This window comes from Telluria sp. LT2P80 (assembly GCF_059685955.1).
This window is the reverse complement of the sequence record NZ_JCASIO010000007.1, coordinates 284,026-330,063: the sequence shown is the minus strand read 5'-3', so window position 1 is coordinate 330,063 and position 46,038 is coordinate 284,026. Positions and strand designations below refer to the sequence as shown.

The following is a 46,038-nucleotide window of genomic DNA, read 5'->3' as shown; positions in this document are numbered from 1 at the left end:
AGGGTCGTTCGAGACCAGGACGTTGATAGGCTGGGTGTGGAAGTGCAGTAATGCATTAAGCTAACCAGTACTAATTGCCCGTACGGCTTGTCCCTATAACCTTGGTAGTCCAGGGTTGCAAGAGTTCAGCTGTTGTTGATACAAATACGACCCCAAATAAAACTACTTCTTCCAGATTCAGAGCAGCGTTGCATTGCAACGAGGCTCGTACAAGTTATGCCTGATGACCATAGCAAGTCGGTCCCACCCCTTCCCATCCCGAACAGGACCGTGAAACGACTTTGCGCCGATGATAGTGCTGCAACCAGTGTGAAAGTAGGTTATCGTCAGGCTAGTTATATAGAAAAGCCCCACTCAGTGATCTGAGTGGGGCTTTTCGCTTTGGACGGTCGACAGGTCGCTGCCCTTCAGACAAGCCGGGACTTGATGATTCTGTTGCCCAACATCAGCATCGACTAGACGGCTCTACGCCAACATTCTCCATCGACTACCACTGGAGAATCACCATGTCAGATCCCATCGACCAGGCCGCGCTGAATGCCGGACTCATGACGCCCATTGCCGCCATTGTAGACAAGCAACGCTCCACGCTTGCGCCAATGCTGCACGGCAGAACGGGTCAGGCGGCGCGAGCTGCTCTGCGCGATGATGAATGCGTGCGCAGGATCGCCACGTTCTGCTATCCATTGCTGCCGGGTCTGGTACGTCTGGCCGTCAAAGAGCCGACCTTCGTGAGTTTCATCTTGAACAACCGCGAAAAGGTCCTCGCGCCACTCACGGGGCCGGCGTAACTACTGCCCCGTCACCGTTACCGGTTCGACCGTCTTGGCCACGCCGCGGCTCTGGCTGATGCTGTCGCCATCATCGCGGCGCAGGCGCCAGAACACCAGGGAAGAGAACAGCGTCAGTATCGCCAGCGCCATGAACCCGTGGTGTATTGCTTGCGTCACCTGACCCCCATTGGTCTGGGACACGTCACCAAGGAACCAGGCAGTGACGATCGATCCTGCCGCCAGGCCAAAGCTCATCGACAGTTGCTGCAGCGAACTCGAGATCGTGCTCGCCATGCTTGAGTCCGCCGGTTCGATGTCGGCGTAGGCCAGCGTGTTCATGCTCGAAAACTGCAGTGAGTTGAAGAACCCCAGCATCAGGCTGATGCACACGATCATGATCAATGGCGAGCCGGCATCGACCAGCGTGAACATGGCGATCGTTACGCCAATCATGATCGTGTTGGCCAGCAGCACTTGGCGATAACCGAAGCGCGCCAGCAGGCGCGGCGCGAACAGCTTCATTCCCATTGCCGCCAGCGCCGATGGCATCATCATGAGCCCCGACTGCCACGCCGGCATCCCCAGGCCCAGCTGGTACAGTAGCGGCAGCAGAAACGGCAGACCGCCGACGCCAAGACGGGTTACGAAGCCGCCCAGCACGGCAATGCGGAAGGTACGCACCTTGAGCAGCGTCAGGCGCAGCAGTGGAAACTTCGTGCGGCATGCATGCCAGGCGTAGGCGCCGAGCAAACCCAGTGCCAGCAAAAACAGCAGACCGGCCGTGATGCCGTCGAGCGTGTGCTCGCCAAACACTTCCAGCACCCACGACAACAAGGCCGTGCCGCTACTGAACAGCAACAGACCGGCCACGTCGAGCGGGCGCCGCTGCTCCGAACGGTAATCCGGCATATGCCGCCACACAAAGTACAGCGCGATCAGGCCCACCGGAATATTGACGAAGAAGATCACGCGCCATGACGTCCAGTGCACGATTAGCCCGCCGATCGTTGGGCCCAGCAACGGCCCGATCAGCGCCGGAATGATCACGAAGTTCATCGCACCCAGCAACTCATTCTTGGGGAACGTGCGCACGATTGCCAGGCGCCCGATCGGAATCATCATCGCGCCACCCAAGCCCTGCAGCAGGCGCGCGCCCGTCATCATCCGCGCATCGACCGACAAGCCGCACAACACGGATGCAAAGGTGAAGATCGCGATCGCCGTAAAAAATACGCGCCGCGTACCGAAGCGATCGGCCATCCAGCCACTGAGTGGAATACCGACAGCCAGGCCCAGGATATAGCTGGTGACAACGGATTTGAGACTGAGCGGCGTGACGCCAAGACTGGCGGCGATGCTGGGAATGGCAGTGTTGACGATGGTCGCGTCCAGCTGTTCCATGAACAGCGCGATGGCGACGAGCCAGGGGAGGTAGCGTTTGAGGGTGGGCGAAGGAGTCAATCGGGCCTCGACAACAGCGCGCGGACTGCGCCGTGAAAGGCCCGATTGTGTCATGAAATGCTATTTACCCGCGCCGTGTACCCGCAGCCGAAGCGGGTGTCACGTGGGTAACAAAACCCATCAGAAGCGGTAGGCTGCCTTGGCGACGAGCCAGTTGGCGCCGGCGTTCGGGCTCTTGATGCTGCCGTTCGAGTAGTGCTGGTATTTCAGGCCGAAGTCCCACTTGGCGGTGGTGTAGCCCACGCCGATATGGTCGCCGAACTGGAACGCGGTCGACAGTTCCTTGTCTTCATTCTTGTACAGCGTCGACAGCAGGTTCAGGCCGATGCCGATTTCGCCATACAGGCCCAGCTTGTTGTCGTTCTGGTAGCGGAACACCGGGGTGAAGCCCAGCACGCCGATGTTCTTGTTGCGACCGCGGACGTTCTCGTACGAGTTCAGGCGCCACAGGGCCAGGTTCGTTTCAAAGTAACCTGACAGATGACGGCCATTGCCTGCGAACCATTGCTTGTCCCAGTCCGACTGGATCGCGACACGGCCCATGCGCTGCTGCGGATTGGTGCCGTATTCGAACGATACGGAATCGATGTAGCCGTTGCCCACGGTGGACTGGGCGAACGCGGCAGGCGCGCACAGCGCGGCGCTGGCCAGCGCCAGCATGCTGATTTTTTTGAGAGTGAACATGGTCTACCTGGAAAGGGTGGGGGATGACATTTTGGAATAATGCGGTATTGTACTAGCGAGAACAATAGCGTGCTGGCAGCCACGCAAGCGCGCGGCGCAGGTATCATAGGCGCCCGCCGCAACAATATCGATCAATCACCATGGCCGAACCAACCATCACCCCGCTGTATCCGTTGACCGCGCCGATGCAGCGCCAACCCGAATCCGTCGTGCTGCCGCATGACCCGGTCGGCGAGCACATTGCCGCGCACCTGGGCGCCCCCGCGATGTTCTTCCACGAGACCGATGGCGGCGCCGTCCAGGTTGACATCCACGTGATCGGACCAACCGCCGACTTCCCCTACGTGCGCCTGGTGACCTCGGGAATGAGCAAGCGTCCGATGACAACGCCAGAAGGCGCGCCGCCGTTCGCTGAACTCATGATGACCTTGCCGGCAAACTGGCAGCTCGATGAAGCGTCGATCAAGGAAGAACGCTGGTACTGGCCGGTGGCCCTGATGCGCCACCTGGCGCACTATCCGCACCACCAGGGCACCTGGATCGGCCTGGGCCATGCGCTGCCAAACGGCGCCCCGCCCAAGCCCTACGTCGATGGCGTGGGCTTCTGCGGCGCCATTCTGCTGCCGCCGGTATCGGCGCCGGAACCATTTCATTCGGTGACGGTCGAAGGCAAGGACATTTACTTCCACTGTGTCGTGCCGCTGTTCAAGGAAGAACTGGACCTGGCGCGGCACCAGGGGTTTGCCGCCCTGATCGACAAGTTCAACGACAAGGACGTGACCGATGTCGTCGACCCGGCGCGCAAGAACACGGTCAAGAAAAAATTCCTCGGCCTGTTCTAGGCGCCCTCAAGCAGGACCGGGCACGGTGCCCGGCCCGCTAGCTTGTCAGGCAACTGAAAGACTCATCTCCGCCAGGCGTACCCAATAACTCGCGCCAATCGGCAGCAGATTGTCGTTGAAATCGTAACTGGCATTGTGCAACTGGCATGGTCCAAGACCGTGGCCACCAGCGCGATGGTCGCCGTCGCCATTGCCCAGGAAGACATAGCACCCTGGTTTGGCCTGCAGCATGAAGGCGAAATCCTCGGCGCCCATGGTCGGCTCGACATTTGCGTTGACCGCGTCCGGGCCCACCACCGCGCGCATTGCCTCGATCGCAAACGCGGTCTGCTCGGTGTGGTTTACCAGCGGCGGATACTTGCGCTTGAAGCCAAAGTCGACCGTCGCGCCAAAGCCCGCAGCAATCCCGTCGGCCATTTCCTGCATGCGGCGCTCGATCAGGTCGAGCACGTCGGTCGTGAACGTGCGCACCGTGCCCACCAGCTGCGCTTCATCCGGAATGATGTTGGTGGCACTGCCTGCGTGGATCTGGGTGATCGACAACACCGCCGTGAGCAGCGGATTCTTTTCACGTGAGATGATCGTTTGCCACGCCTGCGCGATCTGCACCGCCACCATGATCGGATCGATGCCGCGGTGCGGCTGCGCCGCGTGGGCGCCCTTGCCGCGCACGGTCACGCGAAACTCGTTACTCGACGCCATCATCGGCCCGTCGACCACGGCAAACGTGCCTTCGGCAATGCCTGGCCAGTTGTGCATGCCGTACACGGCGTCCATCGGGAAGCGTTCGAACAGACCATCTTCGATCATGCGCTGCCCACCGCCGCCGCCTTCTTCGGCCGGCTGGAAAATCAGATACACGGTGCCATCGAAATTGCGGTGCTGCGCCAGATAGTGCGCGGCGCCGAGCAGCATCGCCGTGTGGCCGTCGTGGCCACAGGCGTGCATCTTGCCCGCATTGGTCGACGCGTGGGCGAAGCCATTGATTTCCTGCATGGGCAGCGCGTCCATGTCGGCGCGCAGGCCGATAGCGCGGTCGGACGTGCCGTTCTTGATGATGCCGACGACGCCCGTCACGCCAAGGCCGCGCACGACGGGAATGCCCCACGCTTCGAGCCGGTCGGCCACGATCTGCGCGGTACGGTGTTCTTCGTAGCCCAATTCGGGATGCGCGTGCAGGTCGCGCCGGATTGCCTGGATTTCGGCGAGTGACGCCAGGATAGGTTCAACCAGTTTCATGATGTTCTCCGCGATGGGGACCTCGGTGGCGCTGCCGCGCGCTGCAGCGCGTCAGGCGCTGCACGTAGGGGTTTGCTGGAGGCCCCTCGGTTGTCTTGCCACCCTTGCATGGCATGGTTTTAACTATTGTAGCGTGCCTTAAACAGACTTGTCAGGGGAGGTCACGGACCCCGTCCGAATCGTATAAAGTATTGGTTTAGCGCAGTTTTTTCAGTGCAGCCTGCATTCAACGCCCAAATAACAATATGACCACCACCACCGTCCGTGCGACCTGTCCCCATGATTGCCCCGATACCTGCGCGCTGCTGATCAAAGTCGAGAACGGCGTCGCCACGGAGGTCAAGGGCGACCCGGACCATCCCACCACGGCCGGCGTGCTGTGCACCAAAGTCGCGCGCTACGTCGAGCGCACCTATCACCCGGATCGCGTGCTGTACCCGATGCGGCGCGTCGGCCGCAAGGGCGAAGGCAAGTTCGAGCGCATCACGTGGGACGCCGCCCTGGACGAGATCGCCACGCGCCTGACCGGCATTGCCGCGCGCGATCCCGAAGCGATCCTGCCGTACAGCTATTGCGGCACGATGGGCCTGGTGCAGGGCGAATCGATGTCGCTGCGCTTTTTCAATCAACTGGGCGCGTCGCTGCTCGATCGCACCATCTGCGCCACGGCCGGCGCAACAGGCTACCGGTATTCCATCGGTAGTTCGATCGGCACCGACCTCGAACAGTTCCAGAACGCCAAATTGATCCTGATCTGGGGCGGTAATCCGATCGCGTCGAACCTGCATTTCTGGATGCGTGCGCAAGAAGCCAAGCGCAATGGCGCTACCTTGATTGCCATCGATCCGTATCGCTCGCTCACTGCCGAAAAATGCCATCAACACATTGCGCTGCTGCCCGGAACGGATGCCGCGCTGGCACTGGGCATGATGCATGTGCTGATCAAGGAAGACCTGCTCGATCACGCCTACATCGACAAGCACACACTGGGTTTCGAGCCGCTCAAGGCGCGCGCGCTCGAATGGCCGCCGGAACGCACGGCCGAGATCTGCGGCATCACTGTCGATGAAGTGGTCAACCTGGCGCGCCTGTATGGCCAGACCGCAAAGAACGGCGAGGCGGCTGCGATCCGCGTCAACTACGGCATCCAGCGCGTGCGTGGCGGCGGCATGGCCGTGCGCAATATCGCCTGCCTGCCGGCCCTGGTGGGCGCGTGGCGCCTGCCCGCAGGCGGCATCCAGTTGTCGAGCTCAGCATCGTTCCCGACCAACCGTCCGGCGCTGCAGCGCCCGGATCTGCTAGCGGGCCGCACCCCGCGCACAATCAACATGACCACGATCGGCGACGACCTGCTGCGCGAGAGCGCTTCCGATTTCGGCCCGAAGATCGAGGCCGTCATTGTCTACAACGCCAACCCGCTGGCGATCGCGCCCGACTCGCGCAAGGTGCAGCAGGGCTTCGAGCGCGAAGACCTGTTTACCGTGGTGCTCGAGCACTTCCATACCGACAGCGCCGACTACGCCGACATCCTGCTGCCGGCCACCACCCAGCTCGAACACGTCGATGCGCACCTGGCCTACGGCCACCTGTACATGATGGCCAATAACGCCGCCGTCGAGCCGGTGGGCGAATCCAAGCCGAATACCGAATTCTTCCGCCTGCTTGCCGCGCGCATGGGCTTTACCGATCCCTGCTTCCGCGAGAGCGATGACGCCATCGCAGCGCAAGCCTTCAACAGCGAGGATACGCGCGCGGTGCACTTCGACTGGGAGTCGCTCAAGCGCACCGGCTGGAGCAAGCTCAATATGCCGGACGCGCCGTTTGCCGACGGCGGCTTCACGACGCCATCGGGCAAGTGCGAGTTCTTTTCCGAGAGCATGCTGGCCGACGGCCTCGATCCGGTGCCGACGTACATCCCGCCGTACGAGTCGGTCGCCTCGAACCCGGAGCTGGCAAAAACCTATCCGCTGGCCATGATTTCTCCGCCGGCACGGAACTTCCTCAACTCGACGTTTGTCAATGTACAGAGCCTGCGCGCAACTGAGGGCGAACCGCACCTCGACATCCACCCGCGCGATGCCGCCGCACGCGGCATCGCGCACGGTGACATGGCGCGCATTTATAACGACCGCGGTTCGTTCCTCGCCCGTGCACGCGTGACCGACAAGGCGCGCGCCGGACTGGTGGTGGGCTTGTCGATCTGGTGGAAAAAACTGGCCACCGACGGCAAGAACGCCAACGAAGTCACCAGCCAGCGTTTGACCGACATGGGCCGGGCGCCCACTTTCTACGACACCCTGGTGCAGGTTGAAAAAGCTGCGCCCCCGACACGAGATGACGCCCTCTAGATTCTCACAGGCCTTCCGGCCGCTCATGGCCGCGGCAGCTGCGGCCCTGATGTTGACAAGCTGCTCATCGCTCTCGTACTACACCCAGGCCGCGCAAGGCCAGCTGCAACTGCTGTCCGATGCGCGCCCGATCGACGACTGGATCGCCGACACCAGCACCAGCGCCAAATTGCGGCACCGGCTCGAGGCAGCGCGCCAGATCCGCCGCTTCGCCATCCAGGAAATGCAGCTGCCCGATAACGGCAGCTACACCAATTACGCCAGTCTCAAACGTCCCTACGTGCTGTGGAACGTGGTGGCCACACCCGAACTGTCCCTCAAACCGATCCAGTGGTGCTTTCCGGTGGCCGGCTGCGTGAACTACCGCGGCTACTACAGCAAGACCGACGCCCAGGCCTATGCCCGGCAACTGCGCGCAGAAGGCCATGACGTGGAAGTGGGCGGCGTGAGCGCCTATTCGACGCTCGGCTGGTTCAGGGACCCGCTGGTGTCGACCTTCATCAACTACCCCGACGCCGAACTGGCGCGCCTGATCTTCCATGAGCTGGCGCACCAGGTCGTCTACGTCGCGGGCGACTCGCAATTCAATGAATCGTTTGCCAGCGCCGTGGAGCAGGCCGGCGTGGAAGCCTGGCTCGAACGCTTCGGCAACCCGGCCATGAGCGCGGCCTACGACCGCTATAAAGCCCGCAAGCGCGACTTCCTGGCGCTGCTGCTGCGCTATCGCGGTGAGCTCGAGCGCACCTACAAGAGCATCGAACCGGACGCCACCAAGCGTGCCACCAAGGGCCGCCTGTTCATCGCGCTGCAGAACGACTACCAGGTGCTCAAGGCAAACTGGGGCGGTTACGCCGGCTATGACCGCTTCTTTGCCGAGCCGCTGTCCAATGCCCATCTTGCTTCGGTGGCGACCTACAATGATCTGGTGCCAGCGTTTCGCGCCCTGCTACGCCGCGAGAAAACCTGGACGGGTTTCTACAAGGCCGTCAACCGCCTCGCCGCCCTCGACAAGAAAGAGCGCACCCGTGTGTTGACGGGGTTGGCGGCGACGGGTTCAACGGGCCTGCAGGTGGTGCAGCGCACCATGAGTGCTCTGCCGTAGAGGACCGGTTCCAATCGGCGTAAAAGCGCTTGCGCACAAGGGCGCTGCCCGATAGCATCACAACCAGCGATAGCAAAGGCATAAGCTTCGTGCGCACGCGAGCCGGCAACATAGCACGGCCGTCGACAAGAACGATCATGATCTTGAAAAAGATCCCGAGACAGAGGCAACCCATGGACAAGATTTGGCTGCAGTCGTATCCACCAGGCATGCCGGCAGAGATCAATCCGGACCAGTACTCTTCGCTGGTGCAATTGCTGGAAGAATCGTTCAGCAAATTCGCAGACCGCAACGCCTTTGTCTGCATGGACAAGTTCCTCACCTACCGCGAACTTGACGCCTGTTCGCAAAAGCTCGCCGCCTGGCTGCAAAGCCGCGGCCTGACGCCGGGCGCGCGCGTGGCCATCATGATGCCCAATGTGCTGCAGTACCCGATCGCGCTGGCCGCCGTGCTGCGCGCCGGCTACGTCGTCGTCAACGTCAATCCCCTCTACACCGCGCGCGAACTCGAACACCAGATCACTGACTCGGGCGCCGAAGCCATCATCGTGCTGGAAAACTTTGCCCACACCGTGCAGAAGGTGATGGGCAAGACGCCGCTGCGCCACGTGGTGGTGGCGAACATGGGCGAGCTGCTTGGCGGCGTCAAGGGCATGGTGGTCAACCTCGTGGTCCGTCACGTCAAGAAGATGGTGCCCGAGTTCTCGCTGCCGAACATGGTGACCTTCAAGGACGCGCTGGCGCAGGGCGCCCGCATGACCTTCAAGCCGGCCACGCTCAAGGCCGGCGACGTCGCCTTTCTGCAGTACACGGGTGGTACCACCGGGCCCTCAAAAGGCGCCACGCTCACGCACCGCAACGTGATCGCCAACGTGCTGCAAAGCGAAGCGTGGTCGGCGCCGGCGCTGGGCGAGGCGGGCGGCGAGCCTTTGACAATCGTGTGCGCGCTGCCGCTGTATCACATCTTTGCGCTGACCGCGTGCGCCATGTGGGGCATGCGCATGGGCGCCCTGAACGTGCTGATCGTGAACCCGCGCGACATCCCCGGCTTCGTCAAAGAACTGGCCAAGTACCGCTTCAACATGCTGCCGGCCGTGAACACGCTGTACAACGCGCTGGTGAACAACCCCGATTTCGCCCACCTCGATTTCTCCGGTCTGCGCATCTGCAATGGCGGCGGCATGGCGGTGCAAAAGGCCGTGGCCGACAAATGGCGCGATATCACCGGCGTGGCCATCATCGAAGGCTACGGCTTGTCCGAGACGTCGCCGGTGGCCACCTGCAACCGCGCCGACGTGCTGGACTTCACCGGCACCATCGGCTTGCCGGTGCCATCGACCGACATCGCCATCATCGACGATGCCGGCAATCCGGTGGCGCTGGGCGAGAGCGGCGAGATCGCGATCCGCGGTCCGCAAGTCATGCAGGGATACTGGAAACAGCCGGCCGAAACCGCCAAGGTCATGACGGCCGACGGCTTCTTCCGCTCGGGCGACATCGGCATCATGGACGCCAACGGCTACGTCAGGATCGTTGATCGCAAGAAGGACATGATCCTGGTCTCGGGTTTCAACGTCTACCCGAACGAGCTCGAAGGCGTGATCGCCGGCCATCCAGGGGTGCTCGAGTGCGCCGTGGTCGGTGTGCCGGACGCCCATTCGGGCGAGGCGGTCAAGGTATTCGTGGTAAAAAAAGACCCGGGCCTCACGACGGACGACTTGCTGGCCTACTGCAAGCAGGAATTCACCGGCTACAAGCGCCCCAAGTACATCGAGTTCCGCGATGAGCTTCCCAAGACCAACGTCGGCAAGATTCTCCGCCGCGCGCTGCGGGACGAAAAGCAGGCGGACACGGTGGCGTAAGTCACGGCGGACGATGGGCAACCAGCCGAAGCCGCCTGCGAGGCGGCTTCGGCGTTTTATTGGAACCAACAAGGAAGGCAGTGGAATACATGGACAAATTCTGGCTCACGTCGTACGAAACCGGTGTACCGGCAGAGATCGATGCGACGCAATATCGCTCGCTGGCGCATTTGCTCGAGGAGGCGTTTCGCAAGTACGCCGACCGCAAGGCCTATGCCTGCATGGGCAAGTCCATCACGTTTTCCGAACTCGATACGATGTCGCAGCGCATGGCCGCCTGGCTGCAGGCGAAGGGCCTGAAACCCGGCGCGCGCGTGGCGCTGATGATGCCCAACGTGCTGCAGTATCCGGTGGCGCTGGCTGCCGTGCTGCGCGCCGGCTATGTCGTCGTCAACGTCAACCCGCTCTACACCCCGCGCGAGCTGCAGCACCAGCTGACCGACTCGGGCGCCGAGGCGATCGTGGTGCTGGAAAACTTCGCCCACACGCTGGAACAGGTGCTCGGCCAGACACAGGTCAAACACGTCATCCTGGCCACGATGGGCGACCTGCTGGGCGGCCTGAAAGGCACGCTGGTCAACCTGGTGGTGCGCAAGGTCAAGAAGATGGTGCCGGCCTATTCGCTGCCAGGTGCGGTCGCCTTCAACAAGGTGCTGGCCGACGGCGCGCGCGAAACGCTGGGGCAGATTGCGATCGGCCATGACGACATCGCCTTCCTGCAGTACACGGGCGGCACCACGGGCGTGTCGAAAGGCGCGGTGCTGCTGCACCGCCATGTGATCGCCAATGTGCTGCAGAACGAGGCCTGGTTCGCGCCGACCCTGGGGCGCCAGCTGGCGGGCCAGCAGGCGCAGTTTGCCTGCGCGCTGCCGCTGTACCATATCTATGCGCTGACGGTCTGCGCGCTGCTCGGCCTGCGCGTGGGCGGCATGAACCTGTTGATCCCGAACCCGCGCGACATCAAGGGCTTCATCAAGGAGCTGGGTGGCTACCGCATCAACATCTTCCCGGCCGTGAACACGTTGTACAACGGCCTGCTGAACAACGACGATTTCGCCAAGCTCGATTTTTCGGGCCTGATGGTGTGCCCGGGCGGCGGCATGGCCGTGCAAAAAGCGGTGGCCGACAAGTGGCTCAAGACGACGGGCATCCCGATCGTCGAAGGCTACGGCTTGTCCGAGACGTCGCCCGTGGTCACCGCCAACCGCTGCGATATCAGCGAGTTCACCGGCACCATCGGCCTGCCGCTGCCATCGACCGAACTGCGCATCCTGGACGATGCCGGCAACGCCGTCCCGTTCGGCACCCCCGGCGAAATCGCCGTGCGCGGGCCGCAGGTCATGGCCGGCTACTGGCAGCGCGATGACGAAACGGCCAAGGTTATGACGCCCGACGGCTTCTTCAAGACCGGTGACATCGGCATCATGGACGACAAGGGCTACACGCGCATCGTCGATCGCAAGAAGGACATGATCCTGGTTTCGGGCTTCAATGTGTACCCGAACGAGGTCGAAGGCGTGGTCGCGTCGATGCCGGGCGTGCTCGAAGTGGCGTGCGTGGGCGTGCCTGACCAGCATTCGGGCGAGGCGGTCAAGCTGTACGTGGTCAAGAAGGATGCCAGCCTCACCGTCGACCAGGTCACCGCGTTCTGCAAGGAGCAGCTGACCGGTTACAAGCGGCCGAAGTTCGTCGAGTTCCGCGAGACGCTGCCGAAGACGAACGTCGGCAAGATCCTGCGGCGCGAACTGCGCGACGAAAAAAAGCCGGGCTGATGCCGGCGTGACGTTCTGAAGGCCGCCATGATGGCGGCCTTTTTCACGACCGGATCACCGGTTTGCGATCAGCGATTCGAGCGGCGGCAACTGGCGCGGCTTGCGATCCGGGCCGGTGGCCACGTAGGTCAGCGTCGCCTCGGTCACCTTGACCACCTCGGCCGCCAGCCGGTTGCGCTCGGCGTACACCTCGACGAACACCGTGATCGACGTGTTGCCCACCTTGGTGATATCGGCATAGAACGACAGCAGGTCGCCGACGAACACCGGATTCTTGAACAAAAACGAGTTTACGGCGATGGTCGCCACGCGGCCATTGGCGCGGCGCGTGGCCGGCAGCGAACCGGCCAGGTCGACCTGGGCCATGATCCAGCCGCCGAATACATCGCCATACACATTGGCGTCGGACGGTGCGGGCATGACCCGCAGTTCGGGCATCTTGCCGGCGGGGAGGCGAATGGTACTGGGCGTGGTAACGGTATTTTCGGGCGTGGTCATCGTGAATTCTCGGTAAAAGCTACAATCGACCCGAATTGAACCACAAAAGTCTCCCCATGCGCCGCAATACCTCACTTCCGCCGGACCCTACCGGCATTCCCCGCAACGACTGGGCAACGCTCAAGACCTTGTTCCCGTACCTGTGGGTCTACAAGTGGCGCGTGCTGGCCGCCATGGGCGCACTGGTCGCGGCCAAGATGGCCAACGTCGGCGTGCCGCTGGTGCTCAAGCGGCTGATCGACGGCCTGGCCATCGATCCCGCGCATCCGCACGCACTGATGGTGCTGCCCGTTGGCGTGCTGATCGCCTACGGTTTGCTGCGGCTGTCGATGACTGTCTTCACCGAGCTGCGTGAATTTCTGTTCGCGCGCGTGACGCAGCGCGCCGTGCGCACGATCGCGCTGCGCGTGTTCCGTCACCTGCATGCGCTGTCGCTGCGCTTTCACCTGAACCGGCAGACGGGCGGCATGACGCGCGACATCGAGCGCGGCACGCGCGGCGTGAACTCGCTGATCTCGTACTCGCTCTTCAACATCCTGCCGACGCTGGTCGAGATCACGCTGGTACTGGGTTACCTGATACTGAACTACGACATCTGGTTCAGCATCATCACCGCCGTGGCGCTGGCCTCGTACATCACCTTTACCGTGGTGGTCACCGAATGGCGCACGCACTTCCGGCGCACGATGAACGATCTCGAATCGAAAGCCAGTACCAAGGCGATTGACTCGCTGCTCAATTACGAAACGGTGAAATACTTCGGCAACGAAGACTACGAAGCCAAACGCTATGACGAGGGCCTGAAGAACTACGAGAACGCCGGCGTGCGCTCGCAGACGTCGCTGTCGGTCCTGAACACGGGCCAGTCGCTGATCATCGCGACTGCCGTCACGCTGATCCTGTGGCGCGCCACGCAGGGCGTCATCAACGGCACCATGAGCCTGGGCGACCTGGTGCTGGTCAATACCTTCATGATCCAGCTGTACATGCCGCTGAACTTCCTGGGCGTGATCTACCGCGAGATCAAGCAAAGCCTGGCCGACATGGAGCGCCTGTTTGGCCTGCTCGACCAGAACCGCGAAGTGGCCGACGGCCCCAAGGCGCTGCCGCTGGATATCAAGGGCGCGCAGGTCGAGTTCTCGCACGTGGAATTCAGCTACGAGACCAAGCGCCAGATCCTGTTCGATGTCGACTTCACCATCGCCGCCGGCACCACGACGGCGGTGGTGGGCCACAGCGGCTCGGGCAAGTCCACGCTGTCACGCCTGCTGTTTCGCTTCTATGACGTGAACGGCGGTGCAATCAGGATCGATGGCCAGGACCTGCGCGACATCACCCAGTCGTCGCTGCGCGCGGCAATCGGCATCGTCCCGCAAGATACAGTGCTGTTCAACGACACGATCGAATACAACATCGCGTATGGCCGGCCCGGCGCCAGCCGCGACGACATCGTGGCGGCTGCGCGCGCGGCGTCGATCCACGACTTCATCGAAAGCCTGCCGGATGGCTATCAAAGCATGGTGGGTGAGCGGGGCCTGAAACTGTCCGGTGGCGAGAAGCAGCGCGTGGCGATCGCGCGCACGCTGCTGAAAGACCCGGCGCTGCTGATCTTCGATGAAGCAACGTCGGCGCTCGACTCACGCGCCGAGCAGGCAATCCAGGCGCAGTTGAAAGAGATCGCGAAGAACCGCACGACGCTGGTGATTGCGCACCGCCTCTCGACGATCGCCGATGCGCAGCAGATCATCGTGCTCGATCACGGCAAGATCGTCGAGCGCGGCACACATGGTTCGCTGCTGGCGGCGCGCGGCCTGTATGCGCAGATGTGGGACCGGCAGCTGGCGCGGCCTGACGAGGATGTGGCCTCGCCGCCGCTGGTGCCGGAAGCGTTTGAACGCGTGGACGGCGCAACCGTCCACCCTACGGTATCCGGCGCGTAATCAATACGTGTAGAACATCCGCTGGATTTCGCTGGTGCTGGTCGTTCTGGTCAGCGCCAGCATCAGCAGGATACGTGCCTTCTGGGGACTGAGCGTATCGGCCACCACGAAGTCCAGCTGATCATCATTGGCTTCGCCATTGCGCGCCACGATGCCCTGTCCCACGCGGCTCGCGCGCACCACGATGACGCCCTTGGCACGTGCAGCCACCAGCGCCGGTTTGGTTTTGGCAGGCAGGCTGCCGTTGCCGACACCCGCATGCACCAGCCCCTTGGCGCCGGCTGCCACCAGCGCATTGACCGCCACATCGCCCACGTTCGCATACGCGTACGCCACGTCCACCTGCGGCAGCGCATCGAGTTTGGCTAGATCGAACTCGGTATCGACCGTGTGCTTGCGCGTCACGTCGCGATAAAAGAACGGCTTGCCGCCCTGGATGTAGCCGACCATGCCCAGCTCGGTCGTGCGGAAGGTGTCCGCCGTCGTCGTATTGGCCTTGGTGACGTCACGCGCCGCATGGATCTGGTCATTCATCGCCACCAGCACGCCGCGCCCCGTCGCGTCAGGCGTGCCCGCCAGGCGCACCGCGTTGTACAGGTTGATCGGGCCGTCGGCCGACAGCGCCGTTGACGGCCGCATCGAGCCGACCACCACCACCGGCTTCCTGCTCTTGACGACCAGGTTCAAAAAGTATGCCGTCTCTTCCAGCGTGTCGGTGCCGTGCGTGATGACGATGCCATCGACGCTGCTTTGCGCCAGCAGCACGTTGACGCGCTTGGCCAGTTGCAGCCACTGCGCATCGCTGATGTTTTCACTGGCGATCTGGAATACCTGTTCGCCGGTGACGTTGGCCACCTTCGCGATCTCGGGCACGGCTGCGATCAGCGATTGCACGCCGACGGTGGCAGCGGTATAGCCGACCGTGGTCGTGCTGCTGGCGCCCGTCCCGGCGATGGTGCCGCCGGTGGCGAGGATCGTCACGTTCGGCAGCTTGGCGGTCTGGGCCTGGACGGCGGCCGCAAACAGAAAAAGAACGCCGCACAGGGCGGCGTGGGCAGAGCGCGGGAACAGCATGAAGGTCTCCGGGTTTTATAAACCCGGCAGCTTACAGCTTTTTAAAGACGACGCCATCCTTCATCACGAACTTGACCTGCTCGAGTAGTTTGACGTCCTTGAGCGGGTCGCCCTCAACTGCGATGATGTCGGCCGCGAACCCCGGCGCGATCGCGCCCAGGCGCTTGGGTTGATCCAGCAGCACGGCCGCATTGACGGTCGCGGCGCGGATTGCGTCGATCGGTGTCATGCCGGCTTCGACCATGTAGCCGAATTCCTTCGCATTCTCGCCATGCGGGAACACGCCGGCATCGGTGCCGAACGCGATCTTTACGCCGGCCTTGTGGGCGCGGGCGAACGTGGCCTGCAGCTGCGGCCCGATCGCCGCCGCCTTGGGCTGCACCAGCGCCGAGTAGTAATTCGGCACCTTGGCCTTGTCCGCCACGTAGCGGCCGGCCGAGATGGTCGGCACGTACCAGCCGCCGGTCTTCTTGAAGAGCGTGATGACTTCGTCGTCCATCAGCGTGCCATGTTCGATCGAGTCGACGCCGGCGCGCAGCGCGCGCTTCATGCCTTCCGCGCCGTGGGCGTGGGCCGCCACGCGAAAACCGTAATCCTTCGCGGTCGTGACCACGGCGCGCAGTTCGTCCTCGGTGTACTGCGAGTTCTGGCCGCTGGCGGCTTGGCTCAGCACACCGCCGGTGGCCGTCACCTTGATCAGGTCCGCACCATCCTTGTAGCGCTGGCGCACGGCCTGGCGCGCCTCCTCAGGGCTGTTGAGCACACCCTCGACCGGGCCGGGCGTGCCGATCTTCTCGTTCAAAAAGTGCGACAGATTGTTGGTCGGATCGGCATGGCCGCCCGTGGTGGCCAGCGATTTACCGGCCGTGAACATGCGCGGGCCCGGTACGTCGCCGGCGGCGATCGCGCGCTTGAGCGCGATGTTCAGGTCATCGGCTGCGCCCAGGTCGCGCACCGTCGTGAAGCCTGCCATCAGCGTGCGCTCGGCAAACTTGATCGAACGGTAGGCCATGTCGGCCGGGTTGGCGGTGAGGCGGTCGCGGTAGGCGTCGACCGCCGGCTGGGTTTCGCTGGTCAGGTGCACGTGCATGTCGATCAGGCCGGGCAGGCAGGCGTGGCGTGACAGGTCGATGTTGCCGGCGGCGCCGGTCATGGGGCCGACCGAGACAATGCTGCCATTCTCGATGACGATGCTGACGCGTTCGCGCCAGGTGCCTTGCTGCACGTCCAGCAAGCGGCCGCAATCGACTGTCTGGGTGGCGGCGTACGCGCTGTTCAAGGCCAGCAGCATGCCGGCGGCCAGTATGGTTTTCATCGTTCGTCCCTCGTTATTTTCATGAAAAAAAGGCCCTCCATCGCTGGAAGGCCTTCCGGTGTCAGGCAATGCCCGCCGCGCCTAGCGCAGTGGTGAAATGGCGGGTTCGGCGTTCGGTTCCCCGAGCTCGCCCTCCCACTTGGCCACGACGGCGGTGGCGATGCCGTTGCCGATGACGTTGGTGGCCGAGCGGGCCATGTCCAGGAAGTGGTCGATCGCCAGCAGCAGCAGCAGGCCGGCTTCCGGGATGTCGAACTGGTTCAGCGTGGCGGCGATCACGACCAGCGACGCGCGCGGCACGCCGGCCATGCCCTTGGAGGTCAGCATCAGCACCAGCATCATCGTGATCTGGGTGCTCATCGACAGCTCGATGCCGTAGGCCTGGGCGATGAAGACGGCGGCGAAAGTGCAGTACATCATCGAGCCATCGAGGTTGAACGAGTAACCGATTGGCAGCACGAACGAGGCCAGGCGGTTCTTGACGCCGAAACGCTCCAGGCCTTCCAGGGTCTTCGGGAACGCCGCTTCGGACGATGCGGTCGAGAAGGCCAGCAGGGTCGGGCCGCGCAGTTCGGCGATCAGGCGCAGGATACGCGGGCCGACGAAGATCATCCCAATGCCGATCAACACCACCCACAGCAGCGCAATGCCGAAGTAGAACTGGGCCATGAAGACGCCGTACGTCGACAGCACGCCCAGGCCGCTCTTGGCGATGATGCCCGAGACGGCGGCCAGCACCGCGATCGGTGCGAAGTTCATCACGTAGCCGGTCAGCTTGAGCATGACGTGGGCGACGCCGTCAATGGCGTCGATCATCGGCGTGGCGCGCGCGCCGACGGCAGCGGCAGCGGTGCCGAAGAACACCGAGAACACGACGATCTGCAGGATCTCGTTGCGGGCCATGCCGTCGACAATCGAGGTTGGCACCAGGTGGGTGATGAAGTCCTTCATCGTCAGGCCGGTGGTGGTAATGCCCGCATCCGTGCCCACTGGCGGCATCATGCCGGCAGCGAACAGCGCGTCACCGGGACGGAACAGGTTCACCAGGATCAGGCCCAGCGACAGCGAGATGAGCGAGGCGATGAAGAACCAGCCCAGCGCCTTGACGCCGATGCGGCCGACTTCCTTGGCATCGCCCATCTTGGCAATGCCGACCACCAGGGTGGCAAACACCAGCGGCGCGATGATCATCTTGATCAGGCGAAGGAACAGCGTCGTGATCAACGACATCGTGTCGGCGAAGCTTTGCGCGCCAGCCGTGTCCGTGTTGGTGTTGACCAGATAGCCGACCAGAATACCGATCACCAGCGCGATCAGAATAAAAGTGGTCAGGCGGTTTCGATTGTTCATAAAGCTTCCTGTCTTTGGGACCTGTGCGACACCCGCGGCAACGGCGCTGTCGCTGGTGAATTGTTCGGGCAGTGGCTGGCTGTCGAGGACCGAAAGACCAGTTGATTCTGAAGATTATGGCAAGTTCCGCAGTATCCTAGCCGCTGTTGGTGCTGTCAAGCATGCCGTCGCGTGCGTCATTGCCCGCGTTGCGCGGTGATCCACGGCGCCCCGGCACAGGTAAAATACGCCATCCGTTTTCCGAGAGCCGCCATGTCCACCATCGAAATCCCCGACACCATCACCATCACCCGTCCAGACGACTGGCACCTGCACCTGCGCGACGGCGCGGCCATGGCCAGCGTGCTGCCGCACAGCGCGCGCCAGTTCGCGCGTGCGATCGTGATGCCGAACCTGCGCCCGCCCGTCACCACGACCGCGATGGCGCTGGACTACCGCGCCCGGATCCTGGCTGCGCTGCCCGAGGGCGTGCAGTTCGAGCCCCTGATGACGCTGTACCTGACCGACAACACCAACCCGGACGAGATCCGCCGCGCGCAGGACACGGGCTTCATCCACGCCGTCAAGCTGTACCCGGCCGGCGCCACGACCAATTCCGATGCCGGCGTGACCGACCTGACCAAGTGCTACAAGACGCTCGAAGTGATGCAGGAAATCGGCATGCCGCTGCTGGTACACGGCGAAGTCACCAATAGCGACATCGACCTGTTCGACCGCGAAGCCGTGTTCATCGAGCGCGTCATGCGCCCGCTGCGCCGCGACATGCCGGCCCTGCCGGTCGTATTCGAGCACATCACCACCAAGGATGCGGCCCAGTACGTGGCCGAAGCCGAAGGCCCGATCGCCGCCACCATCACCGCGCACCACCTGCTGTACAACCGCAATGAGCTGTTCAAGGGTGGCATCCGCCCGGACTTCTACTGCCTGCCGGTGCTCAAGCGCGAAGAACACCGCCTGGCGCTGGTCACCGCCGCCACCAGCGGCGACGAGCGCTTTTTCCTGGGTACCGACTCGGCCCCGCACGCGGTGCACACCAAGTACGCCGCCTGCGGCTGCGCGGGCTGCTACACGGCGCTGCACGCGATGGAGATGTATACCGAAGCCTTCGCCCAGGCCGGCGCGCTCGACCAGCTGGAGGCGTTCGCCAGCTTCAACGGCCCGGCGTTCTACAACCTGCCGCGCAACGAGGGCACGATCACGCTCAAGCGCGAAGCCTGGGTCCTGCCCGACTCGGTGCCGATGGCCGAGCACCAGCTGGTACCGCTCAATGCGGGCGAGACCATCAACTGGAAGATGCTGTAACACCGATGCTGCCGCCGATCGACTGGGCGCAGCCGTGGTACGACACGGTGCGTCCGGCCTTCGAGCGCGCCGCGCCGCCGCCCGATGGCTTCATCGACGCCTTCAATGTCGCGGCGCGCGCGCTGGACCTGCGCAACGGCGCCGGCCAGCCGCTGTGCTTCGTGCCGCAAGCGAGCCTGCCCGACGGCATGGCGTACGAGGCATTCATTGGCGCGACGGGGCAGGTGCCCACGCGCGACAATCTGCACGACTTTTTCAATGCGCTGGTGTGGCAGACGTTCCCGGGTATCAAACGCGCCCTGAACACGCTGCAGGCGGCGCAGATCGCGCAGGCCGGCGTGGGCAAGTCGCGTGGACCGGCGCGCGACGCCGCCACGATCTTCGACGAGAACGCGGCGCTGTTGGTGGTGCGCGACGATGCCGCTGGGCGTGCATTGGTCGACGACCTGCGCGCGCACCGCTGGCTTCAAGCGCTGTACGACGGGCGCGCCCTGTTCGGCCGCGACGCCGAGGTCTGGCTGTTCGGCCACGCGCTGATGGAAAAGCTGGTCACGCCGCGCAAGGCGATCACGGCGCACACGCGCGTCGTGTTCGTGGACGACGCTTACTTTCTACTCGCGCCGGCTGCGCGCCGCGCCTGGATCGACCGCGAGGTGGCCGCGGCACTGGCGGGCGAAGGCCTGGCGAGCAATGGCGCCGCAGCGGGCTTCACACCGCTGCAGGTGCTGGGCGTGCCGGGCTGGTGGCCGGGGCAGGACGCCGATTTTTATCGTGATACCACCGTGTTCCGTCCACGCCGGACGGACTAACCAAGGAGAATGTGCATGGCTGAAGCGGTACGTTGGGGAATCCTCGGCACGGGCAAGATTGCCCATGCTTTTGCCACTGCACTCAAGGATGTGCCGGGCGCGGTGCTGGCCGGCGTGGCGTCACGCAGCCAGGAAACGGCCGACAAGTTCGGCCGTGAATTCGGCGCGCTGGCCAGCTACGGCTCGTACGAGGCCCTGACTGCGAACCCGGACATCGACCTGGTCTACATCGGCACGCCGCACCCGCAGCACGTCGAGAATGCGTTGATGGCCCTGCGCGCCGGCAAGGGCGTCCTGTGCGAAAAGCCGTTTACGATGAACCTGCGCGAAGCCGAGCAGGTTGTCACGCTGGCACGCACGAAGCGCCTGTTCCTGATGGAGGCGATGTGGACGCGCTACCTGCCGGCCTACCAGGAAGTCCAGCGCATCCTGGCGTCCGGCGAAATCGGCACGCCGCGCCAGGTAGTGGCCGACTTCGGGTTCGCCGCCACGTTCGGCCCCGAGCACCGCGTCTTCAATCCCGAGCTGGGCGGCGGCGCGCTGCTCGACCTGGGCATTTATCCGCTGTCGATCGCTGCGGGCCTGCTTGGCCCGGTGACGGAAATCCGCGCCCAGGCCGAGATGGGCCCGACCGGCGTCGACGTGCAGACGGGCTTCACGCTCAAGCACGAAGGCGGCGGCATGTCGGTCTGCAGCTGCTCGCTGCTGGCGCGCACGCCGGCCGAACTGACGGTGGCGGGCGAGCGTGGCCATGTGCGGATGAACACGCGCTTTCACTGCGCGACCTCGGTCACGGTCATGCTCGACGACGGCACCTCGCGCACGATCGACACGCCGTATCTCGGCAACGGCTACGTGCACGAAGCGATCGAGGCGCAGCGCTGCTGGCAAGCCGGTTTGCTGGAAAGCCCGGTGATGACGCAGCGCGAAACGCTGGCGCTGATGGGCGTGATGGACGAGATCCGCCGGCAGATCGGCTTGCGTTACGAGGCAGACCGCGTACGCCCGCCAGCATGATGCTTGGCGCCGTCACGCCGATCCTGCGTATCTTCGATGAAGCCAAGGCCAGGCAGTTCTATGTCGACTACCTCGGCTTCAAGGTCGACTGGGAGCATCGCTTCGCGCCCGACCTGCCGCTGTACCTGCAGGTTGCGCGTGACGGGTGCGTGCTGCACCTGAGCGAACATCATGGCGATTGCTGTCCTGGTGCGGCGCTGCGGATCGCCGTTGACGATATCGATGCGCTGCATGCCGGGCTGACGGCCAGACAATATGGCTACGCAAGGCCGGAGATCGAGGATACGCCATGGGGCTCACGTGAATTGAGCATCAAGGATCCGTTCGGGAACCGGCTCACGTTCGCATGCTGACGACACGATCGAACCGCCACCGGCGGTTCGGATAACACCGAGAACAACAAGGACACCATGAAACGCGATGCCCGCTCGACCGCCCGTGTACGGCGCCTCAATCAACGTCAACGCAAGAAGCTGCGCCTTGGCGAATTTACGGAGTATGTCTTCGATGTCGAGCTGACGTTCAGTGAGCCGATCGATGTCGAGTCCTACTACGGCTTTACCGATGGCCTGTTCGGATTTCTCGAGGGACGTGGTTTGCTCGGTGGCGGTTTCGGCGGACGCTTCCCTCTGACCGCAACATCTGGCGTCATCACGACGTTGGAACGCGGCTCACCGGGCGAAGACGATCGCGAGGCCGTCGAGCAGTGGTTACGTGCCCGGCCAGAGGTGGCCGATGTCCGTGTTCATGCATTGATCGATGGATGGCACGGCGGAACCCAATATGGGCATGATCGTACCCAATAAAGGTATGTTCCGAGTCAGGCAGCTGGTGGCGTCGACGCGATCGCCCCATCCAGCCGCCTGAACAAGTCGCGATGCAGGTCCCGCGTGTGCTTTTCCATGTGCTTGCGCGCGTGCGCGATCTCTTGCAGCTCACGCTGCATCACATCATTCTTGCCGTTGGCAATGGCCCACAGCACCAGTTCGACGCGCGCATCGATACTGCCGAAGCGCTCCACCACTGACTCGAACTGCACGCCGGCTTCAAGCTGCTGATTGTTCGCGGCATATGCGCAGCCCAGTGCCAGCCCGACTTCATCGGCGCGAAAGCCCGGCTGCCGATCTTGCAGCGACGCGAGCAGCGCAATCGCTGCCGCTGGCTGGCCATGCGCCGCATTGGCGCGCGCGGCGCCCAGCACTACTTCCGGATCGCCCGCGAACGGCCCGCGCAGGCACGCATCGTAATGCTGCACGGCTTCGTCGGACTGGCCCGCACCCAGCAGCGCGGCGGCCAGGCGCATCTGGTTGTGGGCGGTCGGGGTCAGGTCGAACGCGCGCCGCGCTTCGCGCACGTCGCGCCCCGGATCGATGGTTTTCTGCAGCGCGCGGGTGGCGATGCGGCCCTGGCGCTGAAGGCGCGACGCGGGCAGGTACTCGGCCACGAAATAGGCAAGGCTGCCCAGGACCGGGAACGAAAACAGGATCAGCAGCCAGTACATTTGGCGCCCGTTGCGCAGCGCATGGACCGCGAAGAACAGCGCGATCAAAAAATGCAGTCCGAGTCCGACGATAGGCATGCCAGGTTCCGTGTTGAATGGTAAGTGAGAAGCGCATCTGCCCCGGGCAGGGCGTTGCAACTCAGCCAAGATAGCCGCAAACAGGGAGCAAATTTCTAACGGATTGTCACAGTGCGTTTGTACAACACGGTAAGCGGCCAGACGGGAAATCCCACCCGCCCGTCGTCAATATCCTGCTAGAGTTAAGTTGTTGCCTAACAGGAATTCTCATGCCTGCAGAACGGAATGTCGCAGTACTGGTCGATTGCGAAAATGCGCAGAGCGCCGTGCTCGATCAGGCGATGCAACATGCATCGAGCCTTGGGCGTGTGGTGCTGCGGCGCGGTTACGGCAACGCGGCTTCGCTGACCAACAAGTGGCAGGAAGCGCTGATCCGCCACGGCTTCGCGCCGTGCCTGCAATTCCAGTATGTGGGCGGGAAGAACACGGCCGATATCGCGCTGGCGCTGGACGCACTCGAGATGCTGCTGGACGGGCGCGCCAACCAGTTCGTGATTGTCACGAGCGACTCGGATTTTGTCGGCTTGTGCCGCAAGCTTCAGGAGCGCGGGGCCGGCGTGCATGTATGTGGTGAAGCGAAAACGCCTGCGGCCTTGCGGTGTGCCTGTGACGCATTTCATGAGGCGGTACTGACCGCACCGGTCGTCGAAGCGCCACCGGCTGCGGCGGACGCCGTGAAGACCGTCGTCGACTGGCGGAATCTCCTGGTCAAGACGGTCCGCAAAGTCGCAAAGGCCTCGCCCAATGGATCGGTCAAGCTGAGCGAGCTTGGAAACCAACTGAGGCAAGCCAGTCCCGGGTTTTCTCCGGCAGCGCATGGTCATGCCAAGCTGCGGACGATGATCGAAGCTTGCAGCCAGTTGCGATTGCACCAGACGGAGGGTGGCCATTGCACCGTCAGCATGGCGCCCGCATCGCCGCCCGCCGCCCTGCGCGCCGTCTAAACCTTCAAGAACTCTTCACGCCCACCCAGCCAGCGCGCCAGGTGCGCATCGACGACCGCCATCTTTTCCGGCGTCTCGCCATCGAGCAGCCATTGCGCCACGTCGCGCGCCCGGTCGACCATCCACTGGTCGATCTCCAGGTCGGCAAAGCGCAGCATCGCCTGTCCTGACTGGCGCGCGCCCAGAAATTCACCAGGCCCGCGAATCTCCAGATCGCGCCGCGCGATCTCGAAGCCGTCCGTCGTTTCGCGCATCGTCAACAGGCGCTGCTTGGCCACCTGGCCCAGCGGCGACTGGTACAGCAGCAGGCACACCGACGCCGCCGAACCGCGGCCCACGCGCCCGCGCAACTGGTGCAGCTGCGACAGGCCGAACCGCTCTGCATGCTCGATCACCATCAGCGACGCATTGGGCACGTCCACGCCCACCTCGATCACGGTCGTCGCCACCAGCACATGCACCTGGCCCGCCGTGAAGGCGTCCATCACTTCCTGCTTCTCGGCCGGCTTCATGCGGCCATGCACCAGGCCTACTTGCAGGTCGGGCAGCGACTCGGCCAGCGTTTCGTAGGTCTCGGTTGCGGTCTGCAATTGCAGCGCTTCGGATTCCTCGATCAGCGGGCAGACCCAGTACACCTGCCGGCCTTCGAGCGCCGCGGCGTACACGCGTTCGACGACTTCGTCGCGGCGGTTCTGGTCGATGGCGCGCGTGACGATCGGGCTGCGTCCCGGCGGCAGTTCGTCGATCACCGAGACTTCCAGGTCGGCGTAATACGTCATTGCCAGCGTGCGCGGGATCGGCGTGGCCGACATCATCAGCTGGTGCGGCACCAGGCCGTCGCTGCCCTTGTTGCGCAGCGTGAGGCGCTGGCCGACGCCGAAGCGGTGCTGTTCGTCGACGATCACCAGGCCCAGTTTCGCGAACTGCACCGAGTCCTGGATCAGCGCGTGCGTGCCGATCACCAGGTGCGCCTCGCCCGATTCGATCAACGCGTTCGACGCGACCTTGTCCTTTTTCTTCAGGCTGCCGGTCAGCCACGCGACCTTCACGCCAAGGGGCTCCATCCACGCGGCGATCTTGCGGAAGTGCTGCTCGGCCAGGATCTCGGTCGGCGCCATCAGGGCCGCCTGGTAGCCGCTGTCGATCGCCTGCGCGGCGGCCAGCGCCGAGACCACCGTCTTGCCGCTGCCAACGTCACCCTGCAGCAGGCGCTGCATCGGGTAGCCGGCGCGCAGATCGGCGCGGATTTCTTCGACCACGCGCTGCTGCGCACCGGTCAGCGCGAACGGCAGCCCGGCCAGGAAGCCTTCGGACAGCTTGCCCACCGCGCGCAGTGGCGGCGCGCCTTTTTCGCGGCGCGCACGCTGCGCGCGTTTCAGTGACAACTGCTGCGCCAGCAGTTCGTCGAACTTCATGCGGTCCCAGGCCGGGTGCGAGCGCTCGATCAGCGCATGCTCGTCGACGTCCGCCGGCGGGTAGTGCAGGAGCTTGACGGCCGGCTCGAAGTCCATCAGGTCCATGCGCTTGCGGATCGCGGGTGGCACGGTGTCGGCCCAGTCGATGCGCTTCATCGCGTCGGCGATCGCGCGCCGCAGCACCGTTTGCGACAGGCCTTCGCCGGCCGGGTACACGGGCGTGAGCGAGGCGGGCAGGGGCGCGCCTTCGTTGACGACCTTGTAGCCCGGGTGGACCATCTCGGCGCCAAAAAAGCCGTGTTTGAGTTCGCCCCGCGCGCGGATGCGCACGCCTTCGGCCATCTGCTTGACCTGGCTGCCATAGAAATTCATGAAGCGCAGCAGCAGGTCGCCCGATGCATCGGCGATCGTGACGAGCAACTGGCGGCGCGGCTTGAACGAGATCTCGTTCTTGGTCACGATGCCTTCTACCTGCCAGGTCTGGCCGCCGCGCATGCAGGCATCCCGGATCGTGATGATCTGGGTCTCGTCCTCGTAGCGCAGCGGCAGGTGCAGCACCAGGTCCATGTCGGTGCGCAGGCCGAGGCGGGCGAGCTTGCTTTCGAGCGTTTTTGGGGGCGTTGTGGTTTTAGGGGCGGGCATATTGCGGCAAAGTGGCGCTTGCTGACGTAAAATAGAAGGTTCGCCGTATGCGCTTCAAGCCTCTATTGTAAAGCTGGCAGCATTGATTTGCCGAGATTTGCCCAACCAATTGAACATCATGTATTCGCTATCCGATTTCGACTTCGACCTGCCCCCCGAGCGCATTGCGCAATTGCCGCTGCCGGACCGCAGCGCGTCGCGCCTGCTGCACCTCGATGGCGACCAGATCATCGACCGCCAGTTCGCCGACATCGTCGACCAATTGCAGGCGGGCGACCTGCTCGTGATGAACAACACCCGCGTGCTCAAGGCGCGCTTCTTCGGCGTCAAGGAATCCGGCGGCCAGGTCGAGGTGCTGGTCGAGCGCGTGCTCGACAACCGCACGGTGCTGGCCCAGGTCCGCGCGTCGAAGTCGCCCAAGCCGGGTAACCGCATCCGCCTGGCCGATGCTTTCGATGTGACGGCAGGCGAGCGCGCCGGCGAATTCTTCACGCTGCACTTTGAAGGCGACGTGTTCGACCTGATCGAAGCGCATGGCCGCCTGCCGCTGCCGCCGTACATCGAGCACACCGCTGACGAATTCGACGAACAGCGCTATCAAACGGTGTACTCGAAAGAGCCGGGCGCCGTGGCCGCACCCACGGCCGGCCTGCACTTCGACCAGCCGCTGCTCGACCGCCTGGCTGCAAAAGGCGTGAACTTCGCCTACGTCACGCTGCATGTGGGCGCCGGCACTTTCCAGCCGGTGCGGGTCGAAGACCTCAGCGAACACAAGATGCACACCGAGTGGTACACGATCGCGCAAGAGACGGTGGACGCGGTGCGCGCCACCAAAGCCGCAGGCCGCGACGTGATTGCCGTCGGCACGACGAGCCTGCGCGCGCTGGAGTCGGCGTCGCAAAGCGGCGAGCTGGTCGCTGGCAGCGCCGACACGGCCCTGTTCATCACGCCCGGCTACACCTTTAAAACTGTCACGCGCCTGGTGACCAACTTCCACCTGCCCAAGTCGACGCTCCTGATGCTGGTGTCGGCCTTTGCCGGCTACGCGCCGATCCGCGCTGCCTATGCGCACGCGATCGCCAATGAATACCGCTTCTTCAGCTATGGCGACGCCATGCTCTTGAGCACCACCTCACGATAAGTCAGAGAACACATGCTCGAATTTACCCTGCTCAAAAAAGACACCAGCGGCCTGTCGCACGCCCGCCGCGGTCGCCTGAAGCTCAACCACGGCACCATCGAAACCCCGATCTTCATGCCGGTCGGTACCTACGGCTCGGTCAAGGCGATGGACCCGATCGAACTGAAGGACGTCGGCTCGCAGATCATCCTGGGCAATACCTTCCACCTGTGGCTGCGCCCGGGCGTGGACGTGATGAACAAGTTCGGCGGCCTGCACAAGTTCATGGGCTGGGATGGTCCGATCCTGACCGACTCGGGCGGCTTCCAGGTGTTTTCACTGGGCGCGATGCGCAAGATCACGGAAGAGGGCGTCAAGTTCGCCTCGCCGATCGACGGCTCGAAACTGTTCCTGTCGCCCGAGATCTCGATGCAGATCCAGCGCGCGTTGAACTCGGACATCGTGATGCAGTTCGACGAGTGCACACCGTACGAAATCGACGGCCGCCCGGCCACCGCTGAAGAAGCGGCAAAATCGATGCGCATGTCGCTGCGCTGGGCCCAGCGCTCGATGAACGAGTTCAATGCCGGCGGCAATCCGAACGCGCTGTTCGGCATCGTCCAGGGCGGCATGTACGAGCACCTGCGCGACGAGTCGCTCGCGGGCCTGGAAGACATCAACTTCCCGGGCCTGGCCATTGGCGGCCTGTCGGTCGGCGAGCCGAAGGAAGACATGAAGCGGATCCTGGCCCACGTCGGCCCGCGCCTGCCCGAGAACAAGCCGCATTACCTGATGGGCGTGGGCACGCCGGAAGATCTGGTCGATGGCGTGGCCAACGGCGTCGACATGTTCGACTGCGTGATGCCGACCCGGAACGCCCGCAACGGCTGGCTGTTTACGCGCTTTGGCGACGTCAAAATCAAGAATGCGCGCTATAAAGAAGAGATGGCGCCGCTCGACGAGAGCTGCACCTGCTACTGCTGCCAGAATTTCTCGCGCGCCTACCTGCACCACCTGCACCGCTCGAACGAGATCCTGGGCGCGCGCCTGAACACCATCCACAACCTGCATTACTACCTGAATCTGATGCAGGAAATGCGCGACGCGATCGACGCCGATGCCTTCCAGGCGTTCCGCGTCAAGTTCGCGGCCGACCGCGGGCGCGGCGTGTAAGCACTTGCTTACCCTGCAGCCCCGATCTTGCCGTATTGACGGTTGGGGCTGCATGCAATATCGACCGGTTTGTCTTGCAATACCTGAAAGCAAGACGACATACTGCCGGATATGGTTTGCGGCTTCTGGCCGATGCTAGAATACACCGCTTATTTTTTTAACTTCACCATCGGAGCTCTTGTGTTCATTTCCAACGCGTACGCGCAAACTGCCCCTGTCGCCGATGCCGGCATCATGGGTAGCCTGACGACCTTCCTGCCGCTGATCCTGATGTTCGTGGTCATGTATTTCCTGATGATCCGTCCTCAGCAGAAACGCCAGAAAGAGGCGAAAGCCATGATGGACGCACTGGCCAAGGGCGACGAAGTCGTGACCGCCGGCGGTATCGTCGGCCGTGTTTCGAAAGTGGCCGAAGCCTATGTGACGCTGGAAGTTGCCGTCGGCACCGAAATCACCGTGCAAAAGAATTCGGTGACCACGCTGCTGCCAAAAGGCACGCTGAAAGCCCTGTAAGCCCTGCTGTGCGCCGTGCGGGGCAACCCGCACTGCCTAACCTGAACGCCGGAACACTATGAATCGCTATCCCGTCTGGAAATACTTACTGATCGTCATTGCGCTGCTGCTGGGCGCCTTGTACACGGCACCGAACTACTTCGGCGAAACGCCGGCGTTGCAGGTCACATCAGGCCGTTCTACCCTGAATATCACGAGTGCCTCCACCACCGTGGTCGAGGATGCGCTCAAGCGTGCCGGCATTCCTTCCACCGGTATCACCCTCGAAGGCACGGGCCACACCACCTCGGTGCGCGCGCGCTTCGCCGGTACCGAAGAGCAGTTCAAGGCCAAGCTGGCTCTTGAGCGCGAACTGAACCGCGACCCTGCCAATCCCGATTACATCGTCACCGTCAACCTGGTGAAGAACACCCCGGCCTGGATGACGGCCATTGGCGCAGCGCCGATGAGCCTGGGCCTGGACTTGCGCGGCGGCGTGCACTTCCTGCTGCAGGTCGACACCAAGGCGGTCCTCGACAACAAGGTCAAGGCCCTGCAGTCGAGCGTGCGCAGCAACCTGCGTGACAAGAACGTGCGCCACAGCGGCATCGAGCGCGTGCGCGACACCATCGAAGTGCGCTTCCGCGATGCCGCCACCCGCAGCAATGCGCGCAATGTGCTGGCCGCGCAGTCGAGCGAGCTGGCCTTTGCCGACGCCGCCGATGGCGCCGACATGAAGCTGGTCGTGAGCCTGAAGCCCGAAGCCATCAAGCGCTCGGTCGAAGACGGCATCAAGCAGAACATCATGACGCTGTCCAAGCGTATCAATGAACTGGGCACCACCGAGCCGATCATCCAGCAGCAGGGCGCCGACCGCATCGTGGTCCAGCTGCCAGGCGTGCAGGACGTTGCCCGCGCCAAGGACATCATCGGCCGCACCGCCACGCTCGAACTGCGCATGGTCGACACCACCGTGACCCCGGGCACCGAGCTGTCGGCAGCGATTCCGCTGAACTCCGAACTGTTCACCGAAGGCCGCGGTGCACCGATCGTCGTCTCGCGCGACATCATACTGACCGGCGAATCGATCTCGAGCGCCACTGCCAGCTTCGACCAGAACCAGCAGCCTGCCGTTTCGCTCGACCTGAACGGCGACGGCGGCCGCCGCATCCGCCTGGCCACGCGTGAAAACGTCGGCAAGCGCATGGCGATCCTGCTGAAAGAAAAGGGCGTCTACAACGTGTTGTCGGCCCCGACCATCCAGAGCGAACTGGGTTCGACCTTCCAGATCACCAATATGGGCACCTCGCAGGACGCCAACGAATTGGCGCTGCTGCTGCGCTCGGGCGCGCTGTCGGCACCGATGGAATTCGTCGAAGAACGCGTGATCGGCCCGCAACTGGGTGCCGAGAACATCGAACGCGGCCTGCATTCCACCATCTGGGGCTTCGTGGCGATCGCGATCTTCATGGTCATCTACTACCACCTGTTCGGCGTGTTCTCAGCGCTGGCGCTGGCGGCCAACGTGCTGTTCCTGCTGGCCCTGCTGTCGATCCTGCAGATCACCCTGACCCTGCCGGGTATCGCGGCAATCGCGCTGGCACTGGGCGTGGCAATTGACTCGAACGTGCTGGTGAACGAACGTATCCGCGAAGAGCTGCGTGCCGGCGCGACGCCGCAGGCGGCGATTTCGGCCGGTTCCAAGCATGCCTGGGACACCATCGTCGACTCCAACGTGACCACGCTGATCGTCGGCCTGGCGCTGCTGATCTTCGGTTCCGGTCCAGTGCGCGGCTTTGCCGTGGTCCACTGCCTGGGCATCCTGACCTCGATGTTCTCGGCCGTGGTCGTGGCGCGCGGTTTCGCCAACCTGTGGTACGGCCGCCAGAAGAAGCTGACGAAGATTTCGATCGGCACGGTCTGGCAGCCTGGCATGACGCCTAACAAGAAGTAAGCACCGGGATACGACAATGGAATTTTTCAAGATCAAACGGGACATCCCGTTCATGCGCCACGCGCTGGTCCTCAATGCGATCTCGGTGATCACATTCGTGGCGGCGGTGTTCTTCCTGATCACCAAGCCCCTGAACTTCTCGGTGGAGTTCACGGGCGGCACGGTGATGGAGCTGCTCTATCCAAAGGCGGCGGACCAGGAAAAGATCCGCAACACGCTGCGCGGCATGGGCTATTCGCACCCTGAGGTGGCCAGCTTCGGCACCGCGCAGGACATCATGCTGCGCCTGCCGATCGTCGAAGGCGCGCCGGCGGCGAGCAGCTCGACGGCTGTGTTCAACGCCATCTGCCGCGACGAGCAAGGCACCACCAAGCAGACGCAAACGACGACCGACAAGGGTGAAGTGCTCAACCGCACCAGCTGCGTCGCACCAGGCGGGCAAGAGCTGATCAGCCTGCAGCAAGTGCAGTTCGTCGGCCCGTCGGTCGGCGAGGAGCTGGCCCAGAACGGCCTGAACGCGCTGCTGATGGTCATCCTGGGCATCGTGGTCTACCTGGCGATCCGCTTCGAATGGAAATTCGCTGTCGCCGCCGTGGTCGCCAACCTGCACGACGTGGTCATCATCCTGGGCTTCTTCGCGTTCTTCCAGTGGGAATTCTCGTTGACGGTGCTGGCGGCAACGCTGGCGGTGCTGGGCTACTCGGTCAACGAGTCGGTCGTCATCTTCGACCGGATCCGCGAGATGTTCCGCAAGCAGCGCCGCATGAGCGTGCCGGAAGTGATCGACCACGCGATCACCAGCACGATCTCGCGCACGATCATCACGCACGGCTCGACGCTGATGATGGTCATGTCGATGCTGTTCTTCGGCGGCTACGCGCTGCACTACTTCGCAATCGCGCTGGCCATCGGCATCTGCTTCGGTATCTACTCGTCGGTGTTCGTGGCCGCGGCCGTGGCGATGTGGCTGGGCGTCAAGCGTGAAGACCTGATCAAGCCGGTCAAAGAGAAAGACGACACCGACGGCGCCGTCGTCTGACCGATTGCACGATTGCGGTTTTGTGTGTGTCAACGCACGGAGCCGCGATGTGCCCGTATTTATAGTGGAACTGTCTCTTTCAGGACATCCCTAGTTTTGGACTTCACCCGCCCCGGCAACGGCGCGGGTTTTTTTTGTCCCGCATTCCTTACAAAAAAGCGGGGGTCAGGTCTGACATTCGGACACGATCTCGACAGAAAAGCGGGGTCAGGTCTGACATTCGGACACGATCTCGACAGTCAGGCAGCCGGAACGCGCTGGCACTTGGCCATGCTAATCGTGGGCGAGACGCCATTGAACGTGGCCACGGCTGAGATCGTGTCCGAATGTCAGACCTGACCCCGGCTGTGCTACCGGGCACCGAAACGCGCTCAAGAGACGAATCACCGATATGGGACGGAGTTCCAGCCCAGCTCGGGCATTTGACGATGTGCCGCTGTGAGACAATCGGCGAGATTTCATTGAACGAGCCCGCTTATGCTGACTGCACCGATGCCATTGGACGAACCTGAGCGCCTGCGGGCGCTCGAACGGCTCGGCGTCCTCGACACCGCGCCCGAACGTGAGTTCGATGCCCTGGCGGCAATCGCTGCCCTGGTGTGCGGCGTCCCGATCTCGCTGGTCAGCCTGATCGACCACGACCGTCAATGGTTCAAGGCCAATGTTGGCTTGCCCGGGGTGACAGAGCTGCCCCGCGATGCGGCGTTCTGTGCTCACGCGATTCTGGATGACGGCATTTTTGAGGTGCCTGATGCCCTGGCCGACCCTCGCTTCGCCGATAATCCGCTGGTTGCAACCGCGCTAGACATTCGCTTCTACGCCGGCGCCACGCTGCGCCTGAGCGACGGTGCCCACGTCGGCACGCTATGCGTGATCGACCGGGTGCCCCGCCGACTGAGCGAGACGCAGCGCGAAACGCTGCGCCTGTTGTCGATCGCTGTCGTCCAGGCACTGGAATCGCGTCGCATGGCACGGGGTTTCCTGGCCAGTGAAACCCGCTTTCGCACGCTCAGCGAGGCATCTCCGTTAGGCATGTTCGCCGCCGATGCGGCTGGCGCCTGCACCTATACCAATGCTCGCTGGCAAGCCATTTACGGTTTGAGCGAGGCCGAGGCGCTGGGCCACGGCTGGAGCCACGCGCTGCACCCCGACGACAAGGCCGCCGTTTTCGCCCAATGGGAGCGCGCGGCGCCGCTGAAGCAAGAATTCGACATGGAGTTCCGGGTTCGCCACCACGACGGCGCGGTGCGTCATGTGCGCGCTGTTGCGCGGGCCTTGCTGGATGGCGATGACGAGGTCACGGGCTACGTGGGTTCGGTGGAAGACATCACCGAGCGCTTGCAGTCGCGCCGGACACTCGACGACGAGCGCGTGCGCCTGGCAGCGATCATTCAGGGCACCGGCGCGGGCACTTGGGAATGGAACGTCCAGACCGGCGAGACGCGCTTCAATGAGCGCTGGGCCGAGATTGTGGGCGCCACCCTGGACGAGCTTTCCCCGACCACCATCCAGACCTGGGCCGATCTGGCCCACCCCGAGGACATGGCACGATCCGCTGCGCTGCTGCAAGCCCACTTTGCGGGTGAGACGGCGACCTACGAATGCGAGGCGCGCATGCGTCACCGCGACGGCCACTGGGTCTGGGTGCTCGACCGCGGCAAGGTGCTGACCAGCACCGCAGACGGCCAGCCCGAGTGGATGTTCGGCACGCATCTGGATATCACGGCGCGCAAGGCGCAGGAAGATCGGTTGCGCAAGAGCGAGGAACTGCTGAACCGCACCGGCGCCCTGGCACAGGTCGGGGGCTGGGAGGTAGACATCACCAGCGGCACCGTTCACTGGTCCGAGCAGACCTGTCGCATCCACGGCGTGGAGCTCGATTACCAGCCCCAGCTGGCCGAGGCAATCGACTTCTATGCGCCGCAAGCCCGTCCCCTCATCGAGGCCGCGGTGGCGCAGGCCATGGCCGACGGTACGGACTGGGACCTGGAACTGCCTTTCATCCAGAAGAGCGGCCGCAGGATCTGGGTGCGCGTGGTGGGCCATGCGACGTTCGACGGCGGAAAACCGGTGCAGCTGTTCGGGGTGTTTCAGGATATTACCCAGCGCGTGGAAAGCCGCCAGGCCCTCGATGCCGCTCAACAACGCATTGTGCTGGCGACCGAAACCGGTGGCATCGGGGTCTGGGAGCTGAACGTACAGACAGGCGTATTCACTTGCGATGCCCTGATGTACGCGCTGTACGGCCTGCCGGAGGGATCGGGTACGGACGGCTACGAGCTCTGGGCTCGCCACCTTCACCCAGCCGATCAGAGCCGCGCCAGGCAGGAGTTCAAGTCGGCCCTGGAAAACGGTACCGATTTGCGCTCCGAGTTTCGTGTGATCTGGCACGACGGCTCCGTGCATTTTCTTCGTGCCGCTGGCAGTGTGAGGCGTGATGCCGAGGGCCAGGCTCTGCACATGGTGGGCGTGAGTTGGGATGTGACGCCACTGCGCGAGCTCGCCAACCAGCTGGCCGAGCAGCATGAGCTCCTGCGCGTGACGCTGCAGTCGATCGGCGACGCCGTGATCACCACCGACGCCGAAAGCCGGGTGACCTGGTTGAACCCGGTAGCCGAGCGCATGACCGGCTGGCTGTCCAGTGAAGCACTCGGGCGACCACTGACCCAAGTCTTTCATATCGTCAACGCAGAGACCCGGAATCTCACCGAGAGCCCTGTGGCCAACTGCCTGGCACAGGGCAAGATCGTGGGCCTGGCCAAGGACACCGTGCTGATCTCGCGCAATGGCGACGAGTTCGGCATTGAGGATTCCGCTGCACCGATCCGCAACCCGAGTGGCGATGTGCTCGGCGTCGTGCTGGTCTTTCACGACGTGACCGAGCAACGTCGACTGTCCGGTGAGATGAGCTACCGCGCCACGCACGACGCCCTCACGGGCCTGGTCAACCGGGCCGAGTTCGAGACCCGGTTGCGCCGAACCCTGGACAAGGCGCAGGAGGACCGTAGCGAGCATGCCCTGCTGTATATCGATCTAGACCAGTTCAAACTTGTGAACGATGCCTGCGGCCACTCGGTGGGCGACCAGCTCCTGCAGCAGGTGGCCAAGCTGCTGCGCGAAGCCGTGCGCGCGCGTGACACGCTGGCTCGCCTGGGCGGCGACGAATTCGCGGTCATCCTCGAGCACTGCATGGCCGACCAGGCGCTGCGTGTGGCGCAGCAGATCTGCGACCGCATGGAAGCGTTCAGGTTCGTGCACGACGACCGACGTTTCCGTATCGGGACCAGCATCGGGCTGGTGCCGGTGGACAACCGCTGGACCAACACGGCCGCCGCCATGCAGGCGGCAGACACCTCGTGCTACGCCGCCAAGGAGGCGGGCCGCAACCGTGTGCATGTCTGGTTCGACACCGACCAGGCCATGCGTACACGTCATGGCGAAATGCAGTGGGCCGCGCGGCTGGAGCAGGCGCTGGATGAAGGCCGGTTTGTGCTTTATGTGCAGCGCATCGACCCGCTTGGCGAGGGTGCCACGGGGCTTCACGCGGAAGTGCTGATCCGGCTGCTGGACAACGATGGCAGCCTGATTCTGCCGGGGGCCTTCCTGCCGGCTGCAGAGCGCTTCCACATGGCCACGCGCATCGACCGCTGGGTGCTGACGCACGCCGTTCAGCAGATTCAGGACATGGCCGATTTGTGTACGCTGCAAACCTTGTGCATCAACCTGTCAGGCCAGTCGGTGGGCGACCGCGCGTTTCACCGGTATGCCATCGACGTATTGACCGAAGCGGGGAGTGCGGTCTGCCGCTGCATCTGCCTGGAGATCACGGAGACCGCTGCCGTCACCAATATGGCCGATGCCGCGATCTTCATCGAACAGGTACGCGCTCTGGGGGTCAGGGTCGCACTCGATGACTTCGGGGCCGGAGCGTCGTCGTTCGGTTACCTGAAGACGCTCAAGGTCGATCTGCTGAAGATCGATGGCAGCTTCATCCGCGACGTGATCGACGATCCGCTGGACGCCGCCGCCGTACGCTGTTTCGTTGATGTGGCCCGCGTGGTGGGGGTCAAGACGGTTGCCGAGTTCGTCGACCAGCCCAAAGTGCTGGAACGCGTGCGTGAGATCGGCATCGACTACGCACAAGGGTACTTGCTGCACAAACCCGAGCCGATCGGGAACCTGTTCGGCGCTGCCGCGCTACGCACGCCGGCCTGAAGCAACGCCGCGGCCAGGTCGATGATCTTGCCGCCGCCCTGAAAGGTGGCGTGCAAGGTGCTTGCGCTACAACTGCCACGGATGGTTGTTCCTGCCATCGAGCGCGCTGTCGAGATACGTCGCGGCGCTGATCAGGGCCAGGTGCGTGAACGCCTGCGGGAAGTTACCGAGCAGCTCGGCCTTGCCGGTGAACTCCTCGGCGTACAGCCCGACGTGGTTACCGTAGGCGAGCAACTTTTCCATATTGTTGTGCGCCTGCTCCAGGCGCCCGGCGCGCGCCAGGCATTCCACGTACCAGAACGAGCAGGCCGCGAACGCGCCTTCTTCGCCTTCGAGACCATCGTCGCGGTCGTAGCGCAGCACCAGCGCGTCGTCGCCCAGCTGGTCGCCGATGGCGTCGAGCGTGGCCAGCCACTGCGGGTCGGTCGAGCCGATGAAGCGCACCAGCGGCATCATCAGCATCGCGCCATCGAGGTCGGTGGAGCCCTTGCTGCGCACGAAGTGGCCCAGTTCCTTGTTCCAGAAGGTGGCCCAGATGTAGTTGGAGATGTCGTTGCGCGCCGCGATCCACTGGTCGAACGGGGCGGTCAGCGAGCGCTTGCTGGCCAGGCGGATCGCCCGGTCGACCGCCACCCAGCACATGAGTTGCGAGTGCAGGTGCTCGCGCGGCGCTTCACGGCCTTCCCAGATACCGGCGTCGGGCCGGCGCCAGTTGTCGCACACGAAGCCGACCACGTGGCACACGCCCAGCCAGCCGGCGTGCGAGATCGCTTCCCCATACTTGTTGCTCAGGTAAACCGCATCGAGCAGGGCGCCGAAGATATCGAGCTGCAGCTGGGTCGCCGCATCGTTGCCGATCCTGACCGGCTGCGAGCCGGCATAACCGGCCAGGTGATCGAGATCGACTTCGGCCTGCACCTCGCCGCCGTCAAGCGCGTACATAATGCGCAGCTGGCCGTCATCGGGCCCATGGCTGGGCCGCTCGGCCGACCAGCGCGTGAACGCCTTGGCTTCGTCGGTGTAGCCCAGGCGCATCAGCGCATACACGGTGAACGAGGCGTCGCGGATCCAGGTCGAGCGGTAATCCCAGTTGCGCGAGCCGCCCAGTACCTCGGGCAGGCCGAAGGTGGCGGCAGCGACCATCGAGCCATGACGGCGCGATGTCATCAGCTTGAGCACCAGCGCCGAACGTGTGACGTCCTCGCGCCAGCGGCCCTTGTAGGTCGAGCGCCTGGCCCAGTTGCGCCAGTGCGCGACGACGTCGACGACCAGCGTGTCGCGCGCCGCCTGGTCAAGGGGCGGGTCGCCTTCTTCGTCCATGACGATGTCGATCGACTCGCCGGCCTTCAGCACGAAGCTGGCGCCGGCGCCGCCGTCGACAGCGGTGAAGTCGACCGGCGCGCACAGGCGCAGCGACGGCGCGCCGGCGGCGGAAAACACCACCTGGTCCTGCGTGATGCTGACCTCGGGCTGCAGGCGCGCATAGTCAAAGCGCGGCTGGCAATCGAGCCGCATCCGTACTTCGCCCTTCGTGACTTCCACGCGCCGCAGCACGCATGCCGCGCCGTGACCGATTTCCTCGGGGCCGGCCATCAGGTCGGTGATCTGGACGCTGGCCTCGTCACTCAGCCACTGCGTGAGCAGGACGTTGGTGTCGGGCAGGTAGGTCTGCACGACGCGCGCATCGGCCATCTGTGGCGCGAGCGTGAAGTGGCCGCCCTTGTCCGGGTCGAGCAAGGCGGCGAAGATGCTGGGGCTGTCGAAGTCGGGCCAGCACAGAAAGTCGATCGTGCCGTCGGTAGCGACGAGTGCCATCGTGGCCAGGTTGCCGATGGCGCCGTGGTTGGCAATCGGTCTGGGCGGCGGGGTGCCGGCCGAATTATCTGAACGTTCAACCATTGTCTTCGAAGCCCGGATACAGTGCCATGCCGCCATCGACGTACACCGTGGTGCCGGTCATGTAGTCGGCCAGGTCGGACGCCATGAACAGCGCCAGCGCCGCGACGTCGTCGACATCGCCGATGCGGCCATACGGGATCAGCTTGAGCAGCTTGTCGGCTGCCGCACCTTCGGTGGCCTCGGCATTGATCGGCGTGCGGATCGCGCCCGGCGCGATGGCATTGACGCGGATGCGGTCCGGCGCCACTTCCTGCGCCAGGGAGCGCATCAGCATGCCGATGCCGCCTTTGGAGGCCGCGTAGTTGACGTGGCCGGCCCAGGGAATGATCTCGTGCACGGAACTCATGCACAGGATGGCGCCGTTGGCGCGCATGCGGCCGCGGTTGCCCTGCTCGCGAAATTGCCGGATGGCTGCGCGCGTGCACAGGAACTGGCCGGTGAGGTTGACGTCGATGACGGCTTGCCAGTCTTGCAGCGTCATCTCGGCGATCGGGGCGTCTTTCTGGATGCCCGAGTTGGCCACCAGGATGTCGATGCCGCCGAAAGCCTTGACCGTCTCGTCGAACAGGCGCCCGACATCGTCTTCCTTCGCGACATTGGCCTGTACCGCCACGGCGCGGCCTCCGGCGCCCGTGATCTGCGCGACGACCTCTTCGGCCTTGTCGCGGCTGCTGTTGTAATTGACGACGACCTGGGCGCCGGCCTCGGCGAACGCGAGGCTGATGCCGCGGCCAATGCCGGAATCGCCGCCGGTGACGAGCACCACCTGGTCCTGCAAGCTGATTTTCATGGGATTCTCCAGAAGGTCGGGACGCACTGTTGCGTACGCCAGTGATTGGCGTGACCTTAGCAGAAAGCGGGGATGCGACCGGCATGCCATGGGTGGCAATGGCGTGTGGAAAAACGGGAACTGAATCCGTGCGAAAAGATGGTGTGAGTGTGAGTCACCGCACCGAGTGAGCACCCCGCGAGACATAAGATCAGGCTGTCTCTTTCAGGACATCCCTAGTTTTGGACTTTGGCCCGCTCGTCACCGAGCGGGCATTTTTTTGCCTAGAGCAGCGCCGAGGCCAGGCTCTTGACCTCTTCGCCCGACTCTTCCAGCACGCCCTTGAGCGTGCCGTGGCCGAACACGAAGTCGATGGTGGCCGCGGCCGCATAAGTCGTGGCACCCACGGGCGTGAACAGCGGCGACGGGAACGGCGCCAGGTCATTGGCCAGCAGCAGCGTGTCGCCGAGGGTTTCGGGTGGCAGCGCGCGCATGCCGTCCCACAAGGCTTCGATGGCGCTCATCACGGGCGCCGGCACGGCGAGCTGGTGCAGCACGCCGCGACCGATGGCCGCTTCGCCGTGGTCGAGCCAGGCATCGAGATGATCGTCAAGCAGCCCCGGCATCGCTTCGGCGCGCGACAGCAGATAAAAGCCGCCGACTTCATGCACGATGCCGGCGAACAGGGCGGTTTCAGGGTCGACGAACGAGACGCGGCGCGCGATCACCTGGGCCAGTGCGGCCACGTGGGCCGAGTGTGTCCAGAGCTGGTCGGCCTTCTTGCGCAGGCCGGGGTCGCGGATTTCGCTGGCCAGCTGGCGCACGATGACGGACGCGGCCAGCGCGCCCAGCGTGCGAAAGCCCACCCGCTGCACGGCGGCGGGCACGCTCGTGACGTCGTTGCCGGAGCGGTTGTAGGCGACCGAGTTGGCGATCGCCACGGTGCGCGCGGCCAGCAGCGGCTCGGCCTGTACGAGGCGGGCAGCGGCGTCGATGTGGCAATCGGGTTCACTCAACGCCCGCTGCAACTTGAGCGATGCGTGAACGCTGGTGGGAAACGTGAGTTCGCCCCTGCTGGCTTCAGCAGCGATGCTGTCGAGGGAAGAGAGTTGGTCCATCAAAAAATTATACCCCCAACCCACCAGAACGCGACCAACTATATTGCTCTAGAGAACCACGGGCGGTGGCCTGTGGCATCCCAGCGACCGGATTACGCTTCGCTGAAGATGGCGTCGCAGCCTTCTTTTGGCTCTTCGGTGTTTTCCAGCTCGTCGGCCAGGCCCAGATCGAACAGTTCTTCGACCGCGTTCATGTAGCTGTTGAGCTTGGTTGCGCCGATGAGGCGGTAGATGTCGCCGGCTTCGTTGCGCACGCCGATCAGCATCGGTTCTTGCTGGACTTCGTCCAGTGGGGCGACGTCGAGCAGGATGTTGCCGATGATGTGCTTGTCGAAATGGGCGGGCTTCTTGTCGTCGATGAGGGCGGTTTTCAAGGCGTTTCCTTCAGGTGGGGTGATGATGGCAGGGGACCGGTGCCGTGGCTGGCGATGCGGGTGCGCAGCAGCGTCAGGGCGGTTTCGAGCGTGGCGAAGTCGGTGTCGCTGTAAGCGTGGAACAGTTCCTTGCCGCGTGCGATCACAATCGGGAATACGTTGCAGAATACCTGTTCCCCGGCCGGCGTGAGGCGCACGAAGAACGAGCGCTTGTCGTCGCAGCTGCGCTCGCGCAGCACCAGGCCCTTGTGCTCCAGGCGTTCGATGACGCCGGTGAGCGTGCCCTTGGTGATCAGCGTGCGCTCGCCCAGCTCCTTGTAGCTCATGCCGCTCGTGTTGCCGAGCGTGGCGATGATATCGAACTGCGCGTGTGTCAAACCGTTCTGGCGCACGGCGTCGCCCGAGACGCGCTCGAAGCTCTGCATGCACTCGGCCAGCAGTCGGACGCTTTTTAGATATCGTTCCCCCATGGGCCGGGATTATAGCCGCCCGCTGCACTGACCGCTGCACCGCGCGTCCATCGGTACGCAATATGACGGGGTGGACCGCACAGGCTTGTTGCGCGAATGTTCTCCGGTATGATGTACGCCCATGTCGTTTGCACAGGCCTGTGGCCATTTCCTATTCGTGACCCTGACCATCCGCCGCGATGCAGCCTGACCTGTCCCTGCTGACCCAGGAGCGGCTGTTGCGCGTGCTCCTGGTCAATGCCGGCGAGCCGGACGCGCTGACCTGGTCCGGGCTGTACCAGCCGCTGCGGCTGGCCGCCAAGGTACTGGGGCCCGAGCGCCTGCACGTCGACGTGCGCAGTCCCGACAAATTCATGGGCGACGCCCAGCGTCACTGGCACCTGGTGCTGCTGGTGGCCGACGAAGCCGAAGCGGCGCTGCGTCCGGCCAATCTGCGCGCGCTGGTCGAGCGCTGCCGCGCCGCGCCGTTCTGGGGCGGCGTCGGCGCCGGCGTGCTGTGGCTGGCCGACGCCGGCGTCCTGCATGGCGTGCGCACGGCGCTGCCGTGGGCGTTGTACCCGGACGTCAATGCCCAGGCCGAGCAGGCCCTGCTCACCCCCAACCTGTACGAATTCGACGCCAACCGCCTGACCTGCTGCGGCGGCGCGGCCAGTATCGACTTCGCGCTGACGCTGGTCGACCTGCTGTTTGGCGCGACCGTCCAGGCGCAAGTGAAAGAGACGCTGTGCATCGACCGCGTGCGCGGCCCGGACGAGCGCCAGCGCGTGGCGCTGCAGGCCCGCTTCGGCGCGCTGCAACCGAAACTGTCCGAGGCGGTGGCGCTGATGGAAGCCAATATCGAAGAGCCGCTGTCCACCGACGAGATCGCCCAGCTGGCCGGCATTTCGCGGCGCCAGCTCGAACGCCTGTTCAAGCAATACCTGGGCAGCCTGCCATCGCGCTACTACCTCGAACTGCGCCTGCGCCGCTCGCGCCAGCTCTTGCTCGACACCAATCACTCGATCGTGCAGGTAGGGCTGATGTGCGGATTTTCGTCCGGCTCGCACTTTTCGACGGCGTTCGGGGCCTTGTTCGGCAATACGCCGCGCGAAGAGCGGCAGCGGAAGCTGGCGCAATAGCGCCGTCCGGTAGCGTCAAAAATGAAAATGCCTGTCGCACTTCTAAAAGAAGTTGTCGGCCAGCGTTTCTATAATGAATTGATCATGCGGGAGAAGCATCCCGCACCATTTACATTGATTGGATGAGGAAAAAGCCATGAACGCTCAGCTTGATTCGGGTATCGCCACGCGGTCTGTCACCCGCCAGACCTTCGACGACGTCCTGGTCCCGACCTACGCCCCGGCCGCCATGGTGCCGGTGCGCGCATCGGGCCTGGACCTGTGGGACCAGGAAGGCAAGCAGTATCTGGACTTCACCTCGGGCATCGCCGTCACCTCGCTGGGCCACGCCCACCCTGAAGTGAACGAAGCGCTGACCAAGCAGCTCAACACCCTCTGGCACCTTGGCAACGGCTACACCAACGAGCCGGTGCTGCGCCTGGCCAGTGCCCTGACCGAAGCGACGTTCGCCGAGCGCGCGTTCTTCTGCAACTCGGGCGCCGAAGCCAACGAAGCGGCGCTCAAGCTCGCCCGTAAATACGCGCATACCAAATTCGGTCCGCACAAGTCGCGCATCGTCTCGTGCCTGGCCTCGTTCCACGGCCGCACGCTGTTTACCGTGTCGGTCGGTGGCCAGTCGAAATACACCGAAGGCTTCGAGCCGCTGCCACCGGAACTGAGTCACATCCCGTACAACGACATCGAGGCCGCGCGCGCCGCGATTACCGATGATGTCGCGGCCGTGATCGTCGAGCCGATCCAGGGCGAGGGCGGCGTCATCCCGGGCAACCCGGACTACCTGAAAGCGCTGCGCGAGCTGTGCGACCAGACCGGCGCGCTGCTGATCTTCGACGAAGTCCAGTCGGGCATGGGCCGTACCGGCACGCTGTTCGCCTACGAGCAGATGAACGTCAAGCCGGACGTCCTGACGTCGGCGAAGGCACTGGGCAACGGCTACCCGATCGGCGCGATGCTCACCACCACCGAGATCGCTCAGCACCTGGGCGTGGGCAGCCACGGCACGACCTACGGCGGCAATCCGCTGGCCACCACGGTGGCACTGAAGGTCCTGGAGATCATCAACCAGCCGGCCTTCCTCGCGCGCGTAAAAGAAGCCAATGTGGCGATCATGACGAACCTGCTGCAACTGGCGGCAGACTTCCCGCAGGTGTTCGGCCAGCCACGCGGCATGGGCCTGCTCCTGGGCCTGCCGATGGCGGAAACCTCGAAGGGCCGCTCGAAGGACTTCACCAAGATCGCCGAGAAGATGGGCCTGATGCTGCTGATCGCCGGTCCGGACGTCGTGCGCCTGGCGCCGGCGCTGATCGTCTCGGACGCGCAGATCGCGGAAGCGAACCGCATCATGCGCGCTGCAGTGGCCGAATTCCTGGCCGACGCCATCGACGAGCCTGCGGCGCCACGCAAAGAGGCACCCGTGCCGGCACCCGACGCCGCCTGACGCATCGGACCCGCCGGCCGCCTTGACCAAGGCGGCCGGCTGCACGCACTGACCCACAGGGAGACCACATGTATGTTGTCCGTCCGGTAGATCGCGCGGATATCGGCGCGCTCGAAGCGATGGCCGCTATTTCGATGCCGGGGGTGCATACGCTCCCGCGCACGCGCGAAGGCATCAATGCCGCCGTCGAGCGCTCGCTCGCTTCGTTCGCCGCGCAAGTCGATATTCCAAGCGAAGAATCGTATCTGTTCGTGCTCGAAGACCTGCGCTCGCGCGAGGTCGTCGGCACCGCCGCCATCCACGCATCGGCCGGCTCGAACGGCACCTATTTCGCGTTTCGCAACGATGTCATCCAGCAGGTCTCGCGTGACCTGAACATCAGCCACAACGTGCACGCACTCACGCTGTGCTCCGAGCTGACTGCCTACTCGCACCTGTCGGGCTTTTTTGTCCGCAACCGCGAGAGCGCGGGCGTCGAGGCGGCGCTGCTGTCGCGCGCGCGCCTGCTGTACGCGATGCTCGCGCCGCACCGCTTTGGCGACCGTTTCTTCGTGCCGCTGGCAGGGCGCGTCGATGCCGATGGCCAGTCGCCGTTCTGGAATGCGCTGGGCCGCAAGTTTTTCAAGATGGATTTTCTCGAAGCCGAGCGCCTGATCGAAGGCGCCCGCAACCGCACGCTGATCGTCGAACTGATGCCGCATTATCCCGTCTACGTGCCGCTGCTGCCGGGCGACGCCCAGGCGGCGCTGGGCCAGATCCATCCGGGTGGCCAGATGGCGTTCGATCTGCTGGCGCAAGAGGGTTTTGAAGCCGACGAGTACATCGACATCTTCGACGGCGGCCCGATCCTGCAGGCGCACAAGAACGCGCTGCGTTCGTTCGGCGCGTCCCAGCGCCTGCGCGTGGCCGCTGCCGGGCAGGAGTCGCCGAATCACGGCGCGCCGGTGGCGTACGCCGTCGCCAGCGTCGACAACGGCTTCCGGGCCGTGACGCTGCACTGCACGCCGCTCGAACAAGGCTCGACGATCGCGCTGCCGCGCGACGTCCAGCAAGCGCTTGGCGTCGCAGCGGGCGACGAGGTTGTCTGCCTGCGCATCGAAGGAGAAGCATCATGCTCGTGATCCGCGCCGCCAAAACGTCCGACCTGGACGCCCTGATCAATATGGCGCACCAGGCCGGCAGTGGCATGACCACGCTGAAGCCCGATCCCGAGATGCTGGGCCAGCGCCTGGCCACGTCCGAGGCGTCGTTTGCCGAAACCATCCGCCCCGAACAGCGCGACTACATGTTCGTGCTCGAAGAGCCGCAGGACGGCAGCATCGCCGGTGTCTGCGCGATCAAGGGCGCGGTGGGCCTGACCGAACCGTTCTACAACTACCGCATCGGCACGCTGGTGCACTGCAGCCGTGAGCTGAATGTCTTCACGCGCATGGAGACGCTGTACCTGTCGAACGATCTCACCGGTTCGACCGAACTGTGCTCGCTGTTTCTGCTGCCCGAATACCGCGTGGGCTTCAATGGCAAGTGGCTCTCCAAGAGCCGCTTCCTGTTCATCGCCCAGTTCCAGCAGCTGTTTACCGAAAAAATCATCGCCGAGATGCGCGGCTACCAGGACGAGGGCGGCGATTCGCCGTTCTACGAAGGCCTGGGCCGGCACTTCTTCAAGATGGATTTCAACCACGTCGATGGCTTGACCGCGATCGGCAAGAAATCCTTCATCGCCGAACTGATGCCGCGCCAGCCGCTGTATGTCGATTACCTGCCGCAATCGGCCATCGATGTCATCGGCAAGGTGCACACCTCGACCCAGCCGGCGCGCCGCCTGCTGGAGCAGGAGGGCATGTATTACGAAGGCTACGTCGATATTTTCGACGCCGGCCCCGTGCTGCAGGGCCGCGTGTCCGAACTGCGCGCCGTGCGCGACAGCGTGCTGGCCGTGGCGGCGCAAGGCTTGCCGGCCATCGATGCCGGCGAGGTGCTGGAAGGCGCACCCAAGGACGTCGCCCACGACACCGAACACATGCTGGTGTCGAACACGCGCCTGGACGACTTCCGGATGATCCTCACGCGCGCCGTGCCCGGCGCGGGCAGCGTGGTCCTGAGTCCCGACGAGCTGGCGCTGCTGCGCATCGCCGCCGGCGACAATGTGCGTACCCTGACACTCAACACCAGGAAAAACACCCATGGCTAATCTCTCGAATTACATCAACGGCGAATGGCTCGCCGGCAGCGGCCCTGAACTCGCGACGATCGACCCGTCGACCGGCCGCCAGACCTGGACCAGCAATGCTTCGAGCCCGGATGACATCGCGCGCGCCGCGCAAGCCGCGCATGACAGCTTCGAAGCCTGGGCCCTGACGCCGCTGACCGAACGCATCGCCATCGCCACGCGTTTTCGCGATCTGCTGAAGGACAATGCCGAGTCGCTCGCCGCGACGATCGCCGAAGAAGTGGGCAAGCCTTTGTGGGAAGCGCGCACCGAAGTCGCGACGATGGCCAACAAGATCGACATCTCGGTCCAGGCGCACGCCGCGCGTACCGGCGAGAGCGTCGCCAAGGTCGCCGACGGCAACGCCGTGCTGCGCCACCGTCCGCACGGCGTGTTCGCCGTCTACGGGCCGTACAACTTCCCGGGCCACCTGCCGAACGGCCACATCGTGCCGGCGCTGATCGCCGGGAACACGCTGCTGTTCAAGCCCAGCGAATACGCACCGCGTACGGCGGTCAAGACAGTGCAGCTGTGGGAGCAGGCCGGTTTGCCAAAGGGCGTGCTGAACCTGGTCAACGGCGGCCGCGACACCGGCATCGCGCTGGGCCAGCAAGCGCTGATCGACGGCGTGCTGTTTACCGGCAGCAGCCAGACCGGCGCCGCGCTGCACAAGCAGTTCGGT

38 protein-coding genes and 2 rRNA genes (1 of these 40 only partly in view) are annotated in these 46,038 nt (G+C 64.0%); 26 read left to right on the top strand and 14 right to left on the bottom strand.

Annotation, left to right across the window (positions count from 1 at the left end; genetic code table 11):
* The 3 genes from AC56LW_RS18910 to AC56LW_RS18900 all read left to right on the top strand — a co-directional run.
* Positions 1-95: ribosomal RNA gene (locus AC56LW_RS18910) — 23S ribosomal RNA — on the top strand; the annotation flags it as partial.
* 124 nt (positions 96-219) lie between these two features.
* Positions 220-332 (top strand): 5S ribosomal RNA (gene rrf, locus AC56LW_RS18905).
* A 174-nt stretch (positions 333-506) separates the two neighbouring features.
* A complete protein-coding gene (locus tag AC56LW_RS18900) occupies positions 507-791 on the top strand; it encodes a hypothetical protein (protein WP_499636752.1) in 285 nt (94 codons plus the stop codon).
* Here AC56LW_RS18900 and AC56LW_RS18895 read toward each other — a convergent pair whose 3' ends face one another.
* Positions 792-2,234, bottom strand: coding sequence for a DHA2 family efflux MFS transporter permease subunit (locus AC56LW_RS18895; RefSeq protein ID WP_499636750.1), 1,443 nt, complete (start codon positions 2,232-2,234; stop codon positions 792-794).
* A 120-nt stretch (positions 2,235-2,354) separates the two neighbouring features.
* Positions 2,355-2,918 carry an acyloxyacyl hydrolase gene (locus AC56LW_RS18890; RefSeq protein WP_332533527.1) on the bottom strand — a complete coding sequence of 188 codons (564 nt, stop codon included), beginning with the start codon at positions 2,916-2,918 and terminating at the stop codon, positions 2,355-2,357.
* Positions 2,919-3,058: 140 nt separating this feature from the next.
* Between AC56LW_RS18890 and AC56LW_RS18885 the strand changes: the two genes are divergently transcribed.
* Positions 3,059-3,760: a suppressor of fused domain protein gene (locus AC56LW_RS18885; RefSeq protein ID WP_332533526.1), complete on the top strand. Its 702-nt coding sequence runs from the start codon at positions 3,059-3,061 to the stop codon at positions 3,758-3,760.
* Between the two features lie 45 nt (positions 3,761-3,805).
* On the opposite strand, the gene AC56LW_RS18880 is transcribed toward AC56LW_RS18885, so the two are convergent.
* The gene (locus AC56LW_RS18880; RefSeq protein WP_499636748.1) at positions 3,806-4,999 is read right to left on the bottom strand and encodes a M20 aminoacylase family protein; all 1,194 of its coding nucleotides are present in this window, start codon (positions 4,997-4,999) and stop codon (positions 3,806-3,808) included.
* 245 nt (positions 5,000-5,244) lie between these two features.
* On the opposite strand from AC56LW_RS18880, the gene AC56LW_RS18875 reads away from it, so the two are divergent.
* The 4 genes from AC56LW_RS18875 (at position 5,245) to AC56LW_RS18860 (ending at position 12,083) form a co-directional block, all read left to right on the top strand.
* Complete coding sequence (locus tag AC56LW_RS18875) at positions 5,245-7,347, top strand: molybdopterin-containing oxidoreductase family protein (RefSeq protein WP_499636746.1); 2,103 nt, start codon at positions 5,245-5,247, stop codon at positions 7,345-7,347.
* Between the two features lie 25 nt (positions 7,348-7,372).
* A complete protein-coding gene (locus tag AC56LW_RS18870; protein ID WP_332533523.1) occupies positions 7,373-8,449 on the top strand; it encodes an aminopeptidase in 1,077 nt (358 codons plus the stop codon).
* A 173-nt stretch (positions 8,450-8,622) separates the two neighbouring features.
* On the top strand, positions 8,623-10,311 hold the full coding sequence (locus AC56LW_RS18865) for a long-chain-fatty-acid--CoA ligase (RefSeq protein ID WP_499636744.1): 1,689 nt from the start codon (positions 8,623-8,625) through the stop codon (positions 10,309-10,311).
* 89 nt (positions 10,312-10,400) lie between these two features.
* Positions 10,401-12,083 carry a long-chain-fatty-acid--CoA ligase gene (locus AC56LW_RS18860; protein WP_499636742.1) on the top strand — a complete coding sequence of 561 codons (1,683 nt, stop codon included), beginning with the start codon at positions 10,401-10,403 and terminating at the stop codon, positions 12,081-12,083.
* Positions 12,084-12,137: 54 nt separating this feature from the next.
* Here the strand turns inward: AC56LW_RS18860 and AC56LW_RS18855 are convergent, their stop codons facing one another.
* Complete coding sequence (locus AC56LW_RS18855) at positions 12,138-12,581, bottom strand: acyl-CoA thioesterase (protein WP_183555969.1); 444 nt, start codon at positions 12,579-12,581, stop codon at positions 12,138-12,140.
* A 56-nt stretch (positions 12,582-12,637) separates the two neighbouring features.
* Between AC56LW_RS18855 and AC56LW_RS18850 the strand changes: the two genes are divergently transcribed.
* A complete protein-coding gene (locus AC56LW_RS18850; protein WP_499636740.1) occupies positions 12,638-14,521 on the top strand; it encodes an ABCB family ABC transporter ATP-binding protein/permease in 1,884 nt (627 codons plus the stop codon).
* Here AC56LW_RS18850 and AC56LW_RS18845 read toward each other — a convergent pair whose 3' ends face one another.
* The 3 genes from AC56LW_RS18845 to AC56LW_RS18835 form a co-directional block, all read right to left on the bottom strand.
* Entirely contained in the window at positions 14,522-15,595 is a 1,074-nt protein-coding gene (locus AC56LW_RS18845; protein ID WP_499636738.1) for a type II asparaginase, read from the bottom strand.
* Positions 15,596-15,626: 31 nt separating this feature from the next.
* A complete protein-coding gene (locus AC56LW_RS18840) occupies positions 15,627-16,910 on the bottom strand; it encodes a metal-dependent hydrolase family protein (RefSeq protein WP_499636736.1) in 1,284 nt (427 codons plus the stop codon).
* A gap of 81 nt (positions 16,911-16,991) precedes the next feature.
* Positions 16,992-18,260 (bottom strand): dicarboxylate/amino acid:cation symporter, encoded by a 1,269-nt coding sequence (locus AC56LW_RS18835; RefSeq protein WP_258835965.1) that lies wholly within the window; start codon positions 18,258-18,260, stop codon positions 16,992-16,994.
* Positions 18,261-18,512: 252 nt separating this feature from the next.
* Here AC56LW_RS18835 and pyrC point away from each other — a divergent pair, with 252 nt between their 5' ends.
* Genes pyrC through AC56LW_RS18810 form a run of 5 tightly spaced genes read left to right on the top strand, consistent with a single transcriptional unit; the run spans position 18,513 to position 22,194 of the window.
* The gene (pyrC, locus tag AC56LW_RS18830) at positions 18,513-19,562 is read left to right on the top strand and encodes a dihydroorotase (RefSeq protein ID WP_499636735.1); all 1,050 of its coding nucleotides are present in this window, start codon (positions 18,513-18,515) and stop codon (positions 19,560-19,562) included.
* 5 nt (positions 19,563-19,567) lie between these two features.
* Positions 19,568-20,371 (top strand): DUF3025 domain-containing protein, encoded by an 804-nt coding sequence (locus AC56LW_RS18825; RefSeq protein WP_499636733.1) that lies wholly within the window; start codon positions 19,568-19,570, stop codon positions 20,369-20,371.
* Between the two features lie 15 nt (positions 20,372-20,386).
* Positions 20,387-21,388, top strand: a complete 1,002-nt coding sequence (locus AC56LW_RS18820; protein WP_499636731.1) for a Gfo/Idh/MocA family protein — start codon at positions 20,387-20,389, stop codon at positions 21,386-21,388.
* Positions 21,385-21,741: a glyoxalase superfamily protein gene (locus tag AC56LW_RS18815; RefSeq protein WP_499636729.1), complete on the top strand. Its 357-nt coding sequence runs from the start codon at positions 21,385-21,387 to the stop codon at positions 21,739-21,741. The genes AC56LW_RS18820 and AC56LW_RS18815 overlap by 4 nt, the downstream gene beginning before the upstream one ends.
* A gap of 57 nt (positions 21,742-21,798) precedes the next feature.
* Entirely contained in the window at positions 21,799-22,194 is a 396-nt protein-coding gene (locus AC56LW_RS18810; protein ID WP_499636727.1) for a 50S ribosome-binding protein YggL, read from the top strand.
* Between the two features lie 14 nt (positions 22,195-22,208).
* On the opposite strand, the gene AC56LW_RS18805 is transcribed toward AC56LW_RS18810, so the two are convergent.
* Positions 22,209-22,967, bottom strand: a complete 759-nt coding sequence (locus AC56LW_RS18805) for a tetratricopeptide repeat protein (RefSeq protein WP_499636726.1) — start codon at positions 22,965-22,967, stop codon at positions 22,209-22,211.
* A gap of 209 nt (positions 22,968-23,176) precedes the next feature.
* Here AC56LW_RS18805 and AC56LW_RS18800 point away from each other — a divergent pair, with 209 nt between their 5' ends.
* Positions 23,177-23,911 carry an NYN domain-containing protein gene (locus AC56LW_RS18800; protein WP_499636724.1) on the top strand — a complete coding sequence of 245 codons (735 nt, stop codon included), beginning with the start codon at positions 23,177-23,179 and terminating at the stop codon, positions 23,909-23,911.
* Here the strand turns inward: AC56LW_RS18800 and recG are convergent.
* Positions 23,908-25,968: an ATP-dependent DNA helicase RecG gene (recG, locus tag AC56LW_RS18795; RefSeq protein ID WP_499636722.1), complete on the bottom strand. Its 2,061-nt coding sequence runs from the start codon at positions 25,966-25,968 to the stop codon at positions 23,908-23,910. The two genes, AC56LW_RS18800 and recG, sit on opposite strands and share 4 nt — an antisense overlap.
* A gap of 118 nt (positions 25,969-26,086) precedes the next feature.
* Here recG and queA point away from each other — a divergent pair, with 118 nt between their 5' ends.
* The 6 genes from queA to AC56LW_RS18765 all read left to right on the top strand — a co-directional run bounded on the left by queA (position 26,087) and on the right by AC56LW_RS18765 (position 35,961).
* Complete coding sequence (gene queA / locus AC56LW_RS18790; RefSeq protein WP_499455896.1) at positions 26,087-27,109, top strand: tRNA preQ1(34) S-adenosylmethionine ribosyltransferase-isomerase QueA; 1,023 nt, start codon at positions 26,087-26,089, stop codon at positions 27,107-27,109.
* A 12-nt stretch (positions 27,110-27,121) separates the two neighbouring features.
* A complete protein-coding gene (gene tgt / locus AC56LW_RS18785) occupies positions 27,122-28,261 on the top strand; it encodes a tRNA guanosine(34) transglycosylase Tgt (RefSeq protein WP_499636720.1) in 1,140 nt (379 codons plus the stop codon).
* A gap of 180 nt (positions 28,262-28,441) precedes the next feature.
* Positions 28,442-28,774 (top strand): preprotein translocase subunit YajC, encoded by a 333-nt coding sequence (gene yajC, locus AC56LW_RS18780; RefSeq protein ID WP_183555984.1) that lies wholly within the window; start codon positions 28,442-28,444, stop codon positions 28,772-28,774.
* Between the two features lie 58 nt (positions 28,775-28,832).
* On the top strand, positions 28,833-30,707 hold the full coding sequence (secD, locus tag AC56LW_RS18775) for a protein translocase subunit SecD (protein ID WP_499636718.1): 1,875 nt from the start codon (positions 28,833-28,835) through the stop codon (positions 30,705-30,707).
* Positions 30,708-30,723: 16 nt separating this feature from the next.
* Positions 30,724-31,746, top strand: coding sequence for a protein translocase subunit SecF (gene secF, locus AC56LW_RS18770; RefSeq protein ID WP_499636716.1), 1,023 nt, complete (start codon positions 30,724-30,726; stop codon positions 31,744-31,746).
* 477 nt (positions 31,747-32,223) lie between these two features.
* Complete coding sequence (locus tag AC56LW_RS18765; RefSeq protein WP_499636714.1) at positions 32,224-35,961, top strand: PAS domain-containing protein; 3,738 nt, start codon at positions 32,224-32,226, stop codon at positions 35,959-35,961.
* A gap of 66 nt (positions 35,962-36,027) precedes the next feature.
* Here the strand turns inward: AC56LW_RS18765 and AC56LW_RS18760 are convergent, their stop codons facing one another.
* The 5 genes from AC56LW_RS18760 to AC56LW_RS18740 all read right to left on the bottom strand — a co-directional run bounded on the left by AC56LW_RS18760 (position 36,028) and on the right by AC56LW_RS18740 (position 40,546).
* Entirely contained in the window at positions 36,028-37,860 is a 1,833-nt protein-coding gene (locus AC56LW_RS18760) for a glycoside hydrolase family 15 protein (RefSeq protein WP_499636713.1), read from the bottom strand.
* Entirely contained in the window at positions 37,853-38,650 is a 798-nt protein-coding gene (gene fabG / locus AC56LW_RS18755; RefSeq protein ID WP_499636712.1) for a 3-oxoacyl-ACP reductase FabG, read from the bottom strand. Before fabG ends, AC56LW_RS18760 begins: the two co-directional genes overlap by 8 nt.
* Positions 38,651-38,913: 263 nt before the next feature.
* Positions 38,914-39,747, bottom strand: coding sequence for an HDOD domain-containing protein (locus AC56LW_RS18750; RefSeq protein WP_499636711.1), 834 nt, complete (start codon positions 39,745-39,747; stop codon positions 38,914-38,916).
* A 92-nt stretch (positions 39,748-39,839) separates the two neighbouring features.
* Positions 39,840-40,121, bottom strand: coding sequence for a hypothetical protein (locus AC56LW_RS18745; RefSeq protein WP_332533499.1), 282 nt, complete (start codon positions 40,119-40,121; stop codon positions 39,840-39,842).
* The gene (locus AC56LW_RS18740) at positions 40,118-40,546 is read right to left on the bottom strand and encodes a MarR family winged helix-turn-helix transcriptional regulator (protein ID WP_499636709.1); all 429 of its coding nucleotides are present in this window, start codon (positions 40,544-40,546) and stop codon (positions 40,118-40,120) included. Before AC56LW_RS18740 ends, AC56LW_RS18745 begins: the two co-directional genes overlap by 4 nt.
* A gap of 224 nt (positions 40,547-40,770) precedes the next feature.
* On the opposite strand from AC56LW_RS18740, the gene AC56LW_RS18735 reads away from it, so the two are divergent.
* The 5 genes from AC56LW_RS18735 to astD all read left to right on the top strand — a co-directional run.
* Entirely contained in the window at positions 40,771-41,709 is a 939-nt protein-coding gene (locus AC56LW_RS18735; RefSeq protein WP_183555994.1) for a GlxA family transcriptional regulator, read from the top strand.
* Positions 41,710-41,845: 136 nt separating this feature from the next.
* Entirely contained in the window at positions 41,846-43,147 is a 1,302-nt protein-coding gene (locus tag AC56LW_RS18730; protein ID WP_258835945.1) for an acetylornithine/succinyldiaminopimelate transaminase, read from the top strand.
* Between the two features lie 68 nt (positions 43,148-43,215).
* The gene (locus tag AC56LW_RS18725) at positions 43,216-44,268 is read left to right on the top strand and encodes an arginine N-succinyltransferase (protein WP_499636707.1); all 1,053 of its coding nucleotides are present in this window, start codon (positions 43,216-43,218) and stop codon (positions 44,266-44,268) included.
* Positions 44,259-45,338 carry an arginine N-succinyltransferase gene (gene astA / locus AC56LW_RS18720; RefSeq protein WP_332533495.1) on the top strand — a complete coding sequence of 360 codons (1,080 nt, stop codon included), beginning with the start codon at positions 44,259-44,261 and terminating at the stop codon, positions 45,336-45,338. The genes AC56LW_RS18725 and astA overlap by 10 nt, the downstream gene beginning before the upstream one ends.
* A protein-coding gene (gene astD / locus AC56LW_RS18715) for a succinylglutamate-semialdehyde dehydrogenase (RefSeq protein ID WP_499636705.1) crosses the window boundary here: on the top strand, positions 45,331-46,038 show its beginning. The gene runs 777 nt beyond the window's last position; only the first 708 of its 1,485 coding nucleotides appear in the window; its start codon is at positions 45,331-45,333; the stop codon falls past the right edge of the window. Before astA ends, astD begins: the two co-directional genes overlap by 8 nt.

Coding starts and splice junctions, on each gene's coding strand:
- secD (WP_499636718.1), top strand. CDS start 28,833: ATGAATCGCTATCCCGTCTGGAAATACTTACTGATCGTCATTGCGCTG.
- AC56LW_RS18890 (WP_332533527.1), bottom strand. CDS start 2,918: ATGTTCACTCTCAAAAAAATCAGCATGCTGGCGCTGGCCAGCGCCGCG.
- fabG (WP_499636712.1), bottom strand. CDS start 38,650: ATGAAAATCAGCTTGCAGGACCAGGTGGTGCTCGTCACCGGCGGCGAT.
- AC56LW_RS18875 (WP_499636746.1), top strand. CDS start 5,245: ATGACCACCACCACCGTCCGTGCGACCTGTCCCCATGATTGCCCCGAT.
- AC56LW_RS18825 (WP_499636733.1), top strand. CDS start 19,568: ATGCTGCCGCCGATCGACTGGGCGCAGCCGTGGTACGACACGGTGCGT.
- queA (WP_499455896.1), top strand. CDS start 26,087: ATGTATTCGCTATCCGATTTCGACTTCGACCTGCCCCCCGAGCGCATT.
- AC56LW_RS18840 (WP_499636736.1), bottom strand. CDS start 16,910: ATGAAAACCATACTGGCCGCCGGCATGCTGCTGGCCTTGAACAGCGCG.
- AC56LW_RS18750 (WP_499636711.1), bottom strand. CDS start 39,747: ATGGACCAACTCTCTTCCCTCGACAGCATCGCTGCTGAAGCCAGCAGG.
- AC56LW_RS18835 (WP_258835965.1), bottom strand. CDS start 18,260: ATGAACAATCGAAACCGCCTGACCACTTTTATTCTGATCGCGCTGGTG.
- AC56LW_RS18865 (WP_499636744.1), top strand. CDS start 8,623: ATGGACAAGATTTGGCTGCAGTCGTATCCACCAGGCATGCCGGCAGAG.
- AC56LW_RS18815 (WP_499636729.1), top strand. CDS start 21,385: ATGATGCTTGGCGCCGTCACGCCGATCCTGCGTATCTTCGATGAAGCC.
- AC56LW_RS18765 (WP_499636714.1), top strand. CDS start 32,224: ATGCTGACTGCACCGATGCCATTGGACGAACCTGAGCGCCTGCGGGCG.
- AC56LW_RS18900 (WP_499636752.1), top strand. CDS start 507: ATGTCAGATCCCATCGACCAGGCCGCGCTGAATGCCGGACTCATGACG.
- AC56LW_RS18740 (WP_499636709.1), bottom strand. CDS start 40,546: ATGCAGAGCTTCGAGCGCGTCTCGGGCGACGCCGTGCGCCAGAACGGT.
- AC56LW_RS18725 (WP_499636707.1), top strand. CDS start 43,216: ATGTATGTTGTCCGTCCGGTAGATCGCGCGGATATCGGCGCGCTCGAA.
- AC56LW_RS18810 (WP_499636727.1), top strand. CDS start 21,799: ATGAAACGCGATGCCCGCTCGACCGCCCGTGTACGGCGCCTCAATCAA.
- AC56LW_RS18805 (WP_499636726.1), bottom strand. CDS start 22,967: ATGCCTATCGTCGGACTCGGACTGCATTTTTTGATCGCGCTGTTCTTC.
- AC56LW_RS18870 (WP_332533523.1), top strand. CDS start 7,373: ATGGCCGCGGCAGCTGCGGCCCTGATGTTGACAAGCTGCTCATCGCTC.
- AC56LW_RS18820 (WP_499636731.1), top strand. CDS start 20,387: ATGGCTGAAGCGGTACGTTGGGGAATCCTCGGCACGGGCAAGATTGCC.
- AC56LW_RS18730 (WP_258835945.1), top strand. CDS start 41,846: ATGAACGCTCAGCTTGATTCGGGTATCGCCACGCGGTCTGTCACCCGC.
- AC56LW_RS18845 (WP_499636738.1), bottom strand. CDS start 15,595: ATGCTGTTCCCGCGCTCTGCCCACGCCGCCCTGTGCGGCGTTCTTTTT.
- AC56LW_RS18855 (WP_183555969.1), bottom strand. CDS start 12,581: ATGACCACGCCCGAAAATACCGTTACCACGCCCAGTACCATTCGCCTC.
- AC56LW_RS18760 (WP_499636713.1), bottom strand. CDS start 37,860: ATGGTTGAACGTTCAGATAATTCGGCCGGCACCCCGCCGCCCAGACCG.
- AC56LW_RS18850 (WP_499636740.1), top strand. CDS start 12,638: ATGCGCCGCAATACCTCACTTCCGCCGGACCCTACCGGCATTCCCCGC.
- AC56LW_RS18860 (WP_499636742.1), top strand. CDS start 10,401: ATGGACAAATTCTGGCTCACGTCGTACGAAACCGGTGTACCGGCAGAG.
- secF (WP_499636716.1), top strand. CDS start 30,724: ATGGAATTTTTCAAGATCAAACGGGACATCCCGTTCATGCGCCACGCG.
- astA (WP_332533495.1), top strand. CDS start 44,259: ATGCTCGTGATCCGCGCCGCCAAAACGTCCGACCTGGACGCCCTGATC.
- AC56LW_RS18800 (WP_499636724.1), top strand. CDS start 23,177: ATGCCTGCAGAACGGAATGTCGCAGTACTGGTCGATTGCGAAAATGCG.
- tgt (WP_499636720.1), top strand. CDS start 27,122: ATGCTCGAATTTACCCTGCTCAAAAAAGACACCAGCGGCCTGTCGCAC.
- pyrC (WP_499636735.1), top strand. CDS start 18,513: ATGTCCACCATCGAAATCCCCGACACCATCACCATCACCCGTCCAGAC.
- AC56LW_RS18885 (WP_332533526.1), top strand. CDS start 3,059: ATGGCCGAACCAACCATCACCCCGCTGTATCCGTTGACCGCGCCGATG.
- AC56LW_RS18880 (WP_499636748.1), bottom strand. CDS start 4,999: ATGAAACTGGTTGAACCTATCCTGGCGTCACTCGCCGAAATCCAGGCA.
- AC56LW_RS18735 (WP_183555994.1), top strand. CDS start 40,771: ATGCAGCCTGACCTGTCCCTGCTGACCCAGGAGCGGCTGTTGCGCGTG.
- recG (WP_499636722.1), bottom strand. CDS start 25,968: ATGCCCGCCCCTAAAACCACAACGCCCCCAAAAACGCTCGAAAGCAAG.